General features: G+C 32.5%; 26 protein-coding genes (2 of these 26 cut by a window edge). 4 read left to right on the forward strand and 22 right to left on the reverse strand.

The genetic code is table 11. The features are described 5' to 3' along the window. The 8 genes from FP421_RS14390 to FP421_RS14425 all read right to left on the reverse strand — a co-directional run. Positions 1-414: the 5' end (the start) of a family 78 glycoside hydrolase catalytic domain gene (locus tag FP421_RS14390; protein WP_236548131.1), read on the reverse strand. It extends 2259 nt beyond the left edge of the window; the window shows 414 of its 2673 coding nt (coding positions 1-414); the start codon lies at positions 412-414; the stop codon falls past the left edge of the window. 93 nt (positions 415-507) lie between these two features. Continuing rightward, positions 508-1947: a sulfatase family protein gene (locus tag FP421_RS14395; protein ID WP_159951815.1), complete on the reverse strand. Its 1440-nt coding sequence runs from the start codon at positions 1945-1947 to the stop codon at positions 508-510. Between the two features lie 12 nt (positions 1948-1959). Next, complete coding sequence (locus tag FP421_RS14400) at positions 1960-5211, reverse strand: glycosyl hydrolase (protein WP_236548132.1); 3252 nt, start codon at positions 5209-5211, stop codon at positions 1960-1962. A gap of 51 nt (positions 5212-5262) precedes the next feature. Continuing rightward, positions 5263-8016, reverse strand: a complete 2754-nt coding sequence (locus FP421_RS14405) for an alpha-L-rhamnosidase (protein WP_236548133.1) — start codon at positions 8014-8016, stop codon at positions 5263-5265. A gap of 84 nt (positions 8017-8100) precedes the next feature. Beyond that, a complete protein-coding gene (locus tag FP421_RS14410) occupies positions 8101-11397 on the reverse strand; it encodes a family 78 glycoside hydrolase catalytic domain (protein ID WP_159951817.1) in 3297 nt (1098 codons plus the stop codon). A 27-nt stretch (positions 11398-11424) separates the two neighbouring features. Next, positions 11425-14190, reverse strand: coding sequence for a family 78 glycoside hydrolase catalytic domain (locus FP421_RS14415; protein ID WP_159951819.1), 2766 nt, complete (start codon positions 14188-14190; stop codon positions 11425-11427). Between the two features lie 23 nt (positions 14191-14213). Beyond that, complete coding sequence (locus FP421_RS14420; RefSeq protein WP_159951821.1) at positions 14214-16682, reverse strand: family 78 glycoside hydrolase catalytic domain; 2469 nt, start codon at positions 16680-16682, stop codon at positions 14214-14216. A 26-nt stretch (positions 16683-16708) separates the two neighbouring features. Next, on the reverse strand, positions 16709-19978 hold the full coding sequence (locus tag FP421_RS14425) for a family 78 glycoside hydrolase catalytic domain (protein ID WP_159951823.1): 3270 nt from the start codon (positions 19976-19978) through the stop codon (positions 16709-16711). 244 nt (positions 19979-20222) lie between these two features. On the opposite strand from FP421_RS14425, the gene FP421_RS14430 reads away from it, so the two are divergent. Further along, positions 20223-21107, forward strand: coding sequence for an AraC family transcriptional regulator (locus FP421_RS14430; protein ID WP_159951825.1), 885 nt, complete (start codon positions 20223-20225; stop codon positions 21105-21107). Positions 21108-21180: 73 nt separating this feature from the next. On the opposite strand, the gene FP421_RS14435 is transcribed toward FP421_RS14430, so the two are convergent. The 6 genes from FP421_RS14435 to FP421_RS14460 form a co-directional block, all read right to left on the reverse strand. Next, complete coding sequence (locus tag FP421_RS14435) at positions 21181-23097, reverse strand: eukaryotic translation initiation factor 4E family protein (RefSeq protein WP_159951827.1); 1917 nt, start codon at positions 23095-23097, stop codon at positions 21181-21183. A gap of 130 nt (positions 23098-23227) precedes the next feature. Then, entirely contained in the window at positions 23228-25636 is a 2409-nt protein-coding gene (locus tag FP421_RS14440) for a sulfatase-like hydrolase/transferase (protein WP_159951828.1), read from the reverse strand. A gap of 256 nt (positions 25637-25892) precedes the next feature. After that, on the reverse strand, positions 25893-27881 hold the full coding sequence (locus FP421_RS14445; RefSeq protein WP_159951829.1) for a T9SS type A sorting domain-containing protein: 1989 nt from the start codon (positions 27879-27881) through the stop codon (positions 25893-25895). Between the two features lie 456 nt (positions 27882-28337). Further along, positions 28338-31556 carry a BNR-4 repeat-containing protein gene (locus FP421_RS14450; protein WP_159951830.1) on the reverse strand — a complete coding sequence of 1073 codons (3219 nt, stop codon included), beginning with the start codon at positions 31554-31556 and terminating at the stop codon, positions 28338-28340. 19 nt (positions 31557-31575) lie between these two features. Beyond that, positions 31576-34044 carry a BNR-4 repeat-containing protein gene (locus FP421_RS14455; RefSeq protein WP_159951831.1) on the reverse strand — a complete coding sequence of 823 codons (2469 nt, stop codon included), beginning with the start codon at positions 34042-34044 and terminating at the stop codon, positions 31576-31578. Between the two features lie 110 nt (positions 34045-34154). After that, positions 34155-37613 carry a glycosyl hydrolase gene (locus FP421_RS14460; RefSeq protein ID WP_159951832.1) on the reverse strand — a complete coding sequence of 1153 codons (3459 nt, stop codon included), beginning with the start codon at positions 37611-37613 and terminating at the stop codon, positions 34155-34157. Between the two features lie 291 nt (positions 37614-37904). Here FP421_RS14460 and FP421_RS14465 point away from each other — a divergent pair, with 291 nt between their 5' ends. Then, a complete protein-coding gene (locus tag FP421_RS14465; protein ID WP_159951833.1) occupies positions 37905-38837 on the forward strand; it encodes a hypothetical protein in 933 nt (310 codons plus the stop codon). 62 nt (positions 38838-38899) lie between these two features. Here the strand turns inward: FP421_RS14465 and FP421_RS14470 are convergent, their stop codons facing one another. The 4 genes from FP421_RS14470 to FP421_RS14485 form a co-directional block, all read right to left on the reverse strand. Further along, on the reverse strand, positions 38900-39391 hold the full coding sequence (locus FP421_RS14470) for a hypothetical protein (RefSeq protein WP_159951834.1): 492 nt from the start codon (positions 39389-39391) through the stop codon (positions 38900-38902). A 28-nt stretch (positions 39392-39419) separates the two neighbouring features. After that, on the reverse strand, positions 39420-42803 hold the full coding sequence (locus FP421_RS14475) for a T9SS type A sorting domain-containing protein (RefSeq protein WP_159951835.1): 3384 nt from the start codon (positions 42801-42803) through the stop codon (positions 39420-39422). 148 nt (positions 42804-42951) lie between these two features. Beyond that, entirely contained in the window at positions 42952-45138 is a 2187-nt protein-coding gene (locus FP421_RS14480; RefSeq protein WP_159951836.1) for a beta-xylosidase, read from the reverse strand. 186 nt (positions 45139-45324) lie between these two features. Continuing rightward, on the reverse strand, positions 45325-47964 hold the full coding sequence (locus FP421_RS14485) for a DUF4955 domain-containing protein (protein ID WP_159951838.1): 2640 nt from the start codon (positions 47962-47964) through the stop codon (positions 45325-45327). A gap of 212 nt (positions 47965-48176) precedes the next feature. Here FP421_RS14485 and FP421_RS15155 point away from each other — a divergent pair, with 212 nt between their 5' ends. Together FP421_RS15155 and FP421_RS14490 are read left to right on the forward strand one after the other, a co-directional pair. Next, entirely contained in the window at positions 48177-48563 is a 387-nt protein-coding gene (locus FP421_RS15155) for a helix-turn-helix domain-containing protein (protein ID WP_201288862.1), read from the forward strand. Then, the gene (locus tag FP421_RS14490) at positions 48563-49471 is read left to right on the forward strand and encodes an IS3 family transposase (RefSeq protein WP_201288866.1); all 909 of its coding nucleotides are present in this window, start codon (positions 48563-48565) and stop codon (positions 49469-49471) included. The genes FP421_RS15155 and FP421_RS14490 overlap by 1 nt, the downstream gene beginning before the upstream one ends. A 161-nt stretch (positions 49472-49632) precedes the next feature. Here the strand turns inward: FP421_RS14490 and FP421_RS14495 are convergent, their stop codons facing one another. The 4 genes from FP421_RS14495 to FP421_RS14510 all read right to left on the reverse strand — a co-directional run. Further along, the gene (locus tag FP421_RS14495) at positions 49633-50457 is read right to left on the reverse strand and encodes a T9SS type A sorting domain-containing protein (RefSeq protein ID WP_159951840.1); all 825 of its coding nucleotides are present in this window, start codon (positions 50455-50457) and stop codon (positions 49633-49635) included. Positions 50458-50602: 145 nt separating this feature from the next. Next, positions 50603-54670, reverse strand: a complete 4068-nt coding sequence (locus FP421_RS14500) for a hybrid sensor histidine kinase/response regulator transcription factor (protein WP_159951842.1) — start codon at positions 54668-54670, stop codon at positions 50603-50605. Positions 54671-54753: 83 nt separating this feature from the next. Next, on the reverse strand, positions 54754-55890 hold the full coding sequence (locus tag FP421_RS14505) for a glycoside hydrolase family 88/105 protein (RefSeq protein ID WP_159951844.1): 1137 nt from the start codon (positions 55888-55890) through the stop codon (positions 54754-54756). Positions 55891-55897: 7 nt separating this feature from the next. Continuing rightward, positions 55898-57671, reverse strand: the 3' portion of a protein-coding gene (locus tag FP421_RS14510) for a glycoside hydrolase family 3 N-terminal domain-containing protein (RefSeq protein ID WP_159951846.1). It continues 494 nt past the right edge of the window; the window shows 1774 of its 2268 coding nt (coding positions 495-2268); the start codon falls outside the window, past its right edge; its stop codon occupies positions 55898-55900.

Raw genomic sequence — 57671 nt, forward strand, 5'->3', positions numbered from 1 at the left:
GAATAATAGCGATCCTCTGTAATCTAATTCTGTAAGTTGATTATGAGGAATACTCATCCATTTTCCTGACCAGTCTTCATTATTTAACAATCCAAGCTCAAAATGAGCAACTTCACTCCAATCTGATTTATTGCCTTTTTCATCCCAAAACCGCACCTGCCAATATACTTTTTGTCTTGATGTTAACGCAGTGCCTTTGTAAGGGACATAAAGTGTTTGGTCGGATGTTACTTTACCAGAATCCCAAATATCTGGTGCACTAGACAGTAAATCTAGACGACTCGCAGCAACAATAGAATAAGCAGTTTGGTACCCTACATTTTCTGGTAATTTCCAAGAAAAAGAAGGCGTAGCGTCGTAAAAACCCATTGGATTTTTAAACTGCTCGCTCACAGTCAATTCCTTTGGCTGCATACTATTTTGTTTTTGAGAACAGGACTCTAAAAACAGAACTGCTACTAAAACTAGTAGAAGCAAAAAGTTAGTATTTATTTTCATTTTAAACATTTAATGCACGTGTTTTTTTTCATTATCATTACCATCCCATTGATATCCCCAAGCTTTCATATATGCTTCTGCTGGTAAAAATTCATCATTATTTTTATCTAAAATTGTTTGCAGCTTATTCTCTAAATCAGCTTGAATGTCTGCATAGGCTGCTTTTCCTGCAACATTATTTAACTGATAAGGATCCTTCACATTATCATACAACAACCAAGGGCCTTTAAGATCTTTTACATAAGTGTATTTTTCTGTTCTTACACCTCTGTACTCGCGACCACCTCGCTTATATTTCCATTGATGAAAAGGAACTGGACAGGTAATTAAAGCAGCCTCTACGTCTAATTCTTCTGTACCCAATAATTGTCCTGTATAATCAATACCTTGTACTGATTCTGGGATAGGCAAATTAGACATCCCCAACAGAGTAGGCATAATATCAGGGAATGAAAACATTTTTGTCATTTTTGTACCGCCTTTTAATTTGGCTGGATATTTTATAATAAAAGGGACATTTATAGACTCTTCCCACGGCTTTTGTTTCTTAACCTGCGAATGAGAATATAACATATCTCCGTGATCTGATGTTAACACAAAAATGGTGTTTTCTTCGATGCCTAAATCTTTAATTTCTTTTTGAAGTGCAGCAATACAATCGTCTAATGCTGATATATGGGCATAATACCCTTTGATGTCTTCCTTAGCTTTTTTAGCTCTATTTTCTGGTACATTAGGTCGCAACTTAATATCCATACCTTTATACAAATTCTTATACTTTTGAGGTGCTGTTTGATAAGGAGCGTGTGGCGGTCCATAAGACAAGAACAACACAAAAGGATTTTCTTTATTAGCTTGCATATATTTTATGGCATCTTTTGTTTGTGCAATAGCATCATAACCTTCCCATTTGTGTTTTACATCGTTTTCATCATAATAAATAGAATTATTATAATTGTGAGTACATTCGTGTACTTTCCAATAGTCAAAACCTTGACGACGATCGGCTTTAACAGGAAGTTGTCTTCCTTTGTAGTTTTTCATCCCTTGAGGGTGACCATTGATATGCCATTTGCCAATATACCCTGTGTTATAACCATTTTCTTTATATACTTCGGCAATACAATTTTCTTCTGATTTTAAAGGTTTATCATTATAAAAAAGGCCGTGACTAAGTGGGTATTTTCCAGTCATTAAAGACGCACGTGCTGGCGTACAAACAGGAATATTTGAAATGGCATTGGTAAAAACCACAGCTTCTTTTGACAAACCATTTAACGTTGGTGTAATCACTTGATTGTTACCTGCAAAACCAAGGTCTTGCGCTCTCCATTGATCGGTTAAAATAAACACAACATTGGGTTGTTTTTTTACATCTGTTTTAACCTCTTGCTTAGATTTACAAGAGATTAATTGTAATGCACATAATAGTATGATAAAATGTTTCATCTTTTGTATTAGTTATTTAAAAGTTTCAATTACAACTGGCCCTAATAAACCTGACTTTTGCAATGTAGACTCTGGGGTAATTTTATCGATAACGATCCACGTGTACTTTTCATCTTTGTTCCGCGATTTATCTCTTATCAATTGATTTCTCCAAAGATTTACCACTTCAATTTCTAAAGTATTTTCACCTTTTTTAATGGCTTCGGAAATATTTAGTCGGTAAGGCGCCATCCAAACGCCTCCAATAGCTTTTCCGTTTAATTTTACTTTAGCCATTACTGATAATTTTCCTAAGTTGATGTAAATATCTTCATCTTTTGGAAGCTCATCAATAGTGAATGTTTTGGTATACACTGCGTTTCCTGAATAGTATTTTATTTGCTCATTTTCTGATCTAGACCAATCTTGTAAATCATTAAAAATTACGGGATCTTTTGGTCCAATGTCTTTGTTTTTAAAATCGACATTAAAATCTTTATCTAATGTTACTAAAGGTTTGTATTCTGGAAAATTAGAGGTTTTGATTGCCTTTTCATCAGTTGCAGAGGTTTTGCTAAATACAACAAACCAACTTTGAGCAGCCTCCATTTTTAGTGGTACCTTAATACCTGTTTCTGTAACTTCATAATCTGGCAACGCTCTAATTTCTCCGCTTATAGCATTCCATAATTGTGGTTTCATCTTTGTATCTACACGAAAAACAGGAGACAAATTAATAGTTTCATCACTCTGATTTGTTATAAAATAAATATCCATTCCAGGCATATTTCTGTGTATCCATAATACTGGCGCATCTTCTGGCACATCAACATCCTTTTTTAAATTTAAACTTTCAAATACTTCTGGTAATTCGTAACCATCCCAAATTTTACCTTCACCATAATTCACATTCATTTTACCATTAGCGTAATCGCCATGCCACATTTTATCGACTAATTCTTTTACTTGCGTATCAGCCATTGGATAATTTTCTAAACTTGGTGATTTTTCTGGTTTTGGTCCTAAAATAGTTCCACCTTGTTGCACCAACTGTTCAACTTTGGCTAATAATTCTGGACGCATGGTTTTAAATGGTGGCAATACCATCACTTTATACGACATGCCGTCTGGCAACACAAATCGTCCATCTTTTACAGACAATCTATTTAGAATAACCTCTGCGTTTATATAATCGTAAGAATAGCCTTTTGGGATTTCTGGTTGACGCACACCCGTCATAACAGGAGCATCTTCTCCTATATAATAACATACATCTGCAACGTATTTTCCTTGTTGTAATAAATGTTGACAACGACGTAGATAATCGAAATAACTGTCTGCTTGACTAAACCACGTATTGTGGCGGTTAAACTCGGTACCAAACCAAGCATTCATACCCGGTTTTCTATTATCATCGGGTTGCTGAATGTACAAATGCAATACAAAGTGATTGATACCCTCTGTTAATGCCCAATCGCCTCGCTTTTTCAGCATTGCAGGATGTCTTAAATAGGCTCTTCTTGAGGAAGTAAAGGCTTCTGCTGACGTAATTGGTTTTCCGTAGGTATGGGCTGTTGATGAGGACGCTTTACACTCGATATTACCCAGTGTTCCTTCGTTCCAAAATTCTCCAGAAATTAAATCGGATTGCCCTCCGTACATCATAAATTCTCCTGGAAACCCCCAGTGCCCATAGTTTTCTAACCAAGTTTTTAAGTTGTGTTTGTTACTTGCTTTTCGTAGTCCTCCAACGTATTCATAAGCGACATCATCTGCAATAGAACGACGTAAATCCCACAGAAAACGTTCGGATAACTCCACACTTCCTACAATTCTACCAGATAGTACCGGTAAAAATGGCACAGGGTCATAGCCATATTTTTCTTTGAATTTTAATTCATATCCATCCGTCCAGTTTTGAGAGCCTTGTTCATAACTATCGGCCACGACATATTTAAACGCTGATTTGCTTTCTTCAGGAACACGTTTTAACAATTCACCTACAAAATTATCAAAATGGTATTGTGCCAAATCGCTATTCATTTTGTCTATTTCATAACCCACACCTTGGGGTGCAGCTGGTGCATTTTTTGTACCTGTTGGCGTCATTCCCATACGCATAATTGTCCAGTTGCCTTTTGGTACATCCCAAGTTAAATTCCCATTTTCATCAAGTTTATTGCTTAAATCAACAATATTATCTGGGTTTATAGACAGACTTTTATCTTTAATTTCATCTTGCTTTCCAAAAATGTAAGAATCCCATTTAATACCTGGCGTGGAATTCATCTTACCCAATTGTTTCTCTATATATTTGTCTAATACCAATGCTTCAGAAATCGTAATTTCAGCAAAACCAAAACCTGCTTTTCTTTTTGTTCTGAAATTGGTACATTTTAACACAAACTCTTGTGCTTTTGTTTCTGGCAATACCGTAGCAAAATCTCCTGTTTCAATAGAGGCTACATTAGGTGTAATACGAAAACGGTCGAACTGAAATTCTTTAATAAGTTCTTCTTTACCATCTACAACTGCAAAAAGGCTCATCTTACATTTAAATGGTCTGCTTGGTATTACAGTAATAGAACGCGTTGTAATGGGTTCTGATAGTTGAAAATTAATAGCTAAAGTCTCTCCCTTTTTTGGCTCGAAACTGGTATCGTTTTTCTTATTCCCATCATTTAGAATACCGACATTAACATCTTGCCAATTAGCTGTTATTTTTGTTGGAATATGTTGGGTGCTCTTTTCTTCTAAATTTGATGTTTTAAATGCAAGCGTATGCGTGTCTTGAAATTCTTTTTTAGGCTGAGCCAATACTATATCAAGTGTTTTTCCTCCTACAACTTTCGTTTCACTATAAGTTAGGTAACGCATGGCTTTTGTATAATCTACCCATGGTCCGCCACTTTGGCTCCATCCTGGGCAGTTGAATACCCCAATATCTACCCCAATACGTTTACCTTCTTCTACTGCATGTACCATATGAGACCACCAATCTTCGCTTAGCATAGGTACTTTTCCATCTCTATGTGCTGGATTGATGTTACCAATTAGCGCCCCTCCAATACCCGCTTTTTTCATCGCCAATAAATCTTTGGTAATTCCATCTTTAGAGATATCGTCGTTAATCCAATACCAATAGCACCATATCGTATTGTCTTCCGTTGGTTTTACAAAGCCTGATTTTACAATCTCGTAGTTTTTTGAATTTTCACAAGACCAAAGCATCAATATAAAGATTGATGACAGCATCAATAGTTTTACTTTTTTACTTAAAAACATGTATCTGTATTTTTATTATTTTTAATATTCTATTTTAATCCTATACTTTTTTTAGTGGGTATTTTTATAGATGAACTCGTATGCCCCACTTTGTAAATTATCTATGTTTACTTTTTCATTTTTTATAGTGACATCTATTTTTTTTCCATTCATGCTAATATCTGGCATGTTATTAAACTTAGGGAGCACAACCTTTGCTGTGGTGTTTGGTGGTACTACGATATTGTATATAAAATCATTGCCTTTAAACTTCCATTTCGACTTAATTTTACCGTAATTGGATTCGTAATCTGCAGATACTGCTGAAAGTGTTTGATGAGGTAATGGTGCAAATTGTATTTTTTTATAACCAGCTTTCAATGGCGCAATACCTGCAGTACGCTCGTACAACCATTGTCCAATAGCTCCGTAAGCGTAGTGATTAAAAGATAATGCTCTATTAGCAAACCCCTTATCGTGGGTGTAACCATCCCATCGTTCCCACATGGTGGTAGCGCCTTGGTTGATACTATAAAACCAAGAAGGATAGGTTTCTTTGAATAAAATATTATAAAGCAAATCGGTTTGTCCATATTTATCTAAAACTGAAGCTAACAAAGGTGTACCGATAAACCCGGTGCGTAAATGATTTTGTGTGGCTGCTATTTCTTTAACTAAATGGTTTATAGCTTGATTTGCCGTTTTTGGAGATAATAAATTAAAGCCAAGCGCTAAAAGATAGCCTGTTTGCGTTGGCGTATAAGGTGCTTTTATTTGTCCGTTATTATCAAAATACTCTTTTTCAAAAGCCTGGTTTATAGAACTTAACAATTCACGATAGTAATTCGCGTCGTCTTCTAATCCTAAAATTGCTGCACTTTGCATGGTTAACTGCACCGAATAGGCATAAAAAGCGGTTGATATGAGTGTGTTTGGGGTATCTCCTCTTCTATCATCTTTTTGTTGTGAATAAGGTTGCAACCAATCGCCAACCGTAGACATGTGGCTGATATTATTGGTTGCTTCTGAAGTATGATAATCGCACCATTTTTGCATCATATCATAGTTGTCTTCAAGCACCTTAATATCTCCAGTTCTATAATACAATTCCCAAGGTACTATAGTGCAAGCATCAGACCAACCTGCTTGAGCAAAATTTCCAGTAAAATTTGGAACCACCACAGGAATACCGCCATTATTAAATTGCTCTTCTCTCATACTATTTAACCACGCAGACCAAAAGGCATGCGTATCAGATAAAAATAAAGATGTTGGTATAAAAACCTGAGCATCACCTGTCCACCCTAAACGTTCGCTTCGTTGTGGGCAATCTAGGGGAACATCAAAAAAGTTGCCGCGTAAACCCCATTGAATATTGCTATGTAACTGATTTAATTTGTCATTTGAAGAATGAAAATTACCAGACATATCAAAATCGGAGTGCTGTACAATGCCTGTTACCCATGATTTTTGGGCAGTGAAATCTTTATTAAATCCGCTTAATTCTACATAACGAAAACCGTGAAACGTAAATTCTGGTTGCCAAGAAATGGTATTATCTTCTTTTGCTATGTAATAATCTGTGGCTTTTGCAGAACCCAAGTTTTTAGTGAATAATTTACCTTCAGAATTCAGCATCTCGCCGTGTCTTAATTGTATAGTATCACCCTTTTTTACTGGAATTTTTAAATCTACTACACCTACCATATTTTGACCCAAATCAAATAAAACCTGATTCGTTTTCTGAACCGTCATTTTAACAGGATGCAGGATTTGTTTATTTTTTATTGCGGCATGTTTTTTAGGAAAAAGTTTTGTTTTTGAATCTATTTCTTCTGTTGTAACGCTCTCCCAAGAGCTGTCATCAAAACCAGGTTGGTTCCAATTTGGTAGTTCAAAATTAGCATCGTATGTTTCGCCATCATATAAACCAGCAACTCTTACAGGGCCATTTCTTGTGGCTTTCCAACTGTTATTACTCGTAATCGTTTTCAATTTACCTTTGGCGTCTTCAATTTCTAATTGACATATGGCTCGCGGTGGTGCGATTACAGTGTCCCATCTCCTGCGTGGGCCAAAACGCCCTGAATGCCATCCTTCAGCTAAAATCATTCCTATGGTATTTTCTCCTTTTTTTAATGCTTCTGTAACATCATAAGTTAAAGTTTCTATCCGTTTACGATAAGGCGTCCACCCTGGTGTTAATACATCTTCAGTAATTTTTTCACCATTAACGTAAGGCTTAAAAACACCTTTAGAGGTAATGTATAAACGTGCCTTTTTAATATCGGCATCTATGTTGAATGCTTTTCTCAAATATTGAGGTCTAAATAATCGAGTACCATATCTTGTGGTATCCCATTTTTTAGGATCGGGAATTTTTATCCATTTTGCTTTCCAATCTGCATTAGAGAGTAAACCCATTTCTATACTGGAAATTTCACTCCAATCGGAAACACTATTTTCTGAACCCCAATAACGTACCTGCCAATATATTTTTTGTCTTGATTTTAATGGATTTCCAGCATATTTTACAAAAACAGATTGATTAGACATCACTTTTCCAGAAGACCATACATCAGGAGAATCTGGTAATAAATCTGGCGTCGAAGCTACCACAATACTGTATGCATTTTGTTTTTTCACAGCACTTGTTTTAGGTAATTTCCAAGAAAAAGACGGCATACTATCATAGAAACCTAAAGGATTTTGAAATCCTTCAGAAACAGATAAGCCATAAGGACTTTCTAGATTGCTTCCACTTTTTTGTGAGCAGCTTAAAAATAAAAGCAGTATAAATATGATAAATATTAAATTACTTTTCACTGTATTTAATTTATAATTTTCTAGTCTGTTTTTTTATCTTAAATGACTTTTCCTACTTTATAAAAAAGTTTTACTCCTATTTTACTAGTTTGACTTTTTATAAAGTGAGATCTTTAATTCTTTAATCGATGGTGCTTGTTTTGCATCAACAATAAACAACCTACATTTTGTAGATGTAATGTCATCGAATTTGTGCATTTTATTCACTCCACAATTTTTTCCTTTTACAATATCCTTCCATTCATCATTTTCCCAATATTGTAGTTTATAAGAAGTGATATTCTTTTCAAATTCATCAACAACAACCTGATTAAAAGTTTGAGGTTTTATCCATTCCACTTCCAAATATTGATTTTTGGTTTCTGTAGCCAACCAACGAGTTTCCTCGTCTTCATCATTTACTCTAAATGCTTCAAAAACGGGTAGTTTTTCTGTTTTAATAAACATAGACGAGGCATTCATTCTTCCTAATTTTGCCAGATTTTTCAAATCTTCTAAAGGTTCTGGAAATTTTGTTACTGGTAACTCATCAACTTTAAAATTGTAAACTCCTGATGTAACCTTATAAATTACATAATTACCAACAGCTTTACTTTTTTCTGTTCCTACAAAAGTTACGTTTTCAGCATTTTCTGCTAAAACTCCACTTTCTTTTACCTTCTCTTTACTTGTTGCTGGTACATATACTTTTGCGGTTGTATTCACAGGAATTTCAATATGAAATGTTGCACCTTTCCCTTCTTTTTTCCAATTTACAACTACGTTTCCATACATGGATTCATAGCTTGTATTTGCAAACGTTAAGTCGCCAACAGGTGCTGGTTTGATCATCATATTTTGCATTCCTAATTGGTCTGGATTTGGTCGAATTCCGCCAAAACCTTTGATAAAATAGCCACCAATTCCTGTATAACACGTATGGATTTGGCTGTTACCAATTGCTGACCAACGTTCTGGCCAAACGGTTTTACCTTGTTCTAAAAAATACCCATAACTAGGGTGATGTTTATCTCTCAACAACTCATAAATTAAATCCATACGCTCTCCAGATTCCGTAAAATAACGCGTGTATAAAGCTTGTCCAGAACTTCCTGTATCGTAATACGGAAATTTATACAAGACATTATCGGCTAAATTTGCTTCTACTTTTTCTTTTTCAGATGCAGGTGTTACACCAGATAATAACGCAAAGGCTTGATCTACCTGATAGCCTTTTATGTATTTACCTGTTTCTGGATTGTAAGATAGTTTATGGGTTGCTTCCTGTTGAATTTTTAGTCTGTCTTTATAGATTTTAGCATCTTCAGTTTTGTTTAACTCCTCTGCAATATGCATTGCATTTTCTAACATAAAAGCGTACAAACAATTGTTAAAATGTGCTGCGTCTGGAGAATTACTACTTGTCCAAAAATTACCACGTGGGGTACACCAATCGCCCAAACCTGGCATTTCTCTTTTTCCTTGTTCTCCAATTATTAAAGCGCCACCCGTATTAGCATTAGAATGCTCATACAACCAAGTCATCCATTTTTGCATCGATTTGTAATTGTCTTCTAGCACTTTTTTATCACCTAACATTCTGTAGGTTTCCCAAACGGTTAATGGATTGTTGGCTTTCCACATTAAAAACGGACGATCTTCCTCATTTAATACAGCTCTAGTTTGACCATCTGCTAATTGTGCATCTCTAGTATATTGAAGATATTGATCCATATACGCCCCACTTTCAAAATTCGGTAAGGCATCACCATACATAGCAGCTACTGTAACTTCTCCCCAACCTCGACGTTCACGATGTGGACAATCTACCAAAATACCATCCATTGTATTGGCTAAATAGGTATTTAAATTGATTTGATAAATTTGATTCAATTGCGCACTTGAAGATTCAAACTTGCTAATTTGCCTACGATCATTCGTAACCACATAGCCTTTTGCATCTTCTATTTTAGGTTCGTAATTCAAACCATAAACTGTAATCCATCTACCTCCAGCAACATTAAATCGGTTTTGGAATTTTCCTTTTCCTGATTTACCGAATATGTATTTGCTTTTTTGACTCCAATTCATGATGCGTTCGGTTTGATCGCTTATTTCAAACAGGATAGAATCGCCTTCTTTCCCTTTATACAAGTCCATTTCAAAAAATCCTGTATAATTTTCACCCATATCAATGCGATAGGTTCCATTATCCATTTTATCTACTCCAATGGCTTTTATTTCTTTAAACTTTACTTGAGGTTCTACCATTTGAGCACTTAATTTTGCTCTAATTGGACTATATAAGGCACGTACTTCTCTATTTTTCCTGCTGTTTAACGCAAAACTGATGTTATTCCCACCAGGTATTTTGGAGTTTAATTCCTTGTGATTGTAAACACTGGCATTCATCCAATTACTATCATCATATTCAGGAGTATTCCAATCATCTTCGCGTTTGCTATCATCAATCGTTTCACCTCCAAAACGCAAAATATCCCAATCGCCATAATATTCGGAATGGCTTTTTTTGGTTTTCCAACTGGTATCCGTTTTTAGAGTGATTTGTTCTCCTCCTGATACAATTTCGGCTTGTGCTTTAAACACAAAAGGCACCATTCTATATTCTCTTATTCGTTTCCATCTTGCCCAACCTGCAGCGTGCCAAATGGCAATAACATTGTCTCCTTTTTTTAGTTTATCTGCGATATCATATGTTAAGTATGGAATTCTCTTCTTCATATAAGAAGACACAGGATTTGCCACATTATCGGTGATTTTTTCTCCATTTACATACAATTCGTGGTATCCAAATGAACCTACAAATACAAATGCTGATGAAGCTTCCTCTGTAAGTGTCACATTTTTTCTATACCAATTGTGGTCGGTTTTTTTCTGATCGGATTTTAAAATCCAATCACCTTTCCAGTCTGATTGTTGTAACAATCCCATTGAAAACTTGGCAGGCTCACTCCAATTAGAAGCATTTCCATCTTTATCCCAGAACTTTACTTTCCAGAAATACGCTTTTGCAGATTGTAACTCACCGCCTTTATAAGTATTATTTACAGATTGATTAGAATCTACTGTACCAGAATCCCAAACATCGCCAGTATTATTTTTTAAATTTTCTAAACTACTTGCTACTAAAATTTGATAAGCAGTTTGTTTTTGTCCTCTAACTGGATTTTCTTGTTGCAATTTCCAACTCAATCTAGGGCTTGTATTGTCAATTCCTAAGGGATTTACGCGGTATTCAGTTCGTAAATCTTCTATAGTAATATCATTACTTTTGGACTGACAACTCGTTATAACAACAACTAAGGTTACTAAACAAATCCACTTAAGATTTAGCAAAGCACTTTTATTTTTTAAACTTTTTTCCATTATTATATTATTCATTTTTACAAATAGACTTCAATGACTCTATTATAATTCAATTTGATAACTATATTTTCCTGACTTAACTTTATACTTTACATTAGGCAAAATAACTTGTGCGCTACAATTAACAGGAACTTCTATTTTATATTCGTAAACTTTATTTGAAACCTTTTTCCATTCCGCTTTTATTTCTCCGTGAATAGAATTGTAACTTGCTTTGGCAAAATCCATTGCTTTTATAAAGTTGGGTTTTAAGATGATGTTTTGAAACCCAGGATTGGATTCATCTACATTAATACCTACCATGTGTCTGTAAAAGAAATTATCTACAGCACCCATAAAATGATGAATGTTTGAAGACGTGAATTTATAACCTTCTGGCAATGTTGTAGCACCATTTTTTATCATCCATCCAAAAGATGGCCATTCTTCATTTACAACTACCTTATGCATCATATCTGCATAACCATTTTTGGGTAAATATTCATACGCAGAATGCACAGTAAATACACCACCCCATAAATGATGGTCTTTCTCTTTTACAATATTATTTACTACCTTTTTTTCTAATTGTTCTCTATATTTTTCTGGGACAATGCCGTAATTTAATGCCAAGATATTTACAACAGGTAAAAATTCATGAAATGGTTTTAACCCTACATATTCTACTTTTTCTTCATCAAAAGCCCATTTTTGTAAACCTTTATGAATACGTTCTACTTGTTGTTCTAATCGCTTTTTATCTTTCTTTTTTCCTAGTTTATCAGCCATATAAGCCATACGTTTTAATACTAAATAAAAGTTCATAGAAGCAATTACTTCATTTCCTCCAGGTTTACCTCGTCCTTTATAGGTAGCATCATAAGGCGTAACCCAATCATTAAAGCGTTCTTTAAACATCCCATCTTTTTCGGGAATATTATTGAACTCCCAAGAGCGTTTTATAAAAAGCATCATTTTATCCCAATACAAATCAAACAAACGTGTATCGTTATAATATTGGTACATATACCAAGGAATATGAATTCCTGCAGATGACCACAAACTCGATTTTCCTGGACCATAATAATTGGCAGGAACTATTGCAGGAATTCCACCAAATTTATCTTGTCCATCAAAAATATCTCTCGTAAATTTAGTCATCAAAGCAGCTAAATCGTAATTAGCCATACCAAATTCCATTCCTGTAACAGCATCACCCAGCCATCCGTTTTTTTCACGATGTGGACAATCTGTAGGGATACTATGTAAATTAAAAATCAAAGATTTTCTGCAGATCTCGTGTACTGCATTTAAGGTTTTGTCAGAGGATTCAAAATGCCCCACTTTTGGTACATCAGAATGCACATATTTTACTTCTACATCCTCTAATTTAAACTTTAGTTTTCTGAAACTTTTTACTTTGATATAGCGAAAAGCTTTATATGAGAAACGACATTCGGCATACTCCACACCACCACCTCTACAAACATAAGCCATTTGCTGAAGTCCTCCTGGTTGGCTTACTGTAATAGGATCTTCATTTTCTCCAAAATAAATAGTAATACGTTGGCCCTTTTTAGCATTTTTGATACGTAAACGTACCCAACCAGACATATTTGTACCTACATCAAACCATTGGCCTCTACTTGAATTTTTTGTAGCTATTGGATGAAATGTTTTGGTAACACGAATGGGTTCGTTCATCTGAGAAACCAATTCTCCTCCAGGATGTGGTGCTGAGTTTACAGTATCCCAACTTGAATCATCTAAACCAGCTTTACTCCAACCCTCAATTTCTTTAGTAGCATCATAAATTTCGCCCATGTGTGGACCATCGTAAACTACAGGACCGCCTGTGACTTTCCAGCTTAAATCGCTAACAATATCTTTTGTAGTTCCGTCTTCATATTCAACTTTAATACGACATATTAATTTTGGCTGTCCAATCCAACCACTTTTTTTATAAAATCCCCAATGATCGTAAGCCATCATTCCATAAAAACCACGCCCTAACATGACACCAGCCATATTTTTGCCATCTTTTACCTCTTTTGTAATGTCGTGAGTGGCATATAAGATTGTTTTGCGGTAATCGGTCCAACCAGGATCTAAAACAGAGTTCCCTATTTTTTTACCATTGATATACAATTCATAATATCCAATTCCGCTGATGTATGCTTTAGCACTTTTAACCTTCTTTTTTACATTAAAACCTTTACGTAAGAGTGGTGCTGCATCGTGTTTTTTATCATCAAAGAAATGATAGCGTTCAAACATATTTAAATGGGCTCCAAAATAACTTGGCAATTGAAACTCGATGGTTTTAGATTCAACTTCCTTTTTTCGCCACCATTCAGTTGCCCATTCATCTTGATTTTTCCAAGCAATCCATTGTGCACCTTTCCAATCTTCTTTTTCTAATAACCCTGTTGAAAAAGTAGCGGTTTTACTCCATTTTGAAACGCTATTATTTTTATCCCAAACTCTTACTTTCCAATAATATTGAGATGCTGATTTTAATGGTATCCCTTGATATTCTATTTGAGTAGATTGACTGCTTTTTACTTTTTTAGAATGGAAAACGTCTCCTAAATTCTTTTCTATTTTTTCTTTTGAAGTAGCAACTATTATTTGATAAGCTTTTTGAAACTGACCAGATTCTTCAGACTTTAGTTTCCAAAAAAAACGAGGTTGTTTAACATCAACACCTTCAGGGTTTGATCGATATTCTAATTTTAAATCGTATGGTATTATTTGCGCAAATACATTTTGCATGCTAATACTTAACAATATTGTTAAAAATATAATTTTTTTGTGTTTGGTTTTCATATGATTTTTAATGTTTCATTGAATTATTTAATAATTATATCATATTTACCTGAGGTTAACTCAAACCTATTGCTTTTAACTTTTTTATTATTTAATTTAATTTTTTTTGAATTATACAATGGTAATTTTACCATTGCAACTGAATTTTCTGGAATTGTGACTGACCAAATAATACTTTCTGAATTTCTCTTCCAGTTACTTTCAATTTTTCCTTGTGGGGATTTATAAGACACTTCACACCAATCTAAACCTTCTAAAAAAGTAGGTTGTAAATAAAATTTTTGAAACCCTGGATTGTTTTCATCAGGACGAATTCCTCCTAAACTTTCGTGAAAACTAGCAGCAAAACCACTATTCATAGGATGGTTAAACGAATTACGATAATAGCGTTTTGATTTATCCCAATTGGCAATCAATTCTGGCCAGGTGCTTAAATTATGTTCCTCAGTCACAAAACCTAAACTAGGATAATCTGTAATTTCCCATAAATGTTTGGTTACTTCACTATGATCATAATCATTTAGCATTGTATACAAAGCACGATGTCCAAAAATTCCTGTGGTAAAATGTCCACCTTTATCTTTCATAATAAGTTGCGCCAAATTATCTGCAACTAGTTGCTTTTTCTTTTTAGGAACTAATTCTGAATATAATGCAAAGGCATTTCCTGTTTGAGAACCATAAGAATTGGTTTCTTCGTTGAAAAATTCATTATGAAAAGCTTCTTTAACAAATATTGCTTTTTGTCCATATTCAGCAGCAATTACATCTTTATTTAATAAAATGGCCATTTTTTGCATCGCTACTAAAGATTGATAATACAATGCTGTTGATGTTAGAGCTGGTGGAGTATCCATTTGTGTATTTCCTCCTGGAGGACACCAATCTCCATAACCACCGTTTATAATGCCTTTTTCTTGTACCTTTTCATCTAAATACGCCATCCAACCTTCCATCATATTCCAAGATTTTTTTACAATCGTTGTATCTCCATAATAGACATATGAAAAATAAGGAATCATTACTGTAGCTGCACCCCAATCTGGTCTTGCTTGCAAGTTCAAACGTTTACCAACAGAGACATTAGCAGGCGCTCTTTTATCATAAGGAAAAGGATCTTTAAAATGTGCTTTAGAAACGCCCAAAACGGTTTGCATATCGTCTGTTGTTTTTTGCCATAGACGTTGTAAATCAAAATTAAAACTTGCAGCTTCTGCAACTACATAGGCATCTCCCATCCACGCACAACGTTCACGATGTGGACAATCACTTAACAAACCTTGAATATTGTCTTCTATGGTTAACATAGATGTTTCGTAGAATTTATTAATCTGTTCATTAGAACATGTAAACGTTCCTATTCTTTCTACATCTGTACGAACTAACCAACCTATAAATTGGTCTAAGGTCGGTTTCTTTTGTAAACCTTCTATTTGCACATATTGAAATCCGTGATATGTAAAACGAGGCTCCCAAGTTTCTTCACCATCGCCTTTACAAATGTAAATGTCTGTTTGTGTGTTTCCGGTAACGTGAATTCCTGTTGATGCTGGATCGATATTTTGTTTATCAGGCATTAAATGCTCTGAAAAACGCATTTTTATTTCAGTGCCTTCCTTTTCTTGAACCCTTATTTGCAACCAACCTGTCATATTTTTCCCCATATCAATTATCCAACCTTTTTCTGCTGGTAAAATTGCGACTGGTAAAATTTTTCGAACCTTTTTCATAGGTTCCAATTGCTGCTCCAATAAGTTAGTAGTTGGACCTTCCATTAGCTCTACAGAATTCCAAGTAGTATCTGTGTAATTAGAACTAGACCAATTTTTAATTTCTTTTCTGGCATCATAAGTTTCTCCGTGAAAAATGTTATCAAAAAGAATTGGACTGTTATGAGCTTTCCAACTTTTATCGGTTACAATTTGTTCTGATGAACCATCTTTATAGTTTATATTGAGCACCAAAATGGCACGTGGTTTGCCATAATTAAGCCCTGGCCAAAAGGCAATATTTTGCCCATAAAAACCATTGCCCAACATAATTCCTAATCCGTTATTTTCTTTTAAAAGTTTTGTAACATTATGACGCACAAAAAAAGCGCGTTTATCATAAGACGTTTGTGCAGGATCTAGCACTCTGTCTCCAACTTTATTTCCATTAAGATGTAATTCATACAATCCTAAACCACAAATTGCAATTTCTGCAAATGCAATTTCTTTGGTTACCGCAAATGATTTTCTAAGTAATACTGATGGATGTGCTTTACGTTTTACAGCTTTCAACTCTTTTACAGTTGGTTGCCAAGTATTGATATCCATTGGAGGCTGATTTCTAACAAAATCTCTTGTAGACCTTTTTTCTAATCGATTGTCTTTGGTGTATCCTATCCAATCAGCCTTATCCCAACTGATAGTAGATTCTTTGGATTGACCGAAAGTATCTTTAGTTGATATTATAAAAGACACTAAAATTAAAAGGACTTTAAGTTTCATTAGATAGTTTATGCTCTATTTTTTATTTATTTCTTATAAATCTGAAATTCAGAAATCATTGGTTTTTGCTTTGCTTCTGATATCATCAACCTACATTTTGATGCAGTAATTGCTTTAAACTCATGAGTTCTATTAGACCCACAGGAAGTTCCATTTGCAATATCTTTCCATTTACCATTTTCAAAATATTGTATGGTATATTTTGAAATATTATTTCCTTTTTCTTGAAGAACTACTGTATTAAATGTTTGTGGTTTAAACCATTCAATCTCCAACCATTCGTTTGATGTAGTTTTAGATTTCCAATGCGTTTCTAAACTTTCATCATTTGCTCTAAACGCTTCAAAAACTGGCAATTTCTCTGATTGAATGGTCATTGAAGAGGCATTCATACGTCCAATTAATGCCAAATTATCTGGCTGATCTATAGGATCTGGATAATTAACTTCTGGTAATTCTGCTACTTTAAAATTATAGACTCCAGAACCTACTTTGTAGATGATATAATTCCCTACAGCATCACTTTTTTCTGAGCCAATATAGGTAACTCCTTTTGATTGTTCTGCTAAACCTTCACCTTCTAAGACAACTTCTTTTTTAGTTGCAGGAATATATACTTTTGCTAATGTATTTACAGGAACTTCAATATGAAATGTGGCACTTTTCTTATCTTTTTTCCAATTTACAACAATATTTCCATACATAGATTGATAACTTGTATTGGCAAATTTTAAATCGCCAACAGGTGAAGGTTTTATTATAAAATGTTGCATTCCCAGTTTTTCAGTATCTGGACGAATTCCTGCAAACCCTTTTATAAAATAACCACCAATGCCGGTATAACAGGTATGTATTTGACTGTTACCAATAGCAGACCATCGCTCTGGCCAAACCGTTTTTCCTTGTTCAATAAAATAGCCATAACTTGGATGGCGTTTGTCTTTTAATAACTCATAAATCAAGTCCATACGCTCACCATGCTCTGTAAAATAACGGGTATATAATGCCTGACCAGAACTCCCTGTATCGTAATACGGAAATTTGTAAAGTACTTGATCTACTAAATTATTGTACACTTTTTCTTTTTCAGCATCTGGAGTAACACCAGAAAGTAATGCAAATGCTTGATTTACTTGATATCCTGGTCCGTACTTTCCTGTACTAGCATTATAAATATTTTTATGTGTAGCTTTTCGTTGAACCTCTAAACGTTTTTTATAAACTTCAGCATCTTCTGTTTTATCTAATGTTTTAGCAATATTTAAAGCAGATTCTAGCATAAACGCATATACGCAATTGTTAAAATGTGCAGATTCTGGCGAGTTGCTAGACGTCCAAAAATTACCTCTAGGCGTACACCAATCGCCTAAACCAGGGAATTCTAAAGAGCCTCGTGTTCCAATTTTTAGTGCACCTCCTGTTTCGTAATTAGAATGTTCATACAACCAATGCATCCATTTTTGTAAGGTTGGATAATGATTTTCTAGTAGTTTTTTATCACCCAACATTCTATACGTTTCCCAAATGGTAATTGGGCTGTTTGCCATCCACATTAAGAACTCAAAATCATCACCATTAATTACCGCTCGCATTTTTCCATCCTCAGCTTGTGCATCTTGCATAAACTGTGCGTATTGTGTCATATACGCCCCACTTTCAAAGTTGGGTAATGCATCACCATACATAGCAGCTACAGTAACTTCTCCCCATCCTCGGCGTTCACGATGTGGACAATCTACCAAAATACCATCAATAGTATTAGCGATGTATGTATTTAAATTGACTTGATAAATTTGATTTAAAAGTTTGCTAGAGCTATTAAACTGACTGATTTGTTTTCTATCATTAGTAATGACGTAGCCTTTAATATCTTTCAATTCCGGTTTGTAATTAATTCCGCTAATGGTTACCCAGCGACCACCTGCCAAATTAAAACGATTTGTAAAATGCCCTGTTCCTGTAATATCAAACACATATTTACTACGTTGATTCCAAGACGATTTTACAACTTTTCTATCGGCTATTTTAAAGGTAATGGTATCTCCTTCTTTTCCGTTAAATAAATTCATTTCGAAAAAACCAGTGAAGTTTTCGCCCATATCAACCACATAGTTTCCTTTTTTGTCTTTTTGAACGCCTATTGGGTTGATTTCTTTATATTTTACTTGTGGCTCTACCATTTGAGCACTTAAAGTTGCTGTAATTTTACTTGTTGGTGGATTTGCGTCTGAACTCGGCACCACAATGGCACCTTTAGGTCCTAGATTTACATTAGAAATACCAACTTTTTTGGCTTTATCATTATCAAAAACTATTGCGTTCTGCCAATTAGAATCGTCATAGTTAGCCATATTCCAATCATCTTCTCGAAGACGTTCATCTATAACTTCTCCACCAAAATCTTTAATATCCCAACGTCCAACATAGGCACTATAACTCTTTTTACACTTCCAAGAGGCGTCCGTATTGAGTAGTATGTTTTTATCGCCTAGCTTGATGTCTGCCTGCGCTTTAAACACAAAAGGCGAATCATAATATGCTTTTACTCTTCCCCAACGCGCCCAACCAGCTGCGTGCCAAATTCCAATGACATTATCTCCTTTTTTTAGGTGCTTTTTGATATCATAAGTTAGATACGGCAATCGCTTTTTTACGAAAGAATATACAGGATTCATCACCGCATTACTCACTTTTTCTCCGTTTACATAAACTTCGTGATAACCAAAAGATGCTACATATATAAATGCGGATTGAGGATTTTCTTCTAAAGTAAAATTCTTTCTATACCAGTTATGGTCTTTTTTATTTTGATCTTTTTTGTAAATCCACTCGCCTTTCCAATCATCTTGTTTGAGAAGACCCATTGAAAAATGAGCAGTCTTACTCCAATTCGAAACATTTCCTGAAACGTCCCAAGTTTTAACTTTCCAAAAATATTGTTGTGCAGATGACAAATTATTTCCGCCGTATTCTACATTAACAGATTGATTGGATTCTATTTTTCCAGAATCCCAAATATCACCAATATTGTTATCTAAATTCTCTAAAGAACTTGCCACTAAAATTTGATAAGCCGTTTGCTTTTGGCCTCTAGTTTGATCTTTGTTTATAAGTTGCCAACTTAATCTTGGAGCGATATTATCTATACCCAACGGATTTGTTCGGTATTCGCACTTTAAATTTTTTATTTCTACATCAGGAGAAAAAGTACAACTTGAGATAAAAATTAACTTAAATGATATAAAAAGGGCATAAATTATTTTAAGTCTAATATTATAAGATTTTTGAGTTTTCATTTTATTAGGTAACCATAAGTTTTTACAATAACAGCAATATTCAAATTATATTTACTAGATATTTAAAACACCAATGATTTTATAGCTGAAATATCTAGTAAATATATTTTTAATACTACAATTTACTATCCTGTAAAGTACTGGTATCTGGTTTAAAAGTTTAATTAATTGTTAATGTGTAAATTTCAATGATAAAAGTGATTATTTCAATTGACAATTTGATATATTAGTTGCACAAAATGATATGAAAAACGACTATAAAAAATATCTAATTACTTCTAATAAAGATAAATCATGGGGGTTCTACGTAAATAATTTAGGACGAAATGTTATTGGTAAACATGCTGAATATCCATCTATGAATCATCCTGATCAATATATTTTTACTTGGGATAAGGGACGTGTTTTAGATGAATTTCATTTGGTGCTTATTACTAAAGGCGAAGGTGTTTTTGAGAGCAATGCTACTGGAAAAATAAAAGTTTCTGATGGTGATGTGTTTTTATTATTCCCTGATGTTTGGCATCGCTATAAACCTAAAAAAAGTACGGGTTGGACAGAACGTTGGGTTGGTTTTTCGGGAGCTATTGCTAATCAATTTTTATCTAATGGTTTCTTTAATGCTGATGAACCTATTGTTTCTAAATGCAATATACCATCTGTTTTACATCATTTTAATACACTTTTCAAGTTATTTGATGAAGCTACTTATGGCTATCAACATGTGGCTTCCGGAGTTTGCATTCAATTAATGGCAGAATTGCATGCTATTAAGAGTGGTGGTAGTAATTTAGATAATTTAAATTCTATGATATCGCGTGCAAAAAGTATGATGTATAAAAATATAAATGGTTCAATTGACCTCTTAGAAATCGCCTCTAATTTGGGTGTGAGCTATTCTAAATTCAGAATTGATTTTAAAAAACAAACAGGAGTATCGCCTTTGCAATATTATTTACGTTTAAAAATAGAAAAGTCTAAAGAATTGTTATTAAATTCCAAAAAATCTCAGAAGGAAATTGCTTTTGAATTGGGCTTTGAGTCTGAGATGTATTTTAATAGATTATTTAAAAGAAAAACGGGATGGGCTCCCGGTAAATTTAGAAACTTAAGTAAGGATATCTTTTAATTTATTGAACTTCCTTTTTTATAACAGAACAGGGAATTATACTAAACAATTCCCTGTTGTTATATCTAAATTTTTAGCTTACTGTTATCGATAATTCTAGTGTTTTGCTATCTTCTTCAAAAAATACTTCTAAAGGCAATGCTTCTACTCCTGGAACCATATTAAATGTTCTAGTACCTTCCATTTCTTTAGTTTTAATTGGAGCATTTGCTTTTATAGTAACCAAACCTTCTGGCTTTTGAATGGTAATTTCATTTTTACTAACCTGAGTTACAGCTTCGCTAGAAGGAGAAACTATTGGCAAAACAAAAGCAGTTTGTGCTGTAATTTCTTGTTTTGTGGTTACCTTAATTGCTGTTTTATTTGCAGTACAATTATAACCAATATCAAATGCAGCAGCAGTTCCTTCAACTTCTTTTCTATCTACATTTTTTAATTTTACGTCAGCGATCAATTCAATCGCTCCATTTTCATCTTTAGAAGCAACTGTTGCTGGCAAATCGTATAAGTTTGTGTACCAAACCTCATCTTTAAAAGTTTCTATTCTTGGTGTTAAACAAATATCCTTATTAGGTTGTACTTGTTGGTTATTTTTTTCAACTAAAGCATATTCTGCCATACTTGCAGCACATAAAAGCCCAACTTTGTTATGATATAACACTCCTAAAGCACCTCCTGATGCTTGACGAAAATCGTATTTGTAATGATATTCTGCATCGTAAGCACTTACAGTTCCTCTCCAATCTCCACGTGCAAAAAGATACACATCTAAATCTTTAAAGTGTTTTACACCATCTGCGGTTGCTCTAGGCAAACTTGCATTTGCATTTATTTCTGGTAGATGATCCCAATGGTCTAATAAAGCTGCTAATGGTTTTGCATGTGTAAATGTATGATGCACACAAGGTGGTATACCTGCCTCAATAAACCCAGGACCTCCATGAATTAATCCATCTGCTGTGCATCTTTGTAATAATTCTGTGTTTTTTATTGCTGCTGTACCAAATGCTGGATTAATGTGAGACATCATTCCAAATGCAGGTTGGCTTCCATCACAGGTTCTACTGCCCCAATAACTCCATTTGTACATTCTGTTACCCCAACTATTATCCCAAGCTCCATCTGGTAACATAAATTCTAAGTGACTGTTTAAGGATTTCGTTAAGATTTGTAGTAATTCATCATCTTTCTCCTTTATAGCATACATTACCAAGCTATTTAAAGTTTCTTCTACGTTGTAACCTAAATCTACTCCATGTAAGCCTTTTTCACTTAATTTACTTGAGCTTTTTTTACATTCGCCAAATAACAAACTTTCATTTTCTGTAAAATATGCTTTTACTTCTGAAGCTAATTTTTTACTTTTTGCTTTAAAATCATCTCTGTTTACAACACCACCTATTAAATTCAACCCATAAACTGCAGTTCCTGGGTAATTGATATTGGTAAAATCTATGGTAAATGTGTCATAAATATATTGACCCGCTTTTTCTAAACGAACTGTCCACGCTTTTCGAGTTGCTTCATCTAAAACATGCCCATGATAATGTAATGATTCAGCTAAGGCTATTGCACCAAAAATGGTAATTCCTTTCCAAGATTTTGGATTTTTGATAACTGTCCAAGCTCCATTTTCTTGAGAGACATTATTTTCTGCCCAAATCATAACCAACTTTGCACCTTCTATATATTTTTCATCGCCAGTTTTATCTGCCATATGTAAAAAAGGATATACTGCATCCATACAACGTCCGTGAATATGTGAGCAGGAAGGACATCCCAATGCACCATGAACCTCTAAATTGGATGGATTGTTGATTTGTACTTTTAGCATTCCGTCACTCCAATCTTTTAATAGATCTGTAATCAGGTTTTTAAACTCTAAAGAATGTTCTGGGTGATTGGTACAAGCGTTTAATAATCCTGACATTGGTAAGGTTAAACCAACACCTGCAAATGCTGAAAGTTGAAGAAAGTTACGTCTTTTCATTTGGGTTATATTTTATTTTTTAAACTTATTGATATTGTATTTAAAACCTATCCTGTTTTATCCTGTTTTCTAAAAATAAAAAGCCAGAAGAATAAATTTCTTCTGGCTTTTTAAACGCTTACCTTTTTTTTTAATTAATGACTAATTTTGTATGGTATACTTTATTATCATTTGTAATTGCTTTTACCATATATAATCCTGAAGTAAACAGTGTATTATTTTTAATATTCAAAGTACCATTTAATGCTTCCCCTTTATAGATAGCTTTCCCTAAAGTATTATAAATTATTATTTTTGCACTTGAAATATTGAATAATGAAATTGTAAATTCATCTTTTGCAGGATTTGGATATATTTTAACAGCATTGTTATCTAAAACGAAATTATTTGTTGACAAAGTACCAACAGCCTTAAATACCCATACTTGATTTGATGTAATAGCAGACCTATTTACCCATAATTTTACGTTCTGTCCATTATTGGCTCCTGTACCTCCATCTATAGAATACCCAGGCTCGTTACGTTTTTGCAAACGATAATTTTCACCATCTCCAAATCCTATTTTTTTGAAATGTTGATTTTGATTGTTAGAATTACAATCACTTAATCCCACATTTTGATTATTTACAGCACCATCACCTGCATCCAAACACAATTCTGTATTACGCTTCTTATACATATAAAAATCTTGTTCTACATGTACCTCTTCCCATTGTTGATTAATATCATTCTCATTACTTTGCCAAAGTTTTACATTGTCATCATTTGTGCCAGCATCCATTGCAAAGGTTGGACTATTAGATTTTTGTAAATGATAAACGGGATTCGTTCCAGGATCTGTTATAATAACATCGTTTTTTTCAGAGATTAAAGTGCTGGAATCATCTTTAGTTGCAATAGCATCTATAGTGTAAGTACCTGCTACAGATGGTGTCCAAGATGAAGAATATGGAGCAGTAGTATCTGTTTGATAAACTTCGCCATTTATTCTAAAAGCAACCTGAGAAATACTACTACCTTCTTCTGCTGTTGCTTCTGCCTGTATCTCAATATCTTCACCTAAATTAAAAACAGTATTATTTGCTGGAGAAGTAACTGAAACCTCAAATTTTAATATTCCTGAATTATCGCCAATATTTCTATCAGAAAAGAACGACTCCATATCTAAAGGAAATCTTTTGTATAGCAAATTAGCCATTCTATCTTGAACTTGAGAATGCTCTGGTTTATTTGCTAAATTTTTATCTGCAACTTGACTTACACCATGAAAGTACAACTCTTTTTTATTTATTGCTTGTGTCGTTCCATCTCTCCATTCTGTATATCTCCACTCTCCATCTGTAACAGTAACTCCCATAATAGCCCCTTTTTGGTATAAAGAGTAAGCCCCATCATTCCAATCCATATCTGGATTATCTATAAGCTGTAACATACTTTTACCATCGACTATAGGAGATTCTAAATTACAAGCTTCTATGATGGTTGAAAAAATATCTACATTTTCTACCAATGCATTTGATGAAACATTTGTTTTACGCGATTCGTGACTTGTTTCTCTACTAATGATTAAAGGTACCTTTGTATCAATCTCCATATTAGAATGCTTGTTCCAAGACCCATATTCTCCGATTTTATAACCATGATCACTCATAAAAATAACCATAGTGCTTTTTCGTAAATCTAATCTCTCTAACTCATCCATAACTCTTCCTACTTGAGCATCAACGTAACTAACACATGCATAGTAACCTTGCCTTAATTTTTTTGTAAGCTCATCATTCAAATCTCCAGAATCAGGTATTCCATCATAACCTCGTAACTCTCCATAATTTGTTAGTGCTAAACTATACATGTCTGTTGGTCTATCTCTACTCGGCACTTCAATATTATCTAAGTTATATAAATCCCAATATTTCTTAGGGGCATTAAAAGGTAAATGAGGTTTACTAAAACCTAAAACCATTAAAAATTTATTTTCTTTAACTTGGTTTAGAGTTGCTATTGCATCTCTTGCTACTGTTCCGTCTTTATATACGTCGTCATCAACGTCTGCATCTTCATAAGCAGGCTTAATTCCAGCATTTTCAGGTAAAACATATGTATTATCCTTTTTACCAATATAAGTTGTCCAGTTACTTTTATCATCTATACCATGATGATATACTTTACCTATACTAACAGTTTTATAACCGTTGTTTTTGAATAATTGCGGCATGGTAACAACATCTTTATGCTTTGACCTTAAGCGCGTAAAAATGCTATAAATACCTATTGATTCTGGTCTTAATCCTGTAAGGATGCTCATACGTGATGGAGCACATATAGCTTGTTGAGCATAAGCTTGATTGAATTTTACTCCCTCTGTAGCTAACTTATCAATATTTGGACTTTGAATATGTGTATTACCGTAACAATTTAACTCATCTCTTAAATCATCAACCATAAAAATTAACACATTTTTTTGTGCGTTGACCGAATAAAAACTTGTAATTACTAAAAAAAACAATAACAATCTACATTTAAACAATGGAGTTTTCATAAAAAAAACAGTTTCTTAGATATTAAATTTAATTGACTTTATATATTTCTATTTTTACATTGATGAATACAATAACCTTTTCTTTCTCTTGTATATTGTTGTAAAAATCACGCCTTTTCATTTTGCTCAATTAAAATGAAATTTATTAAGTAACTATGAGAACTCTATCCTGTTATATCCTGATACATAAAAAAGAAAAAGCCAAAAGAAACATACTATTCTTTTGGCTTTGTATAATTTAATGTTATCAAAAGTTTTATTGAATAATTAATTTAGTATGATATATTTTATCATCATTAGTAACAGCTTTTACCATATATAAACCTGGAGCAAACTGACTATTATTATTAATTTCTAAATTTCCATTTAGTGTTATTCCTCTGTAAACAGTTTTTCCTAAAGTATTATAAATAATAATATCTGCTTTTGGCATATTACTTAATGAAATTGTAAATACATCTTTTGCAGGATTTGGATAAACTCTTAAAGAAGTTACATTTAATGCATTATCATCAACACTTAAGGATTGACTAGTTGGTATCGTTTCCCAATGACTTCTTGTATCATTTTCAATAGCCACAATATTAGTAACACTACCGTCTTCTTCATGATATAAAAATTTTCCATTATTTCTAGCTTCAATTCTATATATATTTTCTGTTCCAGTTTCATGTATCGTCCAGATTTTATCTGTGTCAGGAGCCGGAGCTGCTTTTGATGTACTAACCACACCACCAGTTCCTAAAGCACGAATTATCCCAAAGGATTCACTATCTATATTAAAAAAACTTCCAGATTTAACAAAGGTCCAATGTGTGTTTGTAGCTTCCCCTGAATCTGTCATAGTAACCGCTGTTGCACTTGTACCAGCATCAGTTAAAAATTGACCTGTGGCAACATTTCTTAATCTGAAAACATCATCAGATGGCGTAAAAGTATCTCCAGTGTCTTTTACTTCAACTTTTTCATATGTTGTATTTGCCCATCTAAACTGAGCTCTACCTCCTTTTACTCTATATGCTCCATATCTTATTCCCGATTCTAAACCTCTTTCTGGTGAAGGAATATTATAATTAAAAGCTTCGCCTCCAATTATTGCATCACAATAATGTATTTTCTTTGTTGCATCATTTGGATCTTGCCTAAAACCTACTTCCATTTGAAAGTCAACTTCTTCATTTTTATTTACTCTTTTTAGAAAAACTACTTCTCTACCACTACCTTCACCACCACGTTCTAAAATACGTTCAGCATATATATCAAAAGCTACTTGTTTGCCAGCGTTAATTCCATCTCCATAAACAGGGTGTGCTCTATATAAAAGAATTGCAGGATCATTAGAACCTCCACCACCTGAGTGTTTTCCTTTGGCTTGTGCTAAATAACTTCCGTTTTGACTAAAAGAACCTCCATCACCTACTTCTAAAATTCTAAAAACCCCTTTGAATCTTACGTAAGTTCCAACACCAGTTTCTCCAGCTCTAGGCAAAGAACGTTCTATTCGTGGTTGTAATCTAGTTCCATCCCAATGGTTAGAACCATCAGTAATATTATAAACACCCCAAGTTTTACCGTTAACATTACTTTCTGAATAGTCTGAGTAACAACTTCTATCATCTGCTGTACCTACATTTACAGAATTTTGTAAATCTACATTTCTAGTATTGTCATTTTGGAATTCACCCGAAGATGGACAAGTTAAATCTGTGCTAGTATCTTCATCAGGTGCAATTTCTACAGGAGTTTGCACATAAGGGATTAGTTTCCAATTGCTTCTATCATCTGTATCTGAAGCCACAGCATGAGTTACTGTTCCATTCTCCTCATGGTACATAAATCTTCCTGAAATTCTAGATCCGAATCTGTACGTATCATTAGCACTATTATGATATATTGTCCATGTTTTGTCTGTATCAGAAGCTGGTGATGCTTTAGTTGTACTAACCACTACATAAGCTCCTCCTGGGCCACCTGCTCCTGGTGCACGTAAAATTCCTAAAGTTTCACTATCAATATTATAAAAATTACCACTTTGTACAAATCTAAAATGTGTGTTTGGTTGCTCACCTGAATCTGACATGGTAACTGCAGAAGCACTTGCACCTGCATCTGTTAAGTATTTACCTGTAGCAACATTTTGCAATCTAAAAACATCACCAGATGGTGGTGCATCTTGTGCAATTGTAGAAAAAAAACTTAACGCAAAAACGATAAGTAATATTGATTTAAAAGTATTGTTTATCATTACTTTTTTAAAATTTAGTTTATTTTGGTCAGACACCAATCTTGTAAAGTTGTTTTATTCATACTAGTTTACCATCCTGAACTATGCTGAATTACCATAAATTTGATAAAAAAACAGAGATAATCCCTTTTTTTTACCTCTTTACTATTCTGAATTTAAAACTTTTCTACTTAATAATTAGTTTCGTATAAAACACCTTATTATCTCCTGATAATACTTTTATGAGATGAACGCCATTTGTAAATTTCAATATTTTTTATCATGGACTATTTATGCTCATATTGTATAGGACAGTTCTAAAATATTGGAAAATTAAATAAGTAAAGTATTCTGTAGTGTACTAATAGTAATGCCAACCCTATAGTTGTAATTTTACAAAAATCAAAAAAAACAAGGGAGTCCTTGTTTTTTTTTGATTTAATAATTCTTATAGCTTATTGGTTTTATGATAATTAACTATTTTATAATTAACTTAGAATAAAATGCTTTATTTCCTTTTGAAATAGCTCTTACTAAATAAACACCTTTTGCAAATCTAGCGCTATCTATTTTTAGAACAGTATTTACAGAAGAGTTTTGGTAAACTTGTTTTCCTAAGATATTATAAATTTCAAGATTTTTAATAGTATCTGCATTTTGGAATTTTATGGTAAATTCTCCATATGAAGGATTAGGGTAAATTCGCATAGAAGATTCTAATAATTTTTCATTTGACACACTTAATGGTTGACTCGTAGGTAATACCTGCCATTTGCTTCTTGCATCTGTATCAGGAACTGAAGTTGTAATAACGTTTCCATCCTCTCCATAATATAAAAAACGACCGCTAGCACCTGCTTCAAATCGATAAGTTTTATCAGTTTCATTATAATGGGATGTCCATACTTTATCTGCATCTGCTGCTGGTGAGGATTTTGTAGTACTTACAACGAAGTAAGCACCAGCTACAAAACCACCACCTGTAGCTCGTAAAATACCAGTGTTCATATTATCTATATTCACAAAATTTGTTGCTGGAACTTCTGTTATTTCCCATCTTGTAGCATTATCTCCAGCTTCATTATGCATTACAACTGGTAGCGCACTTCCTCCACCTTCACCTAGAAATTTGCCTGTTGCCAAATTTCTAAACCAGAAAATATTATCTGATCCTTCGTTTCCTCCTCCAGTATCACCCCCACCACTAGTGACGTTTCCAATTTTCATCCTATCAAAATTAAAACCACCTACTTCTCCAACAATTCTAATTTTTTGTACTCCTTTTTGAAGTGTTATTGTTGTTTTGGTAGATAAAAATCTAGTCAGATTTGGAGTTTTAGTAAGGGTAACTGACTTCAACAGTGTTGACCCTTTCATAATTTTTAGCTTTCTACCTGTTGAGGGAGTAGCTGCAAAGATTTCTAATGGATAAGTACCATCTTTAGTAACATTGATGGTGTACTCTGCATAATCGTTAGTTGCCCAAGAGTTTAGATAAAATACAGAATTACTCCAACGTGTTACATTTACACCTTTTTTTGTAGTATAATGTTCTGCTTCTATTTCTGTAGGAATTTGATGTGTTTTTGCTTTTACGGTTATAGTTTTTGATACTTGGGCTGAAGTAAAGTATTCGTTTCCTGTATCTGAAACAGTTACTGTTGCTGTTCCTGCTCCTAATAGATGCCTTACATTATTGCTCCATACAATTACTACTTGATTGTTGGGTGCAACAAATCGTAATTTTGCATCTGGGTTATTACTTGAAGCTACTAGCTTAAAAGCAGGATCTCCTGAAGTAGCTGTTGGAATATCTTGTAAGGAAATTACCTGTTTTCTTTTCGGTACAGTAAGTTCATAACCTACAATTGGTGCTGCATTATATGTTGCATTACCTACTTGTAAGGCATTAATAGTTGTTTTTCCTGCTCGCTTAACTTGTAGTTTACCATTTACAATTACAGCAACATCTGTATCTGAACTTTCATAAGTGACAGGTAAACCAGAAGTAGCTGTAGCATTAAGGGTTTCTTCTGGACTTCCCCAAACATAATTTTTATTTGATGTATTAAAACTAATTGTTTGATTAGTTTTTGATGTATTTGCATTGATAACTAAAGTCTGTGATACTTCTGGTGCACTATCATAATTGCCATTTCCTGGTTGACTTGCAATAATATTACAAGTTCCAACTCCCATTATCTTAACTTTATTACCATCTACAATACGTGCAATATTGGTGTCTGATGAACGATATAACACTGGTAAATTTGAACTTGCAGTAGCTGCTAAGGTAAAATCTGCATCACTTTCTATTTTTGATGGAATTGCACTAAAATTTATGGTCTGTGGTGTATATTCTTCTTTTTCTAATTTAAACACATAACAATGAACAGGAATTTCTGGGCTATTCTTTATTTCGCTAAATACTACTGCTATATAACCATCATCCAAAATGGTTATGCTTTTTCTTACAGTTAAGCCTATACTTCTTCTAAAATCTTCACGCCAATCATAAGTTCCTGCTAATGTGCTTCTCACAATAAAATTACCTCCTGAAATAGAAAATTTATACATTCTTTTACCATAAAAAACACCTAAAGAACCTTTGTTTCTATCTTCTGTAAACTCTGTTTCACCTGATTTTCTAAGATGATTATAAGGGCTAGTTCCTTTTGGGTTGATGTACGTATAGATATCATTTTTAGGAGAAATTGCCAATTGTGGCCCACCTGCCCAACCTGCGTTATCAGGCACACTTCTAGGATTTGCTATTAAAAAAGGAGCGTGATCTGTAATTGGTAAATCGTAGCTTTTACCATCAACAGTCGTTGCTTTACTATCCATCCTTTCCCCAAGCTCCATTACATGTACACCTTCACCTAATCGAGTAGGCGATTCTGCCCACCTAGGAGAGTATACGTAATAAAATTTTCCATTTATAAGCTTTGCTTCACCATAAGCAAAATGTCTTTCTCCTTGAGAAACTGACGCTCCTCTACCTCTAATAATGGTTTTTTCTGGAGACCAAGTATTTCCATTATAATATGTCATAATGATATCTCCTCCAACAGCGGAACCTAAACGTCTTTCAAAATACATCTCTCCTTTATCATTATTAAATAAGTCTGGATAAGTAACCCCGGTTACTTTTTTTCCGGGAATTAGATAATTTTGTTGTGGTAAAAAGTTTTCTGCTGTAAAATCACTATCGGGTGCATACGCAATATTCTTCTTTGATCTTATGTAGTTTAAATCTTCATTATGATGATCAAACATTAAATGTACTGTTCCATCTATTGGACTAATTCCAACATTTGTAGTTAAATGTGTATCTCCTTTACCACCCACTAAACTCATTTTAGCAGGAAGAGCTACATGAACCCAAGTACTTTCTCCTATTTTTTTTCTGGAAATCATTAAAGTACGATCTGCCCAACCACCTCTATACCACGTATAAAAAACATAACCTTTGGACACTTTCATACAGTTTCCATGGGGATTTATAGTTCTTGCATAGTGGAAAGGTTTTGGATCATCTGCTTTCCAGAAATAAAGTGCTTTATCGGTTATTTTTGAGCTTTCTAAAAAAGTAACTTGAGAATTAACCTTCTGGATAAGTAGACTACATATTGTAAATAATAACAATATCAATCGATAATGTTTAGTTGATTTTGGCTGTGTAATTGTTTTCATAATTATCTGGGCTTAATTTTTATTTAATGATTAATCTTGAATGAAATGATTTATTATCATCCGATAAAACATTTATAAGATACATTCCTGATGAAAAATTAGTATTGTTTATTTCTAAAGTATTGGTATTTGGTGTATTTTGATACACTCGTTTACCCAACATATTATATATTTCTATCTTTTTTATCTTATTTATGTTTTGTACAGTAATCGTAAAGTTTTCTTTAGCTGGATTTGGATATATCTTTAGAGATGATGTGGTTAATACCTCCTCAGCACTTAATGTTTGACTGGTAGATATGGCTTTCCAAACACTTCTTTGATCTGTTTCTTCAGCAGCAATATTAGTTACATTACCATCTACATTATGATATAGGTATCTTTTATTATCTTTAGATTCAAATCGAAACGTATCATCCGTTTCATTATAATGAACTTGCCAAACTTTGTCAGAATCATTAGCTGGCGAGGCTTTAGCTGTACTTACCACAAAAAATGGTTTCGTTGCATTTTCGAAGCCTGAACCTGGAGCCCTAAGTATGCCAAACGTTTCGCTATCAATATTAAAGTATTCGCCTGCTTTTACAACAGTCCAATGGGTATTTGTTTCTTCTCCAGAATCACTCATTGTTACAGGAACAGCACTTCCGCCTGAATCTGTTAAAAACTTTCCAGTAGCAACATTTTGTAATCTATAGGTATCAAATATTAAATCTGATTTATCTATCTCTATAACTTCTACAGTTACTTCTGAAGAGGTTATACTTTCTCCTCCAGTCTTATAAGCTACAGCCTTTATTTTAAATGTTCCTGTTGAACTTGGTGTCCAATCTAATAAATAGGGTTGTGTTGTATCTTCTTGCAATACGTTATCATCAACCATAAAAGCTACTTTTGTAATTTCTCCTTCGTCTGCAGTTGCATTAGCAAACAATTGAATATTTTCTCCTTCTCTAAAACTTTGATTATCTGATGGTGTTACCAAATTTACAGCAAAAGGTTGTGATCCTGTACTTACGTTTAGATCTATAACTTGTAAATAGGTTGTTCTTACATCATCATTATTATTTGGTTTGGTTTCTAATAAATAATAATACAATTTACCATTAGAAATGTGTACTCTACCTTTGTTAAAAGTTCTACCTGTTGTTTGCTCATAAACTCTAGTAAAATTATTTGTTCCTCCTTCGGTTCTATCAACAAAAGGTCTTCCAGAAGAATTTAAACCGATAACGAAAACATCGTTTCCAGAGGTATAAATATTTGATGCCCCTACAAAATCAGAAGTAATGATAAAATCATCAGAATCATCAAAACTACCAGGTTTATAACTATGGAAGTTTTTAGTAACATTATTTTCTCTATCCTTGACTTTACTAATAATATGAACATCTCCATTATCTGTAACTGTCCAGTTAAATCCACCAACAATATGGACCATGTTTTTTGCCTTAGTTTTTACAGAATCTCCTAACTCAAAAACCAAAGTTTCTTCTGCTTTTACTAATGGGAAAGTTATGGGTTCTCCTTTATGGTTCTTCCATTGAGAAGCACCTGTTGGATCATCAGAATACGCATAGTAAACCCCATTTTGAGCATTATATTTATCAGCTCCATTTCTTAATCTACGTTGAAAACCAATACGTATTTTACCATTTACGTATTTCATACTTCCATAAATACTCCAATCGTGAGTTTCTCCTTTACTTTTTGCACCTAATGCATTGAAGTAGTAAAAATCTCCCCATTTTTTTGCAGCTGCATCGTATTTTATAAAAGCTTGTGCACCATCATGTGAAGTACCATCTCTTGCTGTTAAAAACAGCTCTCCTTCGTTACTTAAAAAGAATTGTGGATAAGTAAACCTATCGTATTTTCTAGGATTTCTAACCCCATCCATAGTAGTGTGTCTATAATCTCCATCAAATGGATCTTTTACAAATTTATCTAACGTAAATTCTTCGTCTGGTAAATCAGCCGCATTTTCTACGGAGTAAGAGTATCTGAAATAATCATTAACAAAAGATCCTCCGTTTGTGTATGCGTGTAAATCGTAAACCATGTGCACAGTTCCGTTAATTGGACTTACTGCAACAGCTATAGTATTATGAGTTTCTCCAATCCACCATCTACCTTTATATCCACTATGTTGATGTGGAAATTCAATAGTTTTCATGGATCCTGTTTCCATATTATAACGTGTTAACATTACATGCCTATCTAGCTTTCCTCCACGATACCAAGTCATAAACACATAATTCTTGTACGTTTTTATACAATCTCCATGAGGTGTTAGCGTTCTACCATAAACAAAATCATATCCAGTCGTTGAATTTCCTGTGTGAGATATAGGAACTTTATTCCCATTAAAGTACATCGCTAAATCAGTTATTTTAACCTCTTTTTCTAAGGTTACTTGAGCTTCTGCTAAAAAAGAAAAAAATAATAGGAGTGTAAAACAAATAGCTTTAAGCAAGGTTTTCTTCATCGTGAAATAATTTTATATAAAAAGTTAAGTAAAATTACTTTTTTATTCAAAAAATTGCATCCTGAACTGTCCTGACGAAATTAACCTTATTCTTTACTATATTAACTCTGTTAATTTTTAAGTATTAAAACTACAGGTCCAATTAAGCCGGATTTTTCCAATTCAGTTTCATTACTTTTTGGACGAGCTGTTGTCCAAGTTTTTTTAGAATTCTTTGGTCTTTTATTGTCGAAAATCAATTGATTGCGCCAAGTATTGGTTACTTTAATTTCCAATTTGTTTTCTCCAACTTGTATTTCGTCTGTAATATCAAACTCAAAAGGTGGTGCCCATTTTACACCCACTTTTTTACCATTACACCATAATTCTGCAATGTTTGCAACTTCTCCTAAATCAATACTCATGAATTCTCCTAACTCTGTGACTTCAAAAATTTTGTTATACGTTATTGTACCTGAGTAATGTTGTATGGCTTCATTTTTCAATTCAGTTAATGATTTTAATTCATCAACAACAATAGACTCTGGAGTATCCCAACCTTTTTCAAAAGATAATTGCCAGTTGTTTTGTAGTGACATTTTTTTAATATCAATTGACTTTACAATTTCTTTTCCATTTTGATGAAAGATATACTCTCCAGATTTTGATGCTTTAACATCATCTTTATCCCAAGATATTTTTGGGTAATCATTTGTTTTATGAATTTGATACCACTCTGTTTTGGCATCTAAAATAGTTTGGTTATTAAAGGTAACTTTTGATGCAAATGGTTTTTTATCACTTTTAGAAAATACAATAATTGCACTTCCATTTTCAGGTAAAGAAACCACAACATTTGTTCTATTAGTTGATGATTTCCAAACTTTAGCATCTTGTTGAATTCCTGTAAACGCATCCCATATTTGTGGGGTTAAATTTTGTATTCTAAAACTTAATGACATATCAACTGGATTTTCTTCTTTAGAAGCTACAAAATAGATATGCGCATCTTTTGTTTCTCTGTGAATCCAATTGATATCTAAATCTTCAGAGACAATTACGTCTTTGGTTATTTTTTCTGCTTGTAAAACTTCATCAATGGTTTTACCCCAATAAACTCGACCTTTTCCAACTTGTTTTACACCGCTTTTGGTGTTATCCCACAGTTCATCAGCAATAAAAAGTAATTCTTTTAAATCATTCTCATTGTCCATTAAACTTGGTGAATCTTTAGGTTTATCACCCAAAATTACTGCCCCATTCATCACTAATTCTTTCAGTTTTTTTGCTGTTGATAGCAGTATACTTTCTGAATCTCTTAATTTGATAATTCGATAATCCCCTCCATTTTCAACATGGATTTTATCTTCTTTAATACTGATTTTTTCTTGTAATATTTCTGCATTTAAATAATCAAATCTATATCCTTTTGGGAATTCATCTAAATCAAATGGTGGACGTTCAAAATGATCTCCATAATACCACAATACATCTGCCACATATTCTCCCTGCTGCAACACATATTGGTTTCTAGATAAATACGCTATCCAATCTGGCATGTACTTCCACCAAGTTTGCTGGCGTACAAAAGGAAAACCAATATTACCCCCAAAACTAGATCCTGGATTTACATCTGTTTGTGGTGTATGAGAAAACGTGTGAAATACCAAGTGATTTACACCTTTTGCAAAATTATAATCGATTAAATATTTTACAGAAAAAGGGTGTTCGTTCCACTTTACACCAACTTGTGTACACGCTTCTGCTGCTAATTTTGGTTTATTATATAAATGTGTAGCTGAAGAAGCGTTGTAAATGGGTTTTGCATATTCATTTTGATCTGATGGTGCTTTTGGATACCAAAATTCGGTCATAGGAATATCACTAACACCATAATAACGCATTGGATCTACAGGCAACACCTCTCCACCAGCACCTTCTGTATACACTTCTGCGCCCATTTCATGCGCAACTGTTGCAAAATGTTTGAAGAAATTATCAATAAAAACTTCATCCATTGTTTGGCGTAGATCTCTTAAAAATTTGGTTGTGGTTGCTGTATTTTCTATAATATAACCCATTGTAGCAGGTAGATATTTTTTTAAACTATATCCTCTTCTTTGCTCAAATTCTTTAAACATATCTTCGGAATTGATTGTCCAAGTAGGCACGTGACTTTCCCAACTATCAATTAATAAACCGTGTAATTTTCCATCTCCAATTGGCCCTCCATCTTTAATAAGATTTCCAATCATACCGTTTTTTAAATGATTTTCTATGGCAATTTTATCTAGTTTACTAGACTCCCAACCTGTAGCTTCTGGCACTGCAGGTTTGTTTGTCAATCGCATATTGATATGTCCAAAACGTACAATTGTCCAATTTCCATTAGGAACATTCCAAGTTAGTTTTCCATCGGTAGATAATTTATCGGTTAAGTTGATGATTGTCTCAGGTTTTATGATCGTATTTTCTGCGTAATTATACTGTACTTCTTTCTTTAAACGTCTCAATACTTTTGCTGCTTTTGCCTCATGATTGTGCAATTTGGGTTTTGCACTTAATCTTATAGATTCTGGAGCAATAGCGTGTTTTCCTAAAAAAGTAAATTTAAATTCAGTAGCTGTTGTTTCTGGAACGGCTAAGGTTAGGTATTTGCGTCTATCATTCCAATTGGCATCTGGTATTTTTAAGGTTGTTATTTCTTGTAGCTTATTATTGATAAGTGCCTCTACTTTAATCGAAACTTCTACTCTTGGATAATTTGTACCTGTAATAATATGGCGCAACTGAGGGAAAACTATAGAACGCAAAGTAATCTCTTTATCAAACGAAGTTTTTACCCAAGTTTGTTGGTTTTTCACTTCAGTAATTCCTACTTTTCTATATTCCTTAAGTGGTTTTTTTAATCGAGTATTTTTTCTGGTAACAATTAATTCTGAATCTGGATTAAAAATATCTTGCCAAGGAACTATCCTATTGTTTGTTTCAATTTTTGATGGATTGTATGGTTTTAAATCATCACCTGCTAAAGTTGGAAAAGCCAGTACCTGAATATCTTTATAATCGTAATCTGGAGTATGGTATAAAGAATCTATCTTTAAACTTTCTTGAAAATGTTTGCCTCCTGAAATATGATACGTAGTTTCTACCACTTCACGTTGCGCCTCATTTGCAGGTACCCAAGGACCACCAGTCATAGACCAACCAGGACAATTTTGCATGGTAAATTTTAACCCTAAACGCTGGCATTCATCCGCAGCAAAACGAATCATATCTTCCCATTCTGGGGATAAAATTTTAATAGGTTTTACATTAGGAAAAGCACGACCTGCTTTGTTAAATAAATGAATTCCTTGTAAACCTGCATCTTTAATGGCTTGCAAATCTCGTTTTAACCCTTCTTTGCTAATATTGTTTCCATTCAAATGAAACCAAGTTTCTGGATGGTATTCTTTTGATGGAGATTTGAAGTTTTGAGATAACTCTTCAAAATTTACAGAAGATTGATTCATTGAAGAATTCTCTTTTCTAGTTTGACAACTTAAAATTAAAAATGGTATAAATAAAACTAGTAATTTGTATTTCATTTTGCTGATTTTATGATATAAATAAACTTGTTTTTTTGTAGACATGTATCCTGTCGTATCAGGTAAAAAAGTCAATAAAAATAAATTAACTGCTTTCAATAATAAATCTATCCTCTTGATTAAAGATTTTAAAACTGGTTGTTATTCTTCAAATCGTTCATTAGTTTATGCTAAAAAAAAGTTAAATGTCTATTATTTCATAATACAACCGCTTCAAACAGCATTCAACAGGATAGTTTAATAAAGTTAGTATGTTATCTTTATTTTATATATCTTATAAGATACATAAATATGAAAAAATCAAAATTAATATTCAAACTTGCTTCAATTACAGCATTAATTATTTTTACGACCTTCTTCTCTTGTTCATCAGAAGAAGAAGCATCTGTGGACTCCCTATTCGAAAACCTACCAGATCCAGACCCAGTTTCAGACCCAGATACTATAGTTATAGCTGCTGATGAAGATACAGGCGATTATACAACATGTAACTCAGATGGTGAAAACGCCACTAGAACATCAAACGATTTACCAAACCCTGTTAATGTGGGTACTATTGACGATAGAACTTGTTATGCCAATTACAAAGAAAGTACTATTGACGGTATTACATGGGGTATATATAATATAACAGCTGACTCCAATAATCAAGATGCCGCAAACACCTTACAACCAAGAATGGAACGCTCATTACCTGTAGCGAACTCGAATGTAGGTTCATCTGTAAAATTTACAGGAGACTTTAGAATATTAGAAGTTGGAGACACAGGTTCTTTTGGTTCTAGTGGAAGTTATATAGCTCAAGCTAAGGGTCAACATACTGGTGGTGGTGGTTCTCCAGATCCTGCGATTTGTTTGTATAGAGCACATCCTGTTTACGGTACTGGGATTAATGCTGATAAGCAAGTTGCTTTTGATATTTATGCAGAACGAATCTTAGTTCGCGGTGGATCAGGCAGTGGAAGAGAAGTTGTTTTTCTAAAACAAGTAAATAAAAATGAAATAACTTCTTTTGTATTAGAAGTAGGTTTTAAAGTAGACCCAAGCGATGCTTCTAAAAAAATACACTATTGTAATGCCATAATTGGTGGTGAAGCATTTAATTGGAATATTCCTGATCCTGAAAGAGGCACACAATCAAAAATTAGATATGGCGCATATCGTATTAAAGGTGGTAGAGCACAAATTAGATGGGCAAATACTACACATGAAAGAATTCAATAGTAATAAAAATTATTGACTCTCATACCAATTTGTAATTGATATTCCATAAAAATGGAATTAATTTAATCAGGATAGTATTCCCATTTACCAACATTGTTGTTGTAAAAATAAGTAGTGCCTTCGGTTCCAATATAATAGTGTAAACCAAAGCCTTTTGCCTTTGTATTATATGAAAAATTAGCCATCAAATTACGGTTTTCAAATTCGTATTGAACGATATCCTTTGGAAATTCTCCAGTATCTTTTTGATTATCGTAAATATATTCGACTATCATTGATGCTTCTTTTTTTAATTCATACCATTTTACAAAAAGAAAGGATTGATAAGGAATTAAGTATAACCCAATTGTGAATGCAATTATAAGAGAGATTCTTTTAAGTTTAAAAAGATAGAATACTAATGGAATTATATTTAGACCAAAAATTAGAATACAAAAAAACTGTTTTACCTCGCCTAAAGTATAATAGGCATAATAACAACTTACTATTTCTAAAATTACAAAAGTTAATAGAATTAGTTTAAACTTAGTTTTGTTCTTTTCTATAATTTTCATTTATTACTGGTTACCTGTAAGTATTCCATTATCTTTTAATAAACTTCTTATAAACTGGTTTATTCATATTTAATCTGATAAAATAAACACCATTTGGAATTGAATTCACATCAAAATTTAGGTTCCCCCTCTCCACGTTTTCAATACTTGATTTTATCAATTTCCCCTGAATACTATAGAGCTGTATATCTAACTTTTGTAAAGTATTGGGAACTTTAATATTTAAATCTCCTTGAGTTGGATTAGGATACATAAAAATTGCGTTCTGGAATTTAGAATCATCAACAGACAAAGCATAGCCTAATGTATATTCTGAAAATGCTTTATCCTCTGCATCAGCATTAATAGTATTGTCTAAAAAAGTAAGTTGACTCCCTTTTCCAATATACAAAGAAACCTCTGTTGTATTTGCTTTAACGATGTTCCTCACAATGGCGAATCTTCCTGTAAATGCAATTTTTAATTCTGGTAAATTAACAGCAACATTATCATCATCATTAGACAAAACATAATCAATAATTTCATGTCCATTAATTTGAGATATCACTTTTACACCTACAACTTTATCATCAACAATAATATTTTCGGTTGATTTTATGGTTGACACATTATTTGCTGATGGTTCGTATATGGTAATGAAAGGTTGATTCCAAGCTTCACCATATTTACGCGCAACAAAAACCTGTGTGTTTTTTTTATCATAGCCATTACTTACTTCTTGTGTTGGAGGTGCTAATGCTGCACTATATTCTTTATCTACACCTCCTGGAACGTTAACATGCAAATAATCATTTGTTGCTTGTAAATCGAACCTAGCCGTAATTGAATTACTTGTTAATGCAGATGTTTTTGTATTAGAAAACCACCTCCATCCTGGTTGTTTTCTATCATCACCTATATCATTTTGGTATCTATTTGGAGTATCTGTTAAACTTAAAAGATTGCCTTCTGTTTTAATTTGCATTACATCTCCTAAACCATGAAACAAGTAATCGTGATAATTATTGACTACATTCGATTTTGACCTAAAAATATCGACATAATAACCAGAGGTACTACTTGTTCTAATAATACTATTAGTACGTTGTTGATCTACATTATTTTGATTATCATCTAAAAATTGTGTTGAAAAGCTAAAATTTGCAGCAATTGGGTTTGCATACGGTTTTGGCTCTGAAGCTTGTAATACAATTGGATCTACAATATTTTGCCAAGTACTATTCCCATTTGTTTTAGGACCTCTACCAGAAGTACCATTTACAATAATTGTATTATGTGCTGCATAAGAAACTGCATATTGCTCATGTAATTCTGAACCATATCCGCTTGCTGAACCACCAAAATCTGGCCCAATAACATAGCCTGCACCATACAATTCCATATCTAATCCTGAAGCGTGTGCATGTACATATGTACCACCTCCTGTATAATACATTAAACCATTTTGTTTATCATCTACTCCAGAATAATTGCGTTGCATAACAACACCAGCATGCGATGCTTTAACGGTTCCATATTTTGGTTCACCATCTGCGCTAATCGAATTATCAATATTTACACCCCAAAGTAATTGTAATGGACTGTTCCATTCTAAACGTTGATTTTCTATAACTGGATTATAACCTCCATCTTCAGCATATATTTTTTTTAAGGTTGATGATGCTCTTTCTTTCAAATCTGTATAGCCCTTTTTATCTGCAATTTTTAGAACACTTCTAAAAATATGTGCGTGGTCAGTAAAACTTCTACCTATATCTCCATAAGCCATTGTTGCCCCATTTGGATATAAGAAGTTTTCATAAATAAAAATACTTTCTAAGATGTCTTTATTATTCTCAACGATTTTTAAATCAGGTTGATAATCATCTATAATATTCATCAATTGAATAAATAAAGCATGGGTAAACTTACCATAACCTGCAGATTCTGGCCATAAGCGATCTTCATCACTAAACCTATCTAACATCCAATTTACCCCTGGTTGGTTGCTATTTGCAGCACCATTCATCAATAGACTAAAATAAGCTGCTCTCTTTGCATCATCTTCCATACACATGACATTATACAAAGCACCTGGCAATTCTAAAACTGGATGATTGGATGCATTTCCTCCAAGTTCTATGACATTATCTGCCATGACTTCAAAAGCTTTTTGAGAAGTATCAAAATTAAAAGGAACTTGACTATTACTTGCTAAATCATAGACTGTTTTTCCTGTGGATGAAATAAAAGGTTGCACAAAATCGTAAATCATTGCTACTCTTGTAAAGAGTTCTCTTGGCGGAATTAAATGATTAAAACTGCCTGAGTAAAATTGAAAATCTGTATTCTGAACGCTTAATAGTTTTACATATTGATGCAAAATATCTGAAGCAATTTGAGCATATTTTTCATCTTCTGTTAAATAATACAACATTGCACACTCTACACCAATATTTAATCGTGTTCTATGTGTAGTTCTATTTCCAGGTATTGGTGGTATAATAGAAATTTCTGCGCTAGGGTTACTTGCATGATTTAAAAATCTTGAAGCCTGATTTTGTTTTAGTTGATTGAATAAACTGCTTGCCCAAGTATGATTAGAAATATTATCTAAAATACCTTGTCTATCTGCAGGACTTACCCAAATATGTGGATGTATTAAAGATTGTGTTTCTGTACCTCCATCAGAATTATTCAATAAATCTTTAAATTCAATATTATCAAAAGAAAAAGTTCCAGTACCTGAACGTGAAGTCGCCTGAATTTTAAATCCTGAAATATCGGCTTTAGGAAAAGCTGTGTTTCTTAATGAAAAATCATTAATAACACTTGTATTACCAACCCATAAATCCATTTTTCCATTAGCAACAGCTTCTGAATTTCCATTTGGTGCAGTATAACTTTGGTCACTACCAGAATTATTTACAATAAAGGTAATTTCTTGCTTACCTGTATAATAACTTGAACTTGGTGCACCTCCAATATTATCTACAGTGGTTACTTTAAATTCATTGGTTCCATTTTTACCAACTATACCAAAACGACTTGCGTAGGTAGAATTTGTTCCAAATGAGGAACTGGAAAAACTATTACCAACAAAAACACTAAAAGTAGGATTTTGTGTGCCTGATTGGTAATTACTTAACTCAAAATCAAATTTGAATTGTACCAAAGTTGGATTTTCTGTTAGATTAAAATTTCTAAACGCATATATTGTAGCTGCCTCATTTCTTTCAAATTGCAGAGCTCCATTATTGATACTTGTTATTAAATTCGTTTTACTTTCAGTTAGTCCATTAAAATCACCAATATCTGGCACAGTACTAATGTAATCTGAAACTACTGTTGAACTCTCAAAATCTTGTTGAAAGGTTTGAGCTTTAAATGCACTTGATAAAACTAGTAATATTAGTAATATACTTCTCTTCATTAATCTAATTTCTTTAAAGTGAAATGTACTATTTTTCATTTAGCTCTATATCATGTGGTGTCCTGATGGTGAAATACCGATTTTATTAAAAGAAAAAACCTTTCAATATATAATTGAAAGGTTTTAAAAACTATTTTTAAAAAGTTAATTATTTAACAGTTAAGGTCGCTTTTTGCAAATCGCTCTCTTGTGACGAAGCCCCAACAGAAATTGTAAACGTTCCTGGTTCTACAACTTTTTTCATTTGTTGATTTAAGATATTTAATTCATCAAAACCTAAAGTAAACGTAACTGTTTTAGTTTCTCCTGGTTTTAGCGAAATTCTTTCAAACCCTTTTAGCATTTTGTTGTAACGTCCAACAGAAGCATAATCATCTCTTACATACATTTGCACTACTTCATCACCAGCTCTATCTCCTGTATTGGTAACATCTACAGAAACGGTTGTACTTTCATCAGTATTAATTACTGCATCTTTAAAAGTTGGTTTACTGTATGAAAATGTTGTGTAACTTAATCCATATCCGAAAGGAAATAATGGAGATTTGTCTGCATCTTTAAATTGTCCTTTTCCAGAACCAATAAAATCTGGCCTTTGTAAATAGGTTACAGGAACTTGACCAACAGATCTAGGAAAGGAAACGGTTAATTTTCCTCCAGGATTTACATCACCAAAAATAGCATCTGCAATAGCATCTCCAGAACGCATCCCTAAATACCACGTTTCTAAAATTGAAGGAATATTTTCTGCAACATAGTTGATGGACAATGGTCTACCATTAATTAAAACCGCAACAACAGGTTTGCCTGTTTTATGGATTGCCTTTACCAATTCTTTTTGCACACCGTATAAATCTAAATCAGCTCTATCAACTCCTTCTCCACCTGTTTTTCTAGAACCACCAATTATCAAAATAACAGCATCAGATTTTTTTGCAGCTGCAATGGCTGCTGGAAATCCTGCTTTAGACTTACCTTGTAAATCACATCCTTTTGCATAATTGATTTTTACTTTATCACCAACTTTAGCTTTGATACCATCTAAAGCAGAAACATAAAATGGTGGTAAACCAGAATAACCTCCTAATAAAGAATAGGTTCCTTTTTTAGGTCTATTTTCATGCGCATTAGGTCCAATAACTGCTAATGATTTTATCTTAGATAGGTCTAAAGGCAATAGATTACCTTCATTTTTCAATAAAATGATTGCTTTTTTAGCCATCTCGTAAGAAAACTCTTGATGTTCTTTTTTACCAGCGTATACAGTTTTTTTATCAATCTTTTTAGGTTTTGCATCAAATAAACCCAATTGATATTTTGCTTTTAAAATACGAGATGTCGCTTTGTCAATATACTTTTCCAATTCCGGATTCTGTGTTATGGTATCTTTCAACACTTTAGTATTGTAAGCTGCTAATTTCTCAATTTTCCCAATCACCAAGTCCATATCAACCCCTGCTTTTAATCCTAAGAGAGCTGATTTAGTTCTGTTTTCAGCAATAAAATGCATGGTTCCTAACCTTGCTATGTCATTATTATCAGAAACAATTAAACCGTCAAAACCTAATTCATCTCGTAAAATATCTTTAAGTAACCAAGTATTCATATGGTTTGGAACCCCATTATAATCTTGATGACCTGGCATAAGAGAACCTATCTTCGCTTCTTTTATAGCAGCTTCAAAAGGTGGTAAATAAACTTCTCTTAAACGACGTTCAGACATATCACTAAAACCACCATTGATACCTCTTCTATTTTCTGGATAACCAATAAAATGCTTCGCTGTTGCCATTACATGATTCTCATCAAAACGTTCATCACCCATTCCTTGTATACCCTGAATAAATGCAACACCCATTCTAGACACCAAATAAGGATCTTCTCCATAAGATTCTTCTACACGTCCATATCTTGGATCACCAGAAATAACATCTAAATTAGGAGAATACACGTGTGTAACCCCTAAAGCTCTGGCTTCTATAGCGGTTTGTGAAGCCATTTTTTTAACTAATTCAGGTTGCCAAGTAGAAGCAGCAGCAATAGCTTGAGGATACACAGTTGTATTACCATAATAATCTAAAACAAGCCATAACCCATGTAGTGCTTCTCCATATTTCATATATGGAATTCCTAATCTCTCATTTGCAGGAGCATCTTGCGTCATTTCTGCAATCTTTTCTTCTAAAGTCATTTGACTTAATAAGTCTTTTACTTTGCTTGCAATTTCTTTGTCTTTTGAACTAATAGACTTATCTGAATTAGTTGGTGTACATGCAAAAACCAAGCTTAATAAAATCGCTAAAAAAAATAATTTTCTTTTTTTAATATTCCTCATATTCTTTGGTTTTTAATTTGATTTTAGTTTTAGTCTGATTTATTTTTAATTTATAAAATTAATTTTTTTTCTTCTAAACAGTGTCCTGCATCATCCTGATTATTTTTTTTTTAAGAAAAACTCCTTACTTAAAATGGTTTTAAGTAAGGAGTTTAAGATGTTTTTTTAGGTTAAAAAAACTTCGTATTACTTCTTTATTACTTTAACAAATACAGGTTTCTTAGAATTCACTTTTACAAAATAAACACCATTTGGTTTGTCTTTTATATCCAATTTCACCTTTCCATCTTTTACTACATAAGTTTTAGATACTATTATTTGAGACTGAATATTGTAAACTTCTAAATCTATTGTGTCTAAATTATTTGGAAAATACAATTCAAAAGATCCATTAGAAGGATTCGGGTATGCCTTAATATCATTTAATAAATTGATACGTTTTAAAAGTTTACCTTGACACGCAGCCTTACTTTTAATTTGTAGATCATCACCATGGCTAACGTCTACTGAGAAATTAGACTGGTAAGTTTCTAAAACCGTTTGTCCATTTTTTATAACTGTATATGGCGCTGTACCCTCTGTAATATTTATATTGGCTTTTTTCTTTTCTATACTAATTTTACCCAATAAACTAGCGCCACTTTCTATAGTAGCCTGGTAGCATTGCTTAAAAGTATCACCTTCTACAGTGATACAAAAATCATATGTCCCAGGGCTTAAATTTTCTATAGTTGTTGTATTCGTAAAATTAAAAGTGTTTCCGTTTATGCTAACCACATAATTCTTATTTATTGAGGCAGTAATACTTATACTCCCGTTTTTCTTATCTAAACACGTTTCGCCAATGGTTTCTATTGTAAAATTATCTGTTACTAACTCTAGTGGTCCTGATCCAATTTCGAGAGCTTTTATGGAGGCTGAAGAAGCTTCCTGACCTGCTAACATACTTTGTATATTAAAACGTAGTTTACGAGCAGTTGTTACATTAAAACGGATAAGCCTTTCTACTCCAATCTCTGATCCTGTAGCGAGTTCTTTCCATTCTGTAGCATCCCAATATTCTAATTTCCAATCTTTAATTTTTGAAGATTGCTCTTTTACAATAATCTCGTTTATAGCTTTATTAGTCCCTAAATCTAGCATGAGCCATTGCCCTACTCCAGTACCTTCAGATTCCCAAAATGTAGCCTCTTCTTTATCATTGGCTAATTTGGCTTCAAAACCAGTTTTTGATGAAGATGCAGACATATAGCCTCCATATAAACGCAGTTGCAATTGTGCATTAAATAAAGAATTTGGGTACACTTGTACATTTCTAAGCTCATCTAATTGTTCTCCATTAAAAGTAACAGTCTCATTAGATGGTGTTTGAAGCCCAACAAATTTTGGATTTGCATACGTATTAGTTCTTCTTGTTGTAAGATCCCAAAACCGGTAATTGGTATTATTTGAGGATATTCGATCGTGTTTAAAATTCCAAAACGTTAAATCTGGACCACTGTTAGGATAAGCACCTACAGCACCTCCATTACCAACAAAATAACCATTGTCTATATTTTCTAACAAGTTACTAAATGGATATGTCCCATGACAATCTACAGATTGATTTATTGAGTTTGGCATTTGGCAATTTCTTACCACGTTATTTGAAGTTGATCGCATCATACCTGGTCCATGAACAGAAGTATCTTCTGAGGCATCACAATTTTGATACAAGATACCATAACTATATTTACTTTCATAAGTAACATGACCACCTCGCCCTCCAAACTTAATATTGTTTACTGTTGATGCGATACTGAATTCAAAATTAATACATTCGCTCCAGCTACTAAATACACAATTTCTAATCCAACTATTTTGAACACGCTTCATGGTAATTGCCCTCCAACCAGTATCTAAACTTTGGTCTGCATTATGTACATAAGTTCCAGGATAATCTACCCAGCCACTCGTAAATAAAATGTCTTCTACGCCAACATTTTCTATCATATTATACCTACGAATAAGAATATTGGTATTACTAACAGGAAGATTTATTTGTATTGGATTTTTAAAAGTAATGGTGTTGCCGTTTATAGCTTCTACAACATGAAAACTAACGATTTCTGCACCGTTGTTTGTAATATCCCAGCTTCCCCAGGTTGGATTATAGCTTAGATTTGGCGTATTTGCTGCAAGTAACTCTTTGTTTTTTGTATAAACCTGAATAACCTCACCCACATTAATTAGAGAGCCATTAGCAACATCTACCTGAAAACTTCCTCTTTGAATATCTGAAGTTACAGTTGTAACATCAGTAGGAAATGATGTACCTCCAGGTACAAAATTAAATCTATACATAGTAGAACCGTTGTTAGTTAAGGATGAACGTTCTTTTACAAAAATTTCTGTACCTCCAGCTCCAGAACCTGCTCCTTTTATTACAATATTACTTTTTCTAATTCTAATAAGTTTGTCTTTATTGGCTTCATTTGCTAAAAGATATTTACCTGCTGGAAAAAATATAATGGCTGGTTGGTTACTATTTTCGGCAGCTTCAACTGCTGCTAAAACGGCATCGTCATCAAAAATATTATCATTTGCTACCGCTCCATAAGCAGGATCTGTAACATCAAATCGCGTCCAACCTGAAATATCTAAAATTTCTTCTTCTGAAAATTTATATCCAGAAAAAGAATAATCGGTAAGTATACTATTTGCTAATGTATTATTGTTTTTGTTTTGCCCAAAATCTACCCATGAAGGCGCTTCAGTATTTTGAGCATGAATAATAAAACCTGTAAATAGTATTGTAAGGCATAAAAATATATTTTTATTATTCATAACATTTGAATTTACTTTTTTTAAAAAAATTATGTGGTTATAAAATTAAGGTTTTAGTTTTCCCTTTTATGGAATAAATTTTAATTTTTATATAGAATAATATTAGTTTTATAGATTTAAAAAACTATCCTGTATAATCCTGATTTTGATTGTTTTTTTAATAATAAAGTTTATCACGTCCTAACATAGTGTTACACCTAAACATTATAACTATGGATTCAAATTACAAAAAGCGTACACAAAAAGATTACAGTTTAAGTCTAAAACTTCAGATAGTACAAGAGATTGAACAAGGTTTATTAACACCAATGCAAGCCACAAATAAATATGGGATACAAGCTAGATCTACGATTCGAACTTGGTTAAAAAAATATGGTAACTTTGATTATCAATATACAATTCAACAAGGTATGTCTAAAACACCAGAACAACGTATTTTAGAGTTAGAACAACAAGTTAAATTACTTGAAAAGCAAAAAAACAGAGCAGAATATTTAGCAGATAGAGCTGATAAAAAAGCAATTTTGTTTGATATGATGATTGACTATGCTGAAAAAGAGTTTAACATTCCTATCAGAAAAAAGCAAGAACCCAAGTAATACAATACTTCTCCACAGAACACAAGCAAAGCATAAAGGCTACTTGTGGTTTACTTGGGGTTCATAGACAGGTTTATTACAGATATATTAAATCTACAAAAGAGAAGCTAAAACTAAGTTTTAAAGTGATCAATTTAGTCAAATCAAAACGACTTCAAATGCCTAAAATAGGCACAAGAAAACTTTACTATTTGTTAGAGCACGATTTAAAAGAATTAAATGTTGGTAGGGATAAGTTATTTAAAATATTAAAAGCGAATCAGTTATTGATTAAACCAAAAAAGAAGTATCATATTACAACAAACTCTCATCACAGGTTTAGAAAACATAAAAATCAAATTAAAGAGTTAGAGTTTATAAGACCAGAACAAGTCTGGGTAAGTGATATTACTTACATTGGTAACAGAAAAAAACCAAGCTATTTAGCTTTAATAACAGATGCTTACTCCAAGAAAATTGTAGGTCATAATGTGAGTGATAGTTTAAATGTAAGAGGTTCTTTAGCTGCTTTAGAAATGGCGCTTAAAAAGAGAAAATATAAAAATCAACCTATTATACATCATTCTGATAGAGGTTTACAATATTGTTCTAATGAATATCAAAGTTTATTAGACAAAAATGATATTATACCAAGTATGACTGAACAATATGATCCTTATGAAAACGCAATTGCAGAAAGAATAAATGGAATTTTAAAACAAGAATTTGATATTGATAAATATGACACAAATCTTGAAATTAAAACAAAATTAGTTCAAAATACTATAGAAATTTACAATAACGTAAGACCTCATTTATCTAATTATATGCTGACACCAAATCAAATGCATCAACAAAATAAAGTCAAAAGAAAACAATATAAAACCAAAAAAGGTAGTGATATAAAATCACTACCTTTAGATTATTAATTCTGTAACGCTATTTCAGGACGTCACAGTTGATTAAACTTTTTTTTTATTGAAAGACATCTTTTTTTCTGTAAATTAAAGTTAATATTTTCTAAAAAATAAAAACAGTTTGGCTTTATAAATTAACCAAACTGTTTCGAAATTAAACCTAATTACTTATTTTAATTCTTTATTATTTTTTTAGTGAATACAGAACTCCCTTTTGAAAGCTTAACAATATAAATACCAGAAGATAGTTTAGATGAACTTAAAACAGCAGAGGATTCTCCTTTTGAAACTGCTTGCAGTATTTTTTTTCCTACAATACTAAATACCTCTATTTGAGTTTCCTTACCATCTAAACCTCTAATAATAATATCATTATTTACAGGATTTAAAATACTAATAGACATTTTATCAAATTCGTTAGTACTCAGAGTTCTGGCTAATCCATCCATAGTAAAACGCCATCTAAAATTTGTAAGAGAAGTAGGTATATTTTGGAAATTTAAGAAATCGTCTTTACTTGTTGAAGCTATCGTTTTCTCAACGCCACCTTCTCCATCTTTATGCGCAGTAATAATGTTATAATATAGATTATTATCATCATCTGTTCCTTCAACAATATACCAAGTACTAAGTTCAGTTGTACCTCTATGCTTTAATCTACCACCTGATGATGTGTTATTTTGTAGCTGTAAATACCTACCTCCTGCAGTTTGTATTTGCCAAACATCTACAGTAGTATCAACTCCATTAAGACTTGCTGTGTAAGTAGCCCCAGTTTTTGTAAAAATAAAAGCCTCTGTACTCGTACTATTTAATGCTAGATTACTTGATGCGGCTTCCTCTGCAAAATTACCTCCTTGAGATTTTATTGTTGAAGTTCCTGGTAATATATTTGCTTCTGTAACTATTGGAGCTGTTGGCTCTGGATCTCCTTGGGCATTTGTTGTTAGTGTAAATACTATTACAATTGCAGTAATGTAAAATGTAATTTTTTTCATAAATCTTTATATTTATTAATTATTATTTAAAAATCAAAAATACTTTAAAATAAGGCGGTAAAATTCCTAAAAAGGTGGATAAAACTCCTTTTGATTAGACATAATTCTAGTTTATAAGCTGTTGTTTTTAATCAGTTCTTAAAAATTATTGTTCTTGAAAAGATCGCGCATATTCCTTTGGAGTTTTACCAAACTTACTCTTAAAAATTTTACTAAAATATTTAGGGTCTTTAAAACCTACTTTACTACTAATTTGATAAATACTCATTTTTCCTTGTTCTAAAAAAGTGGCTGCCCTTTTTAATCTTATATGCTGTATAAATTGTTTGGGCGTAAAACTTGTCCAAGCTTTTACTTTTATAAATAACACCGATTTACTTACACCTAGCTCTTCACAAAAAAAAGGAATATCAAACTGCTCGTTACTTATATTTTTTTCTACTATTAAGAATGCTTTCTCATACAACTTTTCATCTAAAGAAGACATTACTATATCCTCTTGTTTTTCTATTGAAGTGTTAGTAACCTTTTCTTTAAGTCGTTCTACTGATTTTAACATATTTGCTACTCTTAATTGAAACTCTTTTACATTAAAAGGTTTGCTTAAATAATCATCTGCACCATATTCTAACCCCTCTATCTTATGGATAAATGACGATCTTGTGGTTAATAAAATGACGGGAATATGACTTGTTCTTATATCCCCTTTAATTAGAGCACATAATTCTGTTCCGCTGGTAATAGGCATAACAACATCACTTACAATAATATCTATGGGTTCTTGTATGGCTTTTTTAAATCCTTCTTTTCCATTTTCTGCTTCATAAACATTGTATTTTTCAATTAAAAAATTACGCATAAATATTCGCAATTCTTTATTATCTTCTACTAAAAGTATTGATGCTTTTTCTTTAGAAGGTATACTTTTAAAAAAAACATCCTTTTCTATTACTAAATTGTTTTTTTCTAATTGATTTTTATATACAGCTACATCTTGATTGTATGCAGTATTTTTTACAATTTCTTTACTACTTAGGTGATCTTTCCCTTTTAAAAATTCTATAGAAAAAATAGAGCCTGAGTTTTCTTTTTCTATGCTACTGCTTAATTTTATGTCTCCTTTATGTAAATCTACTATACTTTTTACAATAGACAAACCTATACCTGTGCCTTTATTATAGCTTTTTGAATTTTTAGGATTTGAAACTTCAAAAAAACGTTCGAAAATCTTGTCTTTATATTTTTCTGATATCCCAATACCTGTATCTTTTATATGTATAATTACTTTTGTATCTGTTTCTGTAATGTGTATATTAATTTCGCCTTTGTTTGGGGTGTATTTAAAAGCGTTGGCTAATAAATTTAAAAAAACACTTTCTAATTTAATTTTATCAAAATAAACCATAATATTATCTGAAGAAGTAGAAAAAGAATATGTATAATCTTTACTTTTTGCATAATCAGAAAATGAAAGGTAGATTTCACGAACATAGTCTACAATATTATTTTCTGAGGCTTCTAATAGCATTAGCTTATTTTCATACTTTCTAAAATCCATTAACCTGTTAATAAGACTTAGTAGCTGGTGTGTATTGTTTTCTATAACTTTTAGTCTTTTAAATATTTTACTACTGCCTCTGTAATTCTCTAATATTTGTTCTAAAGGACCAGATATTAATGTTAACGGAGTTCTAAATTCGTGAGATAGATTTGTAAAAAACTCTAGTTTAGCATTGTTTATTTTTTCAATTTCTTCTCCTTTAATTTGTTCTAAATCTAATTGATATTTTAGCTTAGTTTTTGATTTTAAAATTGTAAAAAGATAGAACAGCACAGTACAAGTCACTAAAAGATAAATAGTATAAGCCCAATAACTAAACCAAGGAGCAGGATGTACTTTTATGTTTATGCTTGTAGGGTTTTCGTTTATAAATCCATCACTATTAATCCCTTTTACCTCAAAAGTATAATTCCCCGGTTTTTGAATTGTGTAAGCAGCATAATTATTAGACGTCTTAATCCATTCTGTTTCTATACCTTTTAAACGATAGACATAGCTATTACTCCCTGAATTAATAAAATTTGGAATTGCAAAGGATAAACTAAAATTTCCTTGATTGTAATCTAGGTCTATTTCTTTAGTATAAGAAATAGCATTTTTAAGTATACCTTGTTGTTTATCAATTAAAACAGCAGCGTTATCTACTTTAAAACCTGTAATAATTACTTGTGGGGTATGCTTATTTTTAACTATTTTTTTTTCATCAAAATAGGTAACGCCAAAGGGACCTCCAAAATAATATTGAGATGTTCCTACACGTAAACTTGCATCTCGATTAAATTGATTGCTTATTAACCCCTCTTTATTGGTGTAATAAGAAATTATTTTTTCTTCTATAGAATTGTATTTTAAAAGACCTTGTGTATAAGTACTAATCCAAAATGTGCCTTCTTCAGACGCAACAATACTTCTTATTCCGTTAATTTCAGATTCTCCAATTTTTAAATCAATGGGCTCAAATTCATTATCTTCTAATTTAAAAAGTCCGTCTTCAAAAGTACCAATCCATAAAAGACCTTTATTATCTTCAAAAATTGTATTGATTTCAAATTTTACTTTCGCATCTGTTTTGTAAGTATAATTTGTAATTTCTTCATTTATAGAGATTGCGTTTAACCCTGTTAAAGTGCCCGCCCAGATATTCCCCTTTTTATCAACATTTATTGTTTTAATATTATTATTTGTAAGAGCAGTAGGTTTTGAGTTAGAATCGAATATCTTAAAGGTATTGTTCTTAATATTATATTTTATTAAGCCTTTATAATTGGTCCCTAGAAGAATATGATCATGATCATAATTTACAATACTTAATACACCAACATTTTTTAAAAAATCTGTTAATTTTTTAGAAAAAGGATTGTTTTCAAATGCTTTATTTTTTAAGTTATAAATAGAAACACCATTTGTAAAAGTACCTATCCAAAGTTTTTCATTTTGTGTAATACAAAGTGCCTTAATATTATCGCTTTTAAGCAATTTTGTATTTTTGGTAGTAATATATGTTACCTCTTTAGTAGTATTATTTAGTACTGTAATGCCTCCACCTTCGGTTCCAAAAAAAAGTTGATTTTTATGTTTTTTTATAGCACTTACTACTTTAAAACTAAGCCCTTCTTTTGAGGATTTTTGGGTACTATTTATAAAGTTATTATTAAAATTATTCCAAATATTTATGCCTCCATAATACGTTCCTACCCAAACTGAACCAACATTATCTTTAAATAATGTTTTTATAAAATTATCATTTATAGAGTTATCGTCTGCGTCGTTATTATAAAATGCTATAATGTTTTGTTTGTTTTTAGCTATTTGAAGTCCATTATAAGTTCCTATCCAAAGGAAACCTTTATTATCTAAAAGTAATTTTCTTGCATTTTTATTTTTATGTATTAAAACTTTCGCACTAAAGTAGGGTAAGGTTTCATTTGTTTGAAGATTATATTCTAAAACACTATTTGCTTGTGTTCCAAAAAGAATAGTATTGCTTTTACTTTCAACAATATCATTAATATAAAATTCTTCTGTTTCTTTAATTGTTTTAAACTGATACTTATTTTCTAAGTTGGTATTTAATTTTAATAATCCTTTTGTAGTTCCAATAAAAACAGTGCTATCTTTTGTTTCATAAATTGATGTAATCCGTTTGTTGTTAAGAATCTTTTTAAAAGAATCTGTTTTTTTATTGTAAATTAAAATACCATTTGAAGTACCTATCCATAATTGATGATTAGACATTTTTTTAATTGCCCAAATCATATTACTTCCTAAAAACCTTTTCTTTTCATTTATAAAATAATTTTTAAACTTATTTTGTTTAGGATTGTATCTATTTAATCCGAAAGAAGTACCTACCCAAATAAAACCATCTTTGTCTTCTTCTATACAAAGAATGCCGTTGTTACTTATTGAGTTTTCATTCTCTTTTTGATGTCTAAAAACCTTAAATTCTGCACCATTATATCTATTTAAACCATCTCTAGTTCCAATCCAAACTTGCCCTAATTTGTCTTGATGGATAGCAATTACAGAATTTTGAGACAAGCCATTAGCATCTGTTATTTGATTAAATTTATAGGTTTCGTTTTGAGCAAAACCAACACAAACCAAATGCAGAAAAAAGAAAGAAAGAATAAACTTATACCTTTTAAACATTAACCTAAATTAAAATATTTTTTTTAATAAAAAAATCGAAGATTTCGTCTTCGATTTTTAAATTTTACATTTAATACATAGTACTATTCTAATTTTAACACTTCACTACCTGCCATTAAAAAAGCTCCTGTACCAAAATTTTGATAACTATCTTTAGATGCTGGTTCTGGAAAAGCACCAATATTTTGCACCCAACCTACTCTACCATCTTCGTGTTGGCATTTTGCCAAAGCATTCCAAGCTTTTTTTACGGCTGGTGTGTGTTTTTTATCTAACAAACCATTGTTAATTCCCCATGCTAAAGCAAAAGTGTAAAAACCACTTCCACTAACTTCTCCATGATTATAAGACTCTGGGCTTAATAAACTTGTTCTCCATAAACCATCATCTGGCTGAATCTTTAAAATTTTAGCTGCCATTTCTTTGTAAAGATTTACATAGAAATCTCTATGCTCATAGTCTTTAGGCATATCATCTAAAAGTAATGCTAAACCACCAAGTACCCAACCATTTCCTCTAGACCAAAATACTTTTTTACCATTTGGCTCTTTTCTGTCTGAATCTTTTCCTTGCCAAACAAAACGCATATCTCTAGCAAATAAGTTTTCTTCTTTGTCATACAATCTATTGTACGCTTCCATATAATATTTATGCATCGCTTCTAAATACTTTGGCTCTTTGGTATGTTTTGCATATAAATTAACTACTGGGGGTGCCATAAATAAAGCATCACACCACCACCATAGAATGGTTTTTGCTTCCTTACTTTTATCCTTACCAGATTTCCAATTATTGTCTTCAAATAAATGCGTATCTAAGAACTTCTTTGTTGGTTCTAAATCTGCAAAATTTCTTCTTTTTTCATTTCTAGCCACATATAAATAACTGTAAGAAATTGCTACATCATCTGCATGATGCAATCTTTTATAAGTCTGCCACTTATTCCAATATGCTTGGTTTTTTAGTGCAGCCATATACATCATATTCTTTGTAGTTTTATGTGCTCTTGCCACACCTGTATAATACGCTCCTGCTGTCCAATCTGTAGGTGCAATTGCAAAAATAGGATGTGCCTCTTGCCACTCTAAAGCTTTAATCATTGATTTTTGAATTGCTTCGTTATCTAAATCAATTGATTTTTGAGCTACCGTATTTTGTGATACTGAACAACTAAAAAGTGTTAGTACAACAGCTAATAATGATAAGATTGATTTGTTCATTTTAAATCTATTTTTTTAATTTAAATTTTGCTTCTAAATATTCTTTTGATGATGTTCCTATTTTTACGGTATAATCTCCAGCTTCTAATACTTTTTTCATAGTTATACCTGTAAATTCTAACATTTTAGGCGTAATGGTAAACGATACTGTTTTGCTTTCTCCTGGAGCAAATTCAATTTTTTGAAAACCTTTTAATTCTTTATCAGGTCTTGTTACAGAACCAATTTCATCTTTAAGATACATTTGTATTACTTCCTTCGCCTTTACTTTTCCTGTATTGGTAACTGTTACACTAGCCGTAATTTCTGTATCTGGTGTAATTTCTGCACTAGATAATTTAATATCTGAATATTCAAATTTCCCATAACTTAAACCATGACCAAAAGGATAAAGTGGTCCCTTTCCTAAGAATAAATATTCTTTTTTATAGTTGATTTCTTTCATACTATAATGGTAAGGTAACTGACCAATTGATCTTGGAATGGTTACAGGCGATTTTCCTGAAGGAGATACATCACCAAAAATAATTTTAGCTGTAGAATGATCTCCAAATTCACTTAAATCCCAAGTATCTAAAATAGCATCTGCTTTTTCTGCAATAGTGTTTATAGATAACGTTCTTCTATGTTTTAAAACTACAATTACTTTTTTCCCTAGAGCTGTAATTTTTTCTACCAATTCATCTTGTGCACCTACTGGATCTATAGTTGCTCTATCACCAAGTGTACTATTACTAAAATAGGCTTCTTTAGCAGTAAATTTATCACCACCTAAAAACAACACTACTACATCAGATCTTTTTGCAATATTTACCAATTTTGCAATTGCTTTAGGGTCTCTATCTAACAGTTTAGGAGCACCACCTTTTTCATTAGTTAAGTTAAAACCTTTTTCTGCGGTGAATTTTACATTGCTATTCCCAACAGCAGACTCAAACATTGCTTTTGTATTTTCTTTTAATAAAGGTCCTAAAAGTGCAACTCTTGTTGACTTGTTTTTACTTAAAGGTAAGGTGTTTTCTTCATTCTTTAATAAAATGATAGATTCTAAATCCGATTCTTTTGCCAATTCTAAAGAAGATGCTGCACGCACTCCTTTTTTAGTTTCTTCTAAATCTATGTAAGGATTATCAAACAAGCCTAAGATGAATTTTGTTCTTAACACACGTCTTACAGATCTATCAATTAACTTCATTAATTCAGGATTTTTCTCCACCATTTTTGGTAAGTAAGAATACGAATCTTCTGCATATAAATCGATATCAATTCCTGCTTCTAAGCCCATTTGTGCTGCAGCTTCAGGTGATTCTGCAACTTTCATAAAGTAAAACAAACGTGCAATATCGTTTGAATCTGATACTACATAGCCTTCAAATCCCCAATCGTCTCTTAAAACTCCAGTTAACAACTCAGGATTTCCATGACTTGCAACCCCATTTAAATCTCCATGAGAAGCCATAATCCCTAAAGTTCTTGCTTCTTTTACAGCAGCTTCAAAAGGTGGATAAATTTCATCAATTAATGTTCTTTCCGATATTTCGATTGCAGCAAAGTTAGAACCTCCTAAAACCTGACCATAGCCAGCAAAGTGTTTTGCAACTGCTCCAATATGAGTACCTGCTCCTAAACCTTCATAATTTCCTTGTACACCAATAATAGCATTTTTAACCATTTGAGTTGTTAAATAGGTATCTTCTCCAAAGGCTTCACTCATTCTTCCAAAACGAGGATCTCTTACTAAATCTGCTTCTGGTGAATGACACATGTGCATACCTCTTAAA

Source organism: Polaribacter septentrionalilitoris, from assembly GCF_009832745.1.
Taxonomy (GTDB): Bacteria; Bacteroidota; Bacteroidia; order Flavobacteriales; family Flavobacteriaceae; genus Polaribacter; species Polaribacter septentrionalilitoris.

Excerpts from the sequence above, each read along its gene's own strand:
- FP421_RS14395 (WP_159951815.1), bottom strand. The coding sequence starts at position 1,947 with ATGAAACATTTTATCATACTATTATGTGCATTACAATTAATCTCTTGT.
- FP421_RS14400 (WP_236548132.1), bottom strand. The coding sequence starts at position 5,211 with ATGTTTTTAAGTAAAAAAGTAAAACTATTGATGCTGTCATCAATCTTT.
- FP421_RS14410 (WP_159951817.1), bottom strand. The coding sequence starts at position 11,397 with ATGAATAATATAATAATGGAAAAAAGTTTAAAAAATAAAAGTGCTTTG.
- FP421_RS14415 (WP_159951819.1), bottom strand. The coding sequence starts at position 14,190 with ATGAAAACCAAACACAAAAAAATTATATTTTTAACAATATTGTTAAGT.
- FP421_RS14420 (WP_159951821.1), bottom strand. The coding sequence starts at position 16,682 with ATGAAACTTAAAGTCCTTTTAATTTTAGTGTCTTTTATAATATCAACT.
- FP421_RS14425 (WP_159951823.1), bottom strand. The coding sequence starts at position 19,978 with ATGAAAACTCAAAAATCTTATAATATTAGACTTAAAATAATTTATGCC.
- FP421_RS14430 (WP_159951825.1), top strand. The coding sequence starts at position 20,223 with ATGAAAAACGACTATAAAAAATATCTAATTACTTCTAATAAAGATAAA.
- FP421_RS14435 (WP_159951827.1), bottom strand. The coding sequence starts at position 23,097 with ATGAAAAGACGTAACTTTCTTCAACTTTCAGCATTTGCAGGTGTTGGT.
- FP421_RS14440 (WP_159951828.1), bottom strand. The coding sequence starts at position 25,636 with ATGAAAACTCCATTGTTTAAATGTAGATTGTTATTGTTTTTTTTAGTA.
- FP421_RS14445 (WP_159951829.1), bottom strand. The coding sequence starts at position 27,881 with ATGATAAACAATACTTTTAAATCAATATTACTTATCGTTTTTGCGTTA.
- FP421_RS14450 (WP_159951830.1), bottom strand. The coding sequence starts at position 31,556 with ATGAAAACAATTACACAGCCAAAATCAACTAAACATTATCGATTGATA.
- FP421_RS14455 (WP_159951831.1), bottom strand. The coding sequence starts at position 34,044 with ATGAAGAAAACCTTGCTTAAAGCTATTTGTTTTACACTCCTATTATTT.
- FP421_RS14460 (WP_159951832.1), bottom strand. The coding sequence starts at position 37,613 with ATGAAATACAAATTACTAGTTTTATTTATACCATTTTTAATTTTAAGT.
- FP421_RS14465 (WP_159951833.1), top strand. The coding sequence starts at position 37,905 with ATGAAAAAATCAAAATTAATATTCAAACTTGCTTCAATTACAGCATTA.
- FP421_RS14470 (WP_159951834.1), bottom strand. The coding sequence starts at position 39,391 with ATGAAAATTATAGAAAAGAACAAAACTAAGTTTAAACTAATTCTATTA.
- FP421_RS14475 (WP_159951835.1), bottom strand. The coding sequence starts at position 42,803 with ATGAAGAGAAGTATATTACTAATATTACTAGTTTTATCAAGTGCATTT.
- FP421_RS14480 (WP_159951836.1), bottom strand. The coding sequence starts at position 45,138 with ATGAGGAATATTAAAAAAAGAAAATTATTTTTTTTAGCGATTTTATTA.
- FP421_RS14485 (WP_159951838.1), bottom strand. The coding sequence starts at position 47,964 with ATGAATAATAAAAATATATTTTTATGCCTTACAATACTATTTACAGGT.
- FP421_RS15155 (WP_201288862.1), top strand. The coding sequence starts at position 48,177 with ATGGATTCAAATTACAAAAAGCGTACACAAAAAGATTACAGTTTAAGT.
- FP421_RS14495 (WP_159951840.1), bottom strand. The coding sequence starts at position 50,457 with ATGAAAAAAATTACATTTTACATTACTGCAATTGTAATAGTATTTACA.
- FP421_RS14500 (WP_159951842.1), bottom strand. The coding sequence starts at position 54,670 with ATGTTTAAAAGGTATAAGTTTATTCTTTCTTTCTTTTTTCTGCATTTG.
- FP421_RS14505 (WP_159951844.1), bottom strand. The coding sequence starts at position 55,890 with ATGAACAAATCAATCTTATCATTATTAGCTGTTGTACTAACACTTTTT.